This is a genomic window from uncultured Ruminococcus sp., from assembly GCA_902785355.1.
In the GTDB taxonomy this organism is placed as follows: Bacteria; Bacillota; Clostridia; order Oscillospirales; family Acutalibacteraceae; genus Ruminococcoides.
The window spans coordinates 1-48,043 of the sequence record CACZYF010000027.1 but is presented as its reverse complement, the minus strand read 5'-3'; the positions used below and the strand labels follow the sequence as shown (position 1 = coordinate 48,043).

The following is a 48,043-nucleotide window of genomic DNA, read 5'->3' as shown; positions in this document are numbered from 1 at the left end:
TGGTCTTTTCGCCATGCTCTCTTTACAAAATTGCAGCCGAGACTTTTATCTCGACTGCAATTCTTTCTTTTCTTGTTTTCTTATCTTAATGATATTGGGGAGCTCCCGGGGGCTTCGTATATCCGACGATAGTCAATTAATCATATTGGCAGAGGCTTTGTTGTTATAAAGTTCATCCGTCAGCTTGGCGTAGGTACAGACCGCTCCGGCAAAATCCTCATCCGTAAGCAGCGGCGTGATCTCCCTGAGCATCGAGGTCACGACAGCGTCGCTGTAGATATTCACGCATCGTCCCGCCGTGGTGACCGCGACCTGCCGATCCTTATGCGCGAGCAGAAGGAGAAGCCCGTCCTCAGTACCGCCGTAGCCGTAGCCGCGGCGATCATAGAGAAAGCGCGCGTAGTTCAACAAATCCGCGCCGCCGGTCGTATCAATGATCGCAGCGGTGATATCGATCCCGCGCTTGTTCGACATATAGTCGAGCATAGTCGAGACCGTTGTGCGCTGATTATCCGTCAGGAGTCTTGCGTCATCGTAAAGGCGCGTTTTGCGGTCGATCTGTTTTTCTGCGGCGGTATATTGATCGGAAGAAGCGGCGCGGGTGGTGAAGAGAGCGTGCGAGGGTCGGCAGGCTGACAGCAGAAGCGCTGTCAGGACGATCATAACGCACAATAACCGTTTCACCCTTTCTCTCTCCTTCCTCTGTAAGCGGTATTTTACCCATATAGTTTAGCAGATTTTATGCGTTCATGCAAGCCAATTTTATGAAAAATCACCCGACAACAGACGTTATCGGGTGGTTTTTTGTAAAAATTAACGGATTATTCATATTTATACTATAGCGCGACGGGAGACGCAGACAGGCTGGCGCCTGTCAAGGAGCCCAACAAAGCTATACGAAATATAGTGCAATAGATGATAAAGGTTTTTATTAAGGATTAGTATGAGGGTTTATCTGCTCTCGTAGTCCTCCTCGATCTCGCGTGACCAGTCCGCCTGCATCGGGGCGCAGGCTCGTGCGGCTGAGACCGCCTTGCTCACGCAGTTGAACACAACGCCCGTCCCCCTGCTGTCTGCGTGATAATTCACGGCGCGGTCAGCGCTGATGCCGAAGCCCCTCGCGGTTCCGACGGCGTCGATATTCGCGCCGATAAAGAGAAATTCCCATCCGTCCTTCTTCTTTTCCTCGATCATCTTTCGCACCTTATCGACGGTATATTCACGGCTGGCATTCTCCATACCGTCCGTCGTGATGACGAACAGCGTGCGTGCGGGGACGTCCTCGGGGCGGGCGTAACGGTGAACGCTCTCAATGTGGCTGACGGTCGTGCCGATGGCGTCGATCAGGGCGGTACACCCGCGCACGGTATAGTCACTGTCGGTCAACGGTTTGATATCGGCGATCCTCAGACGATCATGAAGCGTAACGATCTCGTGATCAAAGAGGACGGTGGTGACAAAGCACTTGCCGCTCTCCTTCTTCTGCTTCTCGAGCATCGAGTTGAAGCCGCCGATGGTGTCCTTCTCGAGTCCGCCCATCGAGCCGGAGCGGTCAAGGATGAATACGAGCTCAGTGGCGTTGTTCTTCTCTTCGGTTTTTTCTGTCTTTTTGGTTTTGATGAATTTCGGGTTAAGCTTCTTGATTAACATAACGTACCTCCTGATTTTAACAATGCGGTTGTTAGGTTCCTTACCTTACAACCGCATTATAGATCTTTCACAGAGGTAAATGGTCGCTTGTCAGGCGACATTTCACAACAATCATACGCCGTACTTGAGCTTAATACGCCTGAGCTTATTGCCGACGGGTCTTCTGAGCAGGAGCAGAAAAATCACGTTCGAGACCGTATAAAGCAGGGTAAAAGGCAGCGCCGAGACGATCGACGTGCCGTACAGCGCAGGGTCGAACCTGCCCGCGTACCACAACACCGTCCAGATATCCATGATGAAGGAATAACCCGCTCCGGCAAGAGCGCCGTATAAACTCAGCAAAAGCTTGGAGCGCATAAGCGGTCGGCTCAGGTAACCCGCGATCAGCCCGATCAGCCCGAAGCCGAGCATCTGGAACGGCGTCCACGGACCCTGTCCGAAATAGATATTCGAGATCAGCACGCTCAGTGAGCCGCAGAGGAAGCCCGCCTCGGCGCCGAGGTAGATCGCCGTCAGTACGCAGATCGCCGTGATCGGCTTAAAGAGAGGGATAAACCGCCCGAACACCGCCAGCGCGGTCATGATCGCCGTGATCACCATGCGCCGCGAGCCGATGTTGCGCCGCTCCACGCCCGCCGTGAACAGCACGAGCGCGAGCACCGCGATCCCGAGCGAAATGATCAGGTACCGCTGACCCTCAAACAGCAGGGCGCTCACCGCGACCAGCGCCGGGATCAGCGCGAAGGGGATCGCGTATCTCAGGAACGACCGCAGTCGGGGACTTTGTATCACCATCATACGTTGCCTCCCAGCATCTGCGCTGCACGCTCCACGGTATAGGCGCCGTCGGCGATCAGCCGCGTCATCCGTGAAGCGGCGGTGGTATAGAAGCGGTTGTCGGAGAAGAAGCGTTCGGCGGTATCGACAGCGGCGATCCCGCCCTGCGCGAACAGGGCGCAGCGGTCGGCGCACATCGCGGCGAACTCGACGTCGTGGCTGATCAGCACCACGGTCATGCCCTTCGCCTTAAAAGCCTTGATCAATTCGATCAGCATACGCTTCATCCCGCCGTCGAGTCCCTTGGACGGCTCGTCCATCAGCAAAACGCGCGGACGGGTCGAGAGTGCCTTGCACAGCGCGACCAGCTGACGTTCGCCGCCCGAGAGATCGTAGGGATGACGGTCGTACAGACGGCTCAGATCGTAAGGAAAATTCTTCAACACTTCCTCACAGCCCTTGAGCTCCTCATGCACGGTTTCACACAGGAAAAGGCTCTCGACGTCCTGCGGGAGCAGGCTGAGATTTCCCCGATACAGGGAACCGTCGCGGTAATCCTTCAGCCGCTTGCCGAACAGCTTCACACTCCCGCTGAGCGGCTTGCGCAGTCCCGCGGCAACGGCGGCGGCGGTGCTTTTACCCGCGCCGTTCGAGCCGAGCAGGGCGAAGATCTCGCCGCTGTTCACGCTCAGACTGAGGTCAAAGAGGATATCCGCCCCGTTCCGCTCATAGCGAAAATACACGTTCTTCAACTCCAGAGCGGGTTCACCCTGCGCGGGCTTCGACTCGTCACAAGCCGCTCTGTTCATCGGCTTTAACGCGGATACATACCGCTGACCCTCGCGGATGCTCAGAGGCACCTCTCCCCTGCTCCCGGTCAAGCGGAACAGCCGCGTCGCCGCGGGGAGAAAGCTCAGATAAGGGCTGTCGGACGATATCCGCTCCGCGATCTCGTGCGGCTTGACGTTGTAGATCACCGCTCCATGCTCGAGAACGATTACCCGGTCGCAGAGGGAAAACAGCTCCTCGGTACGGTGCTCGCTGACGATCACCGTAAGCCCCAGCTCACGGTTGAGGCGACAGACGGTCTCGATGAAGCGTGTCGCGGCGATCGGGTCAAGCTGAGCGGTCGGCTCATCGAGCAGCAGCAGCTCGGGGTCTGCGGTCATCACTGCCGCGAGATTGATCAGCTGCTTCTGACCGCCCGAAAGAGTCGCGGTATCGCGGGAATACAGCGAATCGATATCAAAGAAAGCGGAGGTCTCGGCGATCCTGCGGGCGATCTGCTCACGCGGCGAGCCGAGGTTCTCGAGGGTAAAGGCGAGCTCATGCCACACCTTATCCGTCACGAGCTGTTCGTCGGGATTCTGGGCGACATAGCCGATCCCCGCGCTCTCACGGGATGAAAGAGAATCGACCGAACGACCGTCGAGCATGACTTCACCCTGTATTGTTCCGTTTTGGCGCAGCTCGGGCTTGAGCAGGCGCAGAAGTGTACTTTTTCCCGAGCCTGTCGCGCCTAAGAGGGCAACCAGCTCGCCGCGCTCTATCTGTAAGGATATATCCGTCAGCGCGGGTTGTGCCGCTTCGGGATAGGTAAAGCTCAGACCTTCGAGCTCAAGATACGCCATCTGATCGCCTCCTTTGCGTTTAGTATCAGGGGCAGCAGACTCAGCAGGCTGAACGCCGCCGTACCCGCGATCCCCCACGGATTCAGTAAATCAAAGTTCAGTTCCGGATAAAAAACTGCGCTCGTATGAGCCGTACCTGCGACGGCGATTGCCGTCAGCAGAGCCGTCAACAGCATAAACACAGCGTCCGTACCGTGCAGGCGGTAGGGCGCGTAGGAGGTTCGCCGACCGGAACCGTAGCCGCGACCCTCCATGCTCTCGGCGGTGACAATACCGTTCTCGAGCGTCCACGTGATCAGGATCGACAGCACCCGCGCGTTGCCGCGCACCGCGTCGATCAGGTTGCCGTCGTCATAAAGTCCCAGCGCCCGCTGTGCGTCGCGGATACGCCGAAAGCGGTACTTGAACAGTCCCACATACCTGAGGGTCATCGAGATCAGCAGCGCGAGCTTCGGCGATATCCGTCCGAAGAGGTACATCACCTTATCGGCGGTAAATACCCGCGACAGCGAACGCAGCCAGTACAGCGCCGCCGTCAGCATCACCGCCGCCGTCACGCCGTAGACCGCCGCCTCCATCGTGAAGGGACGGTCGTTGAGATAGAACAGGACGGTCGCGCCCTTGTGGACGATCAGCGGGTTCAGCACAGCGGCGACGATGAACAGGATCAGCGCGAACAGATGCCCGCGCGCCTTCACCGTGCCGTCGGCGATACAGGTCAGGACAGCGCAGAAAAGCGAGATCACAAGCATCAGCGGATTCATAGAAAACATGCTCAGTCCTAGCACACAGAGATAATACAACGCCGCAGACAGCGGGTTGAGCCGTTCAAAGCCTTTCATCCTGTCCCCCCTTCTTTTTATCAGTCAGTTTCTTTCAGATCCTTGCCGATATCGGTGGTGTAGAGCCACTCGATCTTATCGCCGTCGGACAGATGATAGCTCTGGCATCCCACGTCGGGGAATGTGCCGTTGACGCGGTACATCCAGCCCGACAGCTCGCCGTAATCAAACTCGTACAGATAGCCGAGCCCCGCGATATACGCCGCGTCCTGAGCCCCGCGGTTATCCATCGGGATCGCGTGCTCCTTCACGGCAATGAGCAGGGCGTCATACGCTGTCGCGCCGTCGGAAAGGGTGATCTCGGCGTTATCGAGGAAGATTCCGTCGTCGGGGATATAGCGGTTTACCTTCTCACGGTCGGTGATCGTATCGCATCGGATACTCAAGGTCACGGTCAGATCGCCGTCCTGTTGAGGAGTACGGCTGTAGGTATCGGGGCTCTCGAAGTTGGTCAGCAGGATGAAGAGCACGCCCGCCGCGGTGATCGCGGCAACAGCGATATAGTGCTTCTTCCCGCGCTTTTTCAAGAGATAGAGCACAAGACACGCGCCGCCCGCCGCGATCAGCACGCCGAGGATGGCATAGGGCTTGTAGCCGCCCTTTCTGCCGCCTTCATCGGCGGTCGCGATCGTGCGCTGATCCCCCGTCGCCGAGGGCTGGAAGCCGCCGTAGGACGGGCTTTGCGCCGACGTGCCGTCCTGTCCCGATACGGTCGTCACAGGCTCGCCGTGCGCGTCGGTCGCCGTCGTAGGACGGCTGTTATTACTTGTATTTTGATTTTCGGCTGTACCGCCTAAGGAGGATGAACCACCCGCGCTGTGCGGATTATCTCCGCTTTGATCTGAGCCGACATTTGAGCCGTTTCCCTGCTGACGCGCCGATCCCGGGTTGCTGTTCCCGCCGCCCGAGGGAGAGTTCTGCGGCTCGGGGTCGAGATACCCGACGCGGTCGAGCTGATACAGCGAGCCCTGTCCCCTGCTCATACGTAGGTAGGCAATCAGCGCGCAGTACGCCTCCATCGTCGCGTTCTCGTTCGACGTATTCGTATGCGCGAAGCTGCCGTCGGAGCAGCGGTAATCGAGGAGCACCGACAGCGGGGTACTGCCGTTCTTGATGAAGCGGGGATCGGTCTGCGCGTCGATACCGAGCGCCGACAGCGCGATCAATACCTGCGCTGCGCTCTCGCTGTTTTCGGCGCCCATCGTCTTGAAGCCGCCGCTTGGCAGCTGGCGTTTCGACAGAAGCGTAAGTCCCGCATCGATAGCGGAACGCACGTCGCCGCGGCTGTAGACATGCGGCGCGAGCGCCTGCAGCGTCATCGCGGTCACGTCTACGTCGCCGAAGCTGCCCATCACCGCCCAGCCGCCGTCGTCCTTCTGCCACGATAAAAGCTCGTCGATCAGCCCGTCGAGGCTGTACATCGAGCTCGAATAACCGTTGTTCAGCAGATGGAGTCCGAACACCAGACTCATCACGCCCAGCCCGCCGATCGCTTCGTCAGCGGTATCGGCGATATAGCCGTCGTCGCTTCCGACCGCGCCGAGCGCGAGGGCATATTTCAGCCGGCTCGCGGCGGAGGGGATATCATGGCTGTTCAGATAGCTTTTCAGCGCACGCTCGTAATTCCCCCAGCGGTAGCTTCCCGCCTGAGAGATCGCGATCGCGTAGAACTCGGCGGTGGTGCCCGCGTTCGCGGTCAGCTCCCCGTCGATCAGCTCCTGCATACTGCCCGCTCCCGTCTGTCGCTCCTTATATGCGACAATACCGTCGCAGAGGTCCTGTACCTGCGCGACGGTATAGTAGGCACTTTCGGCATACGCACTTTGCCCGCACGAAAAGAGGATCGGCAGACACAGCAGGAATGCGAAAAGTCTATTCTTCATTATGCTTTGTTATGCTTTTTGCAGTAGAATACGACTGCACAGGCACCGAACAGCGAGATCAGGGTGATCATCGCCCACAGCATGACGTTGGTGCTGTCGCCGGTCTTGGGCGAGGTAGTGTTCTTGCCCGAATTGGTCTGATCCTTAGTCGCCTGATCCTTGGTGGCGGGCTGAGTCGCGGACTCGGTCGCGACCTCGGTCACAGCCTCAGTCGAAGCCTCGGTGCCGTCCTCAGCGGGAGCCTCGGTAACGCCCTCAGCCTGAGTCGGGTCGACAGCTTCGGTACCCTGCTCCGCCTCGGTAGAAGTCTCGGAAGCCGCCTCGGTCGCGGAGGCGATTTTCGCGATGCAGACGGGAGGTACGATGACCTGATTCGTCGCGACAGCGCTGATCTGATGCTCGCCCTCTCCGGACAGGGTCACGGTCGCCTGTCCGTTTACATCGGTAAATACGCCGCTGAGCTTACCGTCCACGGTGATCTGAGCGCCCGCTACCGCTAAGGTGACGGGGTTCCAGTCCTTATCAAAATCGTTCTTCTTCAAGGTCAGCGTGACCTCGCCGCTCGCGGGAGCGGTGATCTTACGCTCGGTGAAATAGCTGTACTTGTCGGCAAAGGTCTTGTTATCGGTGAAGCAGTAAGCCGCGACATAGTCGCCCTCCTTCACGGGGTCGGTCATGCTCCATGCGGAGGCGTCGTTGACCATATAGCCGTAGTTATAGCCGTCGGCAATACCCCAGAGCTTCGTCAGGGACAGGCCGTACTGGGTGGTGGCGGTGGCATAGCCTGCCGCGGCGCCGCCGGTATAGTACTGCTCGTGCGCGGCATAGAGCGCGTCGTTGATGGTCAGCTTCTCATCTTTGTCGATATCGGTGACGGTGACCTCCTTCGCCGCCAGCGCGAGCTTACCCTCGTTATCGGCGATGGTCACGGTGACCTTTACGTCGTTTTCACCCGCAGCGGCGAACAATACGCTGACGGACAGAACCGTCAGGACGACCAGCAGTAATGCAATCAGTTTCTTCATTTTTTACCCTCATTTCTTGATTTTTCATTTTCCAAATAAAAAAGCTCTTTCATACAGAAAGAGCGCAGAACATACAGGCATAGTGCGAGGGCGCTATGCTTCGATCAGCGCTCTTCTCGCCAAAGGGGCTTTTGACAGATACGGCAGGTCTCCCGGCTCATGAGGAAGCTTTCGCACGGACGGGAACCTTCTCGGACTGCTCCAATGGTACTCTCCCGACCTCTGCTCATCTACGGTAGTGGCGGCTGCTCCGGGCTTGAACCGGATTCCCTATTAATCTACATCAGCTTGGCTGCTTTACTCAGCGTACAGCGTTTCGAACCGTATCCGTTATTCGATTGTGTTTATTATACTACAGCGGGGCTTGAATTGCAATTTCAAAACCGTTACAGATTCTGTCCTTTTTTACCCGATTTTTCAACAAAAGCGACAAAATCGCCCTCTGACTGGCGCTTCTCCATCCGCTTCCAGTTGAAGAAGCCGTACAGATCGTTGACGAGAAAGGCTGCGAAGCAAACCGCTACGCTGATACAGCCGCGGTCTTTTAACGACATCATCACCCACAGCACGATCAGCACGATATCGTTACAGGCGTAGGCGATCGCATAGTAGGGCGAACGTCGGGCGGTGAGGTAAACGGCGGCAAAGCTCGTAGCAACCGATACGGTACTCGGGAGGAGATTCGCCGTACCGAGCGCGCCGAGGATGAACCAAAACAATGCGGTCACCGCCGCGGTCAGCAGCGCCAGCAGCGCCCACTCACGCCCGCTGAGCTTTGCGTTGACCGTTACCTGAGAGCGCTTGCCGTCGTAGGGATGTCTGAGCCATACGATCAGCGACCACACGGACATCGGCAGGGTCATCCCGACGTAGGTGATCAGCTCGCCGTAATAGGCGCAGACGTAGGAGATACAGCCGTAGATCACGCTGAACGCGACCATCAGAAGCGGCCCGAGGGGATTGCCCTTCGCGGCGAAGATCAGCGAGGTCACGCCGATCAGTGAAGCGATCAGGGTCAGCACGCCCTCTCCCCCGAAGGCAATATAAGCGCAGACGATCAGGCACACCGACGCCGTCCATAAGGCCTTCTCCGCATTGGAAAAGTAATTCAATTTCGCATAAAACCGTTTCATAAGCATCTCCGTTATCGCAACAATGTAACCCCACATAAACAAAAGCACCCACAGCGCATCTTCAAAGACCTAACGATGCGCCATGAATGCTTGGCATTCCTACCCGGTGGCAGTATATTAATGAAAGTGAGGAGTTAGGAGTTAGGAATGAATGGCGGGCTTTGCCCGCACCCAATTGATAATACGTTTGATCAGAAAACAAAGCCCGCAACCCTTTCTACAGAGCCGAAAGCGCATGGTCAGAAGCCGTTATACCAATCCAAAACGCGCAGCGTTTCCCGCAATTCCTCATTCCTCATTCCTCATTCCTCATTCTTATGCGAGTTTGAGGTCTCCGTCCTTGACCCAGCCGAGTTTTCTCAGCGGCAGGTTGATCAGCAGCGACAGCACGGCAGGCAGAACGATGCAGACCAGCACCAGTCCGATCCAGTCCATCGCGGTGGGTGTGATCGCCGCTACGCCCTCGGGGGGCGTGAACCAGCCGGTCAGCACGCCGATGGGTCCGCACATTCCGCAGGTACCCATACCGGAGTTCACCGCCGCGCCGTTCATCTGTAAACGGAACACACAGGTGGCGATCGGTCCGGTGATCGCGGAGGCAAGCGTCGGCGCGATCCAGACGCGTGGATTCTTCATGATATTCGGCATCTGGAGCATAGAGGTGCCGAGTCCCTGGCTGACGAGACCGCCCCATTTATTTTCTTTAAACGAAATTACAGCAAAGCCGACCATCTGGGCACAGCAGCCCGCGACAGCCGCGCCGCCCGCAAGCCCCGTCAAGCCCAGCGCCGCGCAGATCGCCGCGGAGGAGATCGGGAGCGTCAGCGCGATACCGACCAGCACCGACACCGCGATACCCATCAGGAAGGGCTGCAGATCGGTCGCGTACTTGATCAGCTCGCCGAAGGCGTTCGCCGCGCCGCCGATCGGCTTTGCGATCAGCGCCGACAGTCCGACGCCGACCAGGATCGTCACGGCAGGGGTCACGAGGATGTCGATCTTGGTCTCCTTCGATACCGCCTTACCGAACTCAGCGGCGATGATCGCGATGACCAGCACCGCCAGAGGGCCGCCCGCGCCGCCGAGGCTGTTGGCGGCATAGCCGACCGTCGCCAGCGAGAACAGCACCATCGGGTCAGCCTTCAGCGCGTAGCCGATCGCGACCGCCATCGCAACGCCCGAGACGTCCTTGGTATAGCCGCCGATCTGACTGAACAGCTCGAAGCCGGTCAGGTTGCCGATCGTGCCGATGATCGTACCGATCAGCAGGGAGCAGAACAAGCCCTGCGCCATCGCGCCGAGCGCCTCGATACCGTAGCGTTTCCAGCTGATTTCAATATTCTTGCGTTTCAAAAACGCCTTGAACTTTGACATAAACTTCCCTCATTTATTATACTAATCGAATTCATCAAAGAACAATATAGTAAACAAAATGCCGAAAGTCAACGGACGATCGGCATTTACTCTGTTTTGAACAAATTTAGGATTTTTCGTTCAATATTTCTTGAACACTTTTCAGCGGTTTAACGCATTAAACAGTCCGAGCGAAACGATCAGTGCTTTCTCCCGACGTGAGCCGTAGCGACAACATCAACACCGGTACCGGCAACGTCCCTGATCAGCACCTCGCCGATGACGACGGGCGCTTCTACGCAGGCGGCGTTGATCGCCTCCATCACATCAAAAATGCGATCCTTCGGGATATCGTGCTCGGTCTTGCAGGAGACGCGCTCCTTCTCGCCCTCGGTCACCTTCACGGTCGAGGTGACGATGCGGGTGGGGTTCTTGACCTCCTTCTCGGCGTAGGTCTTGCCGCGCGGGCAGGTATAGCCGCTGATATCGGTGATCGTATCGCCGTCCATCTCGACCGTCAGCAGACAGCCCATCGGACAGTTGATACAGGTTAACTCTCTTGTTTCCATAACGGTTCCTTTCTATATAGACCTCTTTTTCAGAGCGCCTACTCGGCTTCTATCTTGATCGTGATCGTCTGCAAATCAGGATGATCATCAAGACTTTGCTTTGTCAGGATGATCTGCTCCATCTCGCCGGGAGCGATGATGCGCTTCTTCTTATGCTGAACGCGCTCACCGTCGAAATAAACGCTGACGAACGAATCCTTGTACACGTCGCCGACGCGGAAACGGACGACCGTTTTATCGTCCATACGGTCGGGATGGATCGTGACGGGTACGGTATAGCGCACGCCGCTCTCGGCACGCAGGGCGATCTCTTTACCGTCCGCCTGAGCGATCTCGCCCTTCGCGTACTTCGCGGCGACAGCGCCCGCCTTCGCCGCTTCCTCGGACACATAATCGACGAGGTCATGCACATGCAAAACGTTACCGCAGGCGAACACGCCGGGGATGTTGGTCTCGAGGCTCTCGTTGACGACAGGGCCGTTCGTGACGGGGCTGAGCTGTACGCCCGCTGCGGTGCTCAGCTCGTTCTCGGGGATCAGTCCGCAGGACAGCAGGAGGGTATCGCAGGTGTAGCGCTCCTCGGTACCCTTGATCGGCTTGCGATCCGCGCCGACCTGAGCGATCGTGACGGCGGTGATATGCTCCTTGCCCTCGATATCCACCACGGTATGGGACAGCCTCAGCGGGATACCGTAATCGTCAAGGCACTGGACGATGTTGCGCTTGAGTCCGCCCGAGTAGGGCATCAGCTCCGCAACGAGCTTGACCTTCGCGCCCTCTAAGGTCATACGGCGCGCCATGATCAGACCGATATCGCCCGAGCCGAGGATCACGACCTCCTTACCGGGCATGTAGCCCTCGATGTTGACCAGTCGCTGTGCCGTACCCGCCGAGAAGATACCCGCGGGACGGTAGCCGGGGATATTCAACGCGCCGCGCGGCCGCTCACGGCAGCCCATCGCGAGGATGACCGCCTTCGCCTGTATCTGAAACATGCCGTCACAGCGGTTCATCGCCGTTACGACGCGATCGGGGGAAATATCCATCACCATCGTGTTCAGAAGGCAGGGAATGTCGCGTTCTTTGACCTGTTGAATAAAGCGGTCGGCGTACTCGGGACCGGTCAGTTCCTCCTTGAAGGTGTGCAGACCGAAGCCGTTGTGGATACACTGGTTGAGGATGCCGCCGAGCTGTTCGTCGCGCTCGAGGATCAGCACATCTCGCACGCCGCTGTCGTAAGCCGATACTGCGGCAGCCAGTCCCGCGGGACCGCCGCCGATGATCACGATATCATACTGGTTCTTCATCTCATTCACCGTCCTTTGTCCTTGCGTTGACGATATAGGAGGAGCCGCCGCTCTTGGTGACCTCGGTGAGGTCTACGCCGAGCTCACGGCGCAGGATCTCCATGACCTTGGGGCTGCAGAAGCCCGCCTGACAGCGACCCATACCCGCGCGGGTACGGCGCTTGACGCCGTCGAGGGAGCGTGCGCCGACGGGTCGGCGGATCGCGTCGAGGATCTCGCCCTCGGTGACCGACTCACAGCGGCACACGATCGTGCCGTAGGCAGGCTCGCGCTTAATCAGCTCGTTGCGCTCCTCAATGCTCAGCGTCGCGGGGTTCAGGATATCCTTACGCTCTGCGACGAAATCCGCTTTATCCGTTAATGACAGTTTTTCTCTTATCTGACCGGCGATATAGACGCCGATCGCCGGAGCGGCGGAGAGTCCGGGGCTCTCGACGCCCGCGCAGTTGAAGAAGCCGGGCGCGTCGTCAGGCTCGCCGAGGACGAATTCGTGACCGTCCTCATGCGCGCGCAAACCCGCGAAGGAGGTGATGACCTGACGAACGGGCAGACCCTTCACGCTCAAAGCGGACTTTGCGATCACGCTGTCGATGCCCTCTGCGGTGGTCGCGGTGCTCTCCTTGTCGTCCACATCCACGGCGGTAGGTCCGACGATGGTGTTGCCGTGGACGGTCGGGGTGACCAGAACGCCCTTGCCGAGCTTGGTCGGGAGCTGGAAGATGGTATGACGAACATAACCGCCCGCGGCACGGTCGAGCAGGATATAATCGCCGCGGCGGGGCGTGATATGAAGCTTGCGCTCCGATACCATATTATTGAACACATCCGAATACACGCCCGCGGCATTGACGACAGCCTTGGCGGTATAATCATGATCCCCGGTGACGACATGCCACACGCCGTCATCACAATAGATCTTCTTCACCTCTGTATCGAAGAGGAACTCGGCGCCGTTGACAGCGGCGTTCTCCGCCATCGCGACAGTCAGCTTGAAGGGACAGACGATACCCGCCGTGGGCGCTAAGAGCGCTCCGACGACCTCGTCGCCGATATGCGGCTCGATCGCGAGAACCTCGTCCCTGCTGAGGACCTTAAGACCCTCGACGCCGTTCTTCTCACCGCGTTCGCGGAGCTTGTCGAGCTCGGGCAGGAGCTCCGCCTCCGTACAGACGGTCAGCGAGCCGATCCGCTTGAAGGGCACGTCGAGCTCGCGGCAGACAGCCTCCATCATACGGTTGCCCCGCACGTTGAACTTCGCCTTCAAAGACCCGTTCGGCGCGTCATAGCCCGAATGGACGATCGCGCTGTTCGCCTTGCTCGTGCCCGAACAGACGTCCTCGTTCTTCTCGATCACCAAGATCTTAGCGTTATATTTACTCAATTCTCTTGCAACGGAACAGCCGATAACGCCCGCCCCGATAATAATAACATCATACATTTTGCTCGTTCCTCGCTAAATCAGGAATGAGGAATGAGGAATTAGGAATTCCCTTTTACCTCATTCTTCTTCCTGTTTCCTTTATCTTTGATTGTCTTAGTAATGGATGAAAGCAGCTTTCTCAGCTCTGAACAATCATCCGAGATAGAGCGATACTCTTGCTCATTCAAATAAGAAGTTTCATACAGTAAGTCAAGCCAATACTGCGTTTCGGAACACTCTTTAAATGCAATATAAAACTTAGCCAAAAAGTCTTTTTCACTGATCGCACATACCGCTTCGGCAATATTTGCGCCAATGCCGGTTCCGCATCTCAACAGTTGTTTTGACATGACAAATTCGTGTTTTTGATCATGCAGATATTGATATAGATTTACAATTCGGACTGCAAATCTCTTACTCTTTATAAATACTACGTTACCGTCCACTCATTCCTCATTCCTAACTCCTAATTCCTCATTTCCTTCTCACTCACTTCGCCCATCCTTTCGTCGCTTCAACGGCTTTATTCCAGCCGTTGATCTCTTCTCTTCGGCGATCCTCGTCCATCGAGGGGAGGAACTCGCGCTCCATGCTCCAGTGACGGCGCACATCCTCCTTATCCTCCCAGAAGCCGACCGCCAGGCCCGCCAGATACGACGCGCCCATCGCGGTAGTCTCAACACACGCGGGACGGTGTACGGGGGCGTTCATGATATCCGCCTGAAACTGCATGAGGAAGTTGTTCATCGAAGCGCCGCCGTCGACCTTGAGCGCGGCGGTCTTGATACCCGAATCGAGCTCCATCGCGTGCAGTACGTCGTTAGACTGGAACGCAAGCGACTCAAGGGTCGCACGGATCAGGTGATACTTGTTCACGCCGCGGGTAAGGCCCATGATCGCGCCGCGGGCGTAGGGGTCCCAGTACGGCGCGCCGAGACCCGTGAAGGCAGGTACAACGTAGCATCCGGCGGTATCCTTGACGCGGGTCGCGAAGTACTCGCTGTCGGGCGAGCCGTCGATCAGCTTCAATTCATCCCTGAGCCACTGGATCGCCGCTCCCGCTACGTAAACGGAGCCCTCGAGGGCGTAGTTGACCTTGCCGTCAAGTCCCCACGCGATCGTAGTCAAGAGTCCGTTCTCAGAGAAAACAGGCTTCTCACCGGTGTTCATCAGCATGAAGCAGCCGGTGCCGTAGGTGTTCTTCGCGTCGCCCTCCTCAAAGCAGGTCTGACCGAAGAGCGCCGCCTGCTGGTCGCCCGCAGCGCCGGCGATCGGGATCGCGCCGCCGAAGAACTCGGGATCCGATTCACCGTAGATACAGCTCGAGGGCTTCACCTCGGGCAGCATGGAGGCGGGGATATCCAGCTCAGAGAGGATGTCCTCATCCCAGTCGAGGGTGTTGATATTGAACAGCATGGTACGCGAAGCGTTAGAGTAATCGGTCACGTGGATCCTGCCCTTAGAGAGCTTGTACATCAGCCATGTGTCGATCGTACCGAAGAGCAGGTCGCCGTGCTCGGCGCGCTCGCGGGCGGAGGGCACGTTCTCGAGGATCCAGCGCACCTTCGTCGCCGAGAAGTACGGGTCGATGACCAGTCCGGTCTTTTTGCGGAAGCTCTCGGTCAGCCCCTTCTCCTTGAGCTCGTCCGTATAGTCGGAGGTACGGCGGCACTGCCAGACGATGGCGTTGCAGATCGGCTGACCGGTCACACGATCCCAGACGACGGTGGTCTCGCGCTGGTTGGTGATACCGATCGCGGCGATCTCATCGTAGGTCGCGCCGAGCTTACGCATCGCCTCGCGCGCAACGGAAAGCTGACTCTGCCATATCTCGTTCGCGTCATGCTCGACCCAGCCGGGCTGGGGAAAATATTGGGTGAACTCCTTCTGCGCCATTGAGCGGATATTTCCCTCTCGGTCGAAGAGGATACAGCGGTTCGAGGTGGTGCCGGAATCCAGCGCCATGATGTATTGCTTCATAGTGACCTCCTACAATACAGAATTGATACTCTATTATTATACCAGTTTTTATGCCTCTTTTTCTATCCTCAGAAGATACAAGAATTGGTCGCTAATTATGTACAAATTGACTTGATGTTGCTTTGTCGTCAAGAATCGTGTATAATAATGAGGAGAAAACGCTTTGTTTCCCGAATGTCCCCTACAGTTTACCGACCCGAGGTGTTATTATGAAAATCATCTTGACCGACGCGAAGACCGTCACACAGGGCGACCTGTCATTAGAACCGCTGAAGGAATTCGGCGAGGTGGTCGTACACGAGCTGACCGCCTTTGAGGATATCGCAGAGACCGTCCGCGACGCGGATATGATCATCTGCAACAAGACCCCGCTCAACGCGGAGACCCTGCGCTATGCCGATCATCTGAAATATATCGGGCTGTTCGCGACGGGCTACAACAATATCGACACCGAATACTGCAGCGCGCACGGAATCACCGTATGCAACGCGGGCAGCTACAGCACCGACGCGGTATGTCAGCACACCTTCGCGCTGATCCTCGAGTGCATGAACCGCGCGGGCAGCTACAACCGCTTTGTCCACGACGGCGGCTGGAAGAACAGCAAGACCTTCTCCCCCTTCGTGTTCCCTCTCAATGAGATCAGCGGCAAGACGCTGGGCATCATCGGCTACGGCTCCATCGGCAAGGCGGTGGAGAGAGTCGCCCTCGCCTTCAACATGAAAACGCTCAAGGTGCGCCGTCACGACGAGACCGATCAAAGCTTCGTCGACCTCGACACCCTGCTCAGAGAGAGCGACATCGTCACCGTACACTGTCCCCTCAACGACAGCTCCTACCGCATGATCGACCGTGAGGCGATCGCGAAGATGAAGGACGGCGCGATCTTCATCAACACCGCGCGGGGCGGCGTGATGGATGAAGGAGCGGTGGCAGAAGCGCTCAAAAGCGGCAAGCTGAGCTACGCGGGCATCGACGTGCTCGAGACCGAGCCGATGGCGAAGGACTGCGTGCTCTGCGATATCGATAACTGCATCATCACCCCGCATATCGCGTGGGCGCCGATGGAGACCAGAGTACGCCTGATGGGGATCGTGTGCGATAACATCCGCGGCTTTTTAAACGGCAAGCCGAGGAACGTTGTCTCAAATTAGGAATTAGGAATGAGGAATTAGGAATTTTGGGAAACACTTCGTGTTTTTGATTCCTGTTTGATAGAACGGAGACGTTTTAGTTCCATATATATAAAACGGGTGTGGGCGCAAGCCCACCATTCATTCCTAATTCCTAACTCCTAATTCCTCATTAAAAGGAGTTAAACCATGACCAAAATCCTATTCGTCTGCCACGGCAACATCTGCCGCAGTCCGATGGCGGAATTCGTGATGAAGAAGCTCGTCCGGGATAAGGGACTCGAGAATGATTTCGAGATCAGGTCAGCCGCCACCAGCCGCGAGGAGCTGGGCAACCCGGTCTATCCTCCGGCACGCCGCAAGCTCATGGAGCACGGGATCTCCTGCTCGGGCAAGACGGCGGTGCAGATGACCGCCGCAGACTACGACCGCTACGACTGTATCGTGATCATGGACTCGAACAACCGCCGCAACATCATGCGCATCATCGGGAGCGATCCCGATAATAAGGTGCGCCGCCTGCTGGACTGCACCGACCGTCCGCGCGATGTCGCCGACCCGTGGTACACAGGCGACTTTGAGCAGACATGGCAGGACGTCAGCGAAGGCTGCTCTGCCCTGCTGAAAGAGATCACCGCGCAGAACGAGCGCTGAGAACAGGAGTCATATTCATGAACAAAAAGCTCTATATCATTGATACACTGACCTTTGCGTTCGGTCTCGTGCTGCTGCTTACGGCAAAGGGCTTTGGAAATCTGTCTGCCGACAGCGGATATTATACCCTCAGGTGGGTATTTTTTGCAGTACTGCTGCTGTTCGGCGTTATTATCAACCTGATCTATTATCGACACACGGACGAAACGGAGATCTCAGTCGGCAATTTTATTTTACCGCTTATTCTGGTCGTCGTGTTTATCCTCGTTTATCTTAACCCGATCGTACCCTTCACGGCTTTTCCCAATGCGCCCGCTGCGCCCAACGGGATGATCCCGATCGGCATTTTCTGTATGCTGGGTGCTCATTTTTTCTTCTGTTTAGCCGTCCATCTGGAGAATGTCGGGATTCTCGGTCAGGACGGATTCTTCGCGGGAGTCCGTCTTTTCAGAGAGAGGGGTATATCGCTTCGGAATATGTCGCCGCTGCTGTTGATCCTCGGAGGGATCTTCATGCTGATATTTACCGTAAACCAATAGGAACAGAAAGTTTCGCATACAAAAGGGGCTGTCGCAATCAGCGCGATAGCCCCTTCGTTCATAGTCAAATATCAGCGGATAAAATGCGTGAACACGCGATCCTCCTGCTCGGGCAGTCCGAACTGCTCCTTTCCGAGCGCGATGCTCTTCATCAGGAAGGTCATGTTTCGGGCGAGCACGCGCATGGTCTGCAGACCCTCTCCGTCCTGTTCGGCTTCACCCTTCTCTCTGCCGTGGACGCTGTTCCAGTACTGGCTGGAGGCGACAGGCATATTGTTGATGGTGAAGTACTTGTTCAGCTCGTCAAAGGTCGCCGAAAGGCCGCCCCTGCGTGCGACGGCTACCGAAGCGCCGACCTTCATCCGCTTATCGACGGGCGCAGAGTAAAACAGCCTGTCGAGGAAGGACACCAGCGTGCCGTTGGCGCTCGCGTAATAGACAGGCGACGCGATCACCAGTCCGTCCGCGTCCGCGAACTCCTTCGCCGCGAGATTCACCTCATCGTCAAAGACGCATCTGCCGTTTTTACCGCACGAGTTGCACGCGATACAGCCGCGGATCGCCTTGTTGCCGATCTGCATAGTCACGACCTCGATACCGTTCTCCTCAAATACCTTCTCCATCTCCTTGAGCGCGATCGACGTATTGCCGTTCACGCGCGGGGAGCCGTTGATCATCAAAACCTTCACAGTACCTCTCCTTCATCTCTTTTTGATATATTATAGTATGCGGCGGGCGTTCTGTCAATGAAGCGGTCATTATCTTTCCGCATATTTCATCAATATTCATGCATTTCTATTGTATTTTTTTCAGTAAGATGTTATAATAAAACATAATTTTTCTTTACAGGAGAGAAAAACATGGCAAAAAAATTAACCGAAAAGGCTCCGATCGAGCGCGTACAGGCATCGCCCGAGAGCGGACTGTCGGCACAGGCTGTCGAAGAGCGCGTCAAAAAAGGCTATGTCAACACCTCGACGGACCCCAACAAGAAAACTCCGTTGAAGATCCTCGCGCACAATACCTTTACCTTCTTCAACACCGTGCTGTTCACGATCGCGCTGATCTACATCATCCTGATCATCTACCTCAACTCAGTCGGCAGAAGCGACATCGTGAACACCTACTTCGGCTTTTCCAAGTTCGTCTTTCTGATCCCGGCGATCATGAACGTCGGCATGGGCACCTTCCAGGAGATCCAGAGCCTGAAAACCATCGAGAAGCTGAGCATCGTCACCAGCGCCAAAAGTAAGGTCGTGCGCGACGGCGAGGTACAGGCGATCGAGGCGGACGCTATCGTCCTCGACGACATCGTCGCACTCTCGGCGGGCGATCAGGCGACAGCCGACCTGACCGTGCTGACGGGCGAGGTCGAGGTCGACGAGAGCATGCTCACGGGTGAAGCCGACCACGTCAAGAAGGTCGCGGGCGACACGATCCTCTCGGGCTCCGCGATCATCGTAGGCTCCGCGCGCTGCCGCGCCGAGAAGATCGGCAACGATACCTATGCCGCCGAGCTGACCCGTAAGGTCAAGAGCGGCGCGAGCCATAAATCCGAGCTGATGACCTCCATCATGAAGATCATCAAGGTGCTGACCGTATGCCTGTGCATCGTGGCGGTCGTCTGCACCACCACGCTGGCGATCAAGATCGGCAGCTACGGCTCCGACACCTCCGTATGGGACGGACTGAGCCTGTCGCTGAACGACTCGGTATCATGGTCGCTGATCGTACTGACCGACGGCATGTTCGGTATCGGTATGATCCCCTCGGGTCTGGTACTGACCACCTCCGTCGCGCTGATGGTCTCCATCGCGGGACTGACAAAGAAGCAAACGCTGGTTCAGGAGCTGTATTCGCTCGAGAACCTCTCCCGCGTCGACGTTATCTGTCTGGATAAGACCGGCACGCTGACCGACGGCACGATGTCCGTCCACGACGTCAACGCCTTCGCCCCTACGGACGAGGTCGAGCGTTACATGCGCCTGCTGATGGGCGCCGCGGGCGACCGCAACGCCACCGCCGAGGCGATCTATCAGCATTTCGGCGCGGATGAAAAGGCGTCCTTCAAAGAGGAAATCCCCTTTTCCTCCGCCAACAAGTATTCGGGACTGGTGACGAACGACGGCAAGCGCCTCTTGATGGGCGCCCCCGAATACCTTCTGCCCGAATCCGACGAGCGGCTGAGCTACGTTACCGAGCAGGCGAACAACGGCAACCGCGTCATCGCCGTCACGCTGGACGGCACGCTGATCGCCTTCATCGCCATCGAGGATCATATCCGTGAGACGGCGGGCGACACGCTGAAGTTCTTCCGTGAGAACGGCGTCACCGTCAAGGTCATCTCGGGCGACAACCCGCTGACCGTCAGCAAGATCGCTCAAAAGTGCGGCATCGTAAATGCAGAGAAATACATCTCCCTCGCGGGCGTTTCTCTCGAAGAGATCCCCGCGCTCGCGGAAGAATACACCGTCTTTGCCCGTGTATCTCCCGAGCAGAAGGAAGCGCTCGTCATGGCGCTGCAGGCGGTCGGCCACAAGGTCGCCATGACCGGCGACGGCGTCAACGATATCCTCGCCCTGCGCCGCTCCGACAGCTCCATCACCTTCGCCAAGGCGACCGAGGCGGCGAAGTCCTGCTCCGACGTCATTCTGCTGGATAACGACTTCAGCCATCTCAAGGAGGTCGTCGGCGAGGGCAGACGCGTCATCGGCAACATCCAGAAAACCGCCGTGCTGTACCTGATGAAGTCCATCGCGGTATTCCTCTTAGCCTTCGGTCTGATCCCGCTCGCAAAGGGTCAGATGTGGTTCTCGGTTGAGAACATGTACATGCTCGAGGCGGCAGTCATCGGTACAGGCGGCTTCCTGCTCTCGCTGGAGCCCCGCCGCACACCCGTCAGAGGCTCGTTTATGAAGAACATCCTGACGCAGTCGATCGCCGCGGGCGGTCTGGCGGCGTTCGCGATCCTTCTGCCGATCATCCTCAACGCGGTACCCAAGGCGTTCCACATGGAGCCGATCATCGCCGACGAGAACGTCCGCTCCATGATGACGGTCATGATGTTCGTATCGGGTATCATCGTCGTATTCTCGATGTGTATCCCCTTCAACAAATACCGCAGGCTGGCGCTCGCCGCCGTGCTCGCGGTCGTCACGACGCTTGGTCTGATGCTCCCCTCCGCCTACATCACCGGCAGGCCGATCGGCGGCGATATGGTCACCTTCGATAAGGCGGCGGGTCAGACGTTCTTTGACTCCCAGCTGGCACAGGAGTTCTTCCGCCCGATGAACTCTCCCTCCGTCAAAGCATTGGCAGGCGACCTGGATAACTTCATCGTTCTGCGCATTTTCCTGTACGTCGCGATCCCCACCTTTATTCTGCTGCACTTCGCGCTCGAGAATTACGCCCGCAAGGAGTTCAAAAACGTCAAGCTCAACCGTTCCTTCCGTATCGGCAGACGTCTGGTGCTTGCGTCGGGCGTCGTGCTCGTCCTGAGAGCCGTTCTCGCGGTGGTGGAGCTCGTCACCGACACCGGCTCGATCATTTCGGTTGACGTCAATGCAAGCCGCACCACGGTCATCATCACGACCTTGATCTATGCCGCGATCTACGCCGCGATCGGCATCTTCGGCTATGAGCTGTGGAAGAATCCGACCAAGAAGATGATCCGCTACGGACTGATCGCGGGCATCACGCTGGCGGCAGTTACGATGTCGCCGCTGGCGGCTTCCGCGAATATTGCCAGCGAATCCGGCACCCTGCTCAAGATCGACAGCGGCGCGCTGCTGATCCTCGCCGCGATCTACCTCATCGGTACATGGATCGTACACAAGCAGATCAACCTCGGTCTCGACAAAAAACGCGACAGTTAAATCGAATACCATATTAATACTAATCCTTAATAAAAACCTTTATCATCTATTGCGCTATTCCTTGACAGGCGCCAGCCTGTCTGCGTCTCCCGTCGCGCTATCCGAAATATATCACTAATATCTGATTAAATCTTTTTATCAAGGATTAGTATAAGAAAGCCGGCTCGTGTGAGCCGGCTTTTCTGTACCGTTTATCTTATCTGTATGTCGGCATTCAGCCGCTGTAAGAATCATTCTTCGCTCTGCTTGATCTCGGCGGTATCGTAAACGAGCGGCATGTGGTACTCGCGCTCGTAGATCTCCTTCCAGAGCTGATAGTTGCTGTCGCGCAGGTATTTGACGTTCTCACGATAGGAGCGCTCGGGATCGGGATAGATCGGCTCGCCGATATGGATGGTGTACTCCTGGACATAAAAGCCGTCCTCACCCATGATATCGGAATCCTGCATCGTGATGAAGCACGGCAGCACGGGGACGTTGTTGCGCGCGGCAAAGCTGTAGGCGCCGTTCTTCAGCGGCTTGGGCTTGCGGTAGTTCCACCACATCGACTGCTCGGGGTAGATCAGGATGAAGTGACCCTCCTTCAGCAGACGATCCACGCCCTGCATGAACTTCTTCATCGTGCCGAGGTTGGAGGACAGCGGCAGGGTATTGCAGTTGCGCATCAGATAGCCGAAGAAGCCGGGGAACGAGGTGTAATTCCCCTCGCGGATCACGCGGTAGAAGGTGCGCTTCGGCTGCTGAGCAGCGTCGTAAGCGAGCTGCATCGCAAAGCTGTCAAAGGCGTTGAAGTGGTTGCAGGTGATGATCGCGCCGCTGTTGAGGTTGCGGAAGTTCTCGATCCCCTTGATATCCTTGATGATCAGCTTCTTGTCGGCGATCAGCGAATTGACATACCGGCGCGCCGCGGCGAAGGCGACCTTGCTCTTCATCTTCTTGCGGATGCCGCGGGTGCCGTACTCGATCTCGTCGGGCATGAGGGTGCGGGAGGGCGGATCGTCCTCGACGTCCTCGTCGAAGCGGCCTTCACGCTCATACTGCTTGATCTTCTCGAGGATCGCGACGCGGTCCTTTGCACGGACCTCGCTGTCGAGCTTCTTCTGATAATTATCTTCCTTTTCGGTTTCGAACTTTGCCAGTGCCAACAAGTTATCCATCGCCTCCGCGTCTCTTATTTTTTCTTCCTCGCTGTAGTTCTCCAGTACAGCGCGGATCTCGTCATATTCGGCGGTCTCCTTGGCGTAGCGCCAGAAGATATCGCCGCCGGTGCAGTCAGCATAGTGCCACGGCTTGCTGACCATGATGTAGTGGATGATCTTCGCTTCCTCGATCGGGTAAGGGAACGTGCAGTAAGCCTCGGTGTTCCAGCGCTGATCGAGCCACAGGATATGATCCTTACAGATCAGGTTGAGGTAGTCCTCATCCTGCGTAACGACGAAACGATACTCGGCGAGCGCGTTCGCAAAGCGCTTCAAAATCTGCTTCTCACGGAAGATCTTCGCGTTGATCAGCAGCAGACCCGCGTTGAAGAAGTTATGGCGCGATACACCGACGACCTGCTCGGCGTAGGTGCCGTAATGGTCGGTCTGAACCATCGCCTGCTCGTGACAGGCGCCGACCCAGTTGTCGCCGAGCTCGTGATGGTAAAGCTCGCTGATATCGCCCTGCACGATGGTGTCGCCGTCGATATAAATGACCTTATCATACTGCGGGAACATATCCGAGATGAACAGTCTGAAATAGGTGGTGTTGGAATAATAGTCGCGGATCGGCAGAATGTCGTTGATCGCATGCAGGCGCTCGCTGACGTCGACAAACTTCACATCAAAGCCGTCCTTTGACAGCGCAGTCGCCTTCTTCTGCGTTTCTTCGGAGATACCGGAATGAAGGATATGGATCGCGTAGTGAAAGGAGGGGTCGGCATTCACGATCATCGAATGAAGTGAAACAACGCTGTACTTGACAAAGCCCTCGTCACACGCGTAAAAAATCGGAATTATTTCTTTATTCGCCATGTCTTAACTCTCCATCTAAATTTTTATATGCCTTATTTTCCTGTGCCATCACAGCCTGATACTCCTCGAGAATATCGTCGAACTGATGGTATCGGAAGGTGTTATGTACCTTGTCGACCTGCCACTGCTTGATGTTCTCGGTATGGGGATAGGGCAGGTAGAACAGCCGCTTCGAGAAGTGCCGCACCACAGTATGCTTATGCAGAAACTTCTGGTCGTTGAAGCGCTGGGGCAGGAGTTTCTTCCTCGTGGTCGCGTGGATGATCGCCGTCTGATCGGCAAAGAGAAATTTCTTTCGCCTGATCTCCTTACGCGCCTTCTCAAATAAACCCGTGCGGCGACATTCCTTCATGTTGAATAGGATGACGCCCGCGTTCATGTAGTTGGGATACAAGAGATACTTGCCGTAGTGATCGCGCGCCGCGGCGAGCTCATAGCCCGTCAGGTCGGTGTCATACAGCAGGTGTACGTCGCGGTTGAACATGATATCCGCGTCGAGATACAGCAGCTTGTCGGGGATACCGTCCACCAGATCGGTCAGAAGCCTGATCAGCGTGTAGGGGGAGCAGTAGGCGCCCTCGTTGGGACAGTAGGCGAGCTCCCGGGCGTACAGATCGGTCACATCGGTGACGGTGAGGGTGTTCCCGGGGTTATATTTTTTGATCGTTTTATCCAGCAGAGCGACGCGCTCGGGCGGGATACCCGTGTACCTGGGACTCAGGCGGGTCAGCTCCATCGTGAAGATGTGGAAAGCGAAGGGCTCGTCGGAAGAAGTACGCTTCATCATCGAGAGCATACAGGTCAAAAAACCGTCGAACACCCCGTCGTTTCCGCAGAAAAGTACGTTTACCATATTTCCTCCAGAAAGGGAGTTTATTCGAAATCTATGAAAAGATTATCTTTTAGAACGAAAGCAAAGAAGCCGTTCTGCCCCGCCTCAGATGACTGTCAGTAAAAAATAAACTCTTTAAGAGGCGGAACGGGATGCAACATCATGTTGCGCGGAAAGGGATGCAACATCATGTTGCGCGGAACGGGACGCGGCGTCATGTTGCCTTGATATACTTTATGATCTCAACATCAGAGTTCTCGGCACGCCGGCACATCTGCGCGTAGACCTCGTCGCGGAGCTTTCTGCGCCGCTGCTTGAGGCTCAGCTCCATATCGGGGTAGAAGGGGCCGTCGATATAGGTCGTCATGCGCGGCTTCTTTCTGCCCTTGCGCTCCTGATAGGTGTTGACAAAACAGAACACCGGGGTGCCGTTCTTACACGGATAGCCGAAGGATGCGTCGGGAAAGGGTCTGATCTTCGTGTAATACGGCCAGATATGCGCTTCGGGATAGATGACGACCGCGTGTCCCTTGTCGATACGTCCGCTAACGCAGTCCTGAAAGTTGCGATACGCCTCGCGGGTATCGGGCAGGGGGATCGCGCCGAGCGAAGGGTTGATCCGTCCGAGCACGGGCATCGACACGTTGTTGGGATGGACGATGAAGGAGACCCGCTTCGGAAAGCAAAAGACGTTCGGGGTCAGCGGATCGCCGATATCCTGTGTGTGGTTGCCGTAGAGATAGACGCCGGTCTTTAAAAACGGCTTGAGCTTCTCCTTACCGACGGAGCGCTGGTGCAGGCTGAGCTTGACATAGAGGAACGCCAGCGGCGTCGCGACGATCCGATACCAGAAAAAGCGCGTGAAGGCGCGGATCGGACCATGACGGTCATAGATATAACTGCCGTCGATCGTGCGCGGCTCGATCACCGCGGTGGAGAACTCATCGTTGAGCTCATCGTGATAATAGATCACCCTGCGTTTATCCATGTCCGTCACCTCCCGTGTCGTTTCTTGCCGAAAAATATTATACACAGTTCAGTGTATAATAAAAAGCTACTGGTGTCAATATTTCTTCTACAAATAAAATAGAGTTTTCTACTACTCTCTCGCCACACGGTAGAAGGACTCTACTCATAGTAGAAATCCAGCGTTTATGCGGGATCAGAGGGGTCGGTCGAAATGTGCCGCGCAGTCGGCGGGAGGGCTTGCCTCTCCTTATCCCCTCCCCCCGCTTAACATGCTCGCGAACAGTCCCGGTACGAAGAGGCGGGCAGATTATCTTTTTTTAATCACATTTTTGACGACCGGAATCTCATAATTCAGTTATAAGTTTTTTCAAAAAACCATCGACATATATGCATAATTATGTTATAATTGGCTAAGAGTATGTCGTTTTTCTTTACAATAACACCTTTTCGCTGCGAAGAACTTATTATTTCACTTATTATTTCAATCGTTTAGGGGGTATCTTATCTATGAAATACGACGTTTTTTTGAGCTACAGCCCCGCCGACAAGGCTTTTGCGGACGCGATACGTACCGGCTTTGCCGCCGAAGGCATAACCTGCACCGACGTATCGGCTCTGACGGCAAATCTCAGCTTAAAGGATCTGATCGACGACTGCAAGGCGCTGGTGCTCATCGTATCGAACGGCGCCGCCGAGGATGACAGCGGCATTATCATGCAGGTCGAGACCGCTGTCAAACAGAAAAAGGAGATCATCAGCTATACCGTCGCCAAGCAGAGGATCGGCGAGTCGTTCAGCTTCCTGACGGAAAACAGCATCAACGTTGACGCCGAGAACGACGAATCGCTCGCCCGCCTGATCACGATGGTAAAATCCGTCAAGGAAAAGGAGCGTAAGGAGTGGAAGAAAAAACTGCTTATCACCGGCGTTGTTGCCGGAATCGTTGTTTTGATCGGGCTGTCGGCATTGATACTGGTATCCATTCTCAACCCGAAGCCGACTGACTCCGGCGATACCGGAGGCTGCAGCTGGCGCTATTACGACGGAAGCAAAACGCTCAACATCTACGGTAAAGCCGAGTGCGCCGACTACTCCGAGGGAGAAGCGCCGTGGCAAAAATACGCCGACGCGATCGAGCGCGTTGTTGTCGAAGAGGGCGTCACAAGGCTGGGAACATGCTCGTTCTATCAGATGAACGCGCTGACAAAGGTCAGTCTGCCCGACTCGCTGGAGAGCATTACAACTCAGACCTTCTGTCAATGCCCTCTCCTGGTCGAGCTTACGATCCCCGAATATGTTTTCAGCATAAGCGGCGGCATGATCTCACAATGCCCGATCACCACGCTTACGATCCCCGCCTATGTTAACTTCATAGCCTCTGCGCCCTGCTCCGAATGTAACGATCTTGAAGCCTTCATCGTCGATAAAGACAACGCCTACTTCCGCGCGGACGACGGCGTACTCACGGACGCCGAGAAAACCCGCATCATCCAGTTCCCCTCCGGCAAATCGGGATCCTATTCCTTCCCCGAATCCGTACACACCATCGAGAAGTTTGCGTTCCATAACAGTTCAAAGCTCGAAGGCGTAACCTTCTCCGATAAAATCGAAGAGATCCCGATGGGCTGCTTCTCGTTTTCCGGGCTGAAAAAAGTCGAAATACCGGAATCCGTCACATATATCGGTGTAAACGCCTTTTTATGCTGCGAGCAGCTGGAGTCCGTTACACTGACCGACGGTCTGCGCGGTATCGATACCGCCGGCTTCTACCAGTGTACAAGTCTTAAAGAGATCACCGTGCCTGATTCCGTTACCGAGATCGGCATGTACGCCCTGTCATACGCCGATGTGAACGATGAGATCAGCACCTATCCCCTGACCGTAAAGGGCAGCAAAAACTCCGCTGCCGAGAAATATGCCAACGATAACAGCCTGATCTTTCAGGCAACGAATTGAGGTGAACAGTAATGAACTATGACCGCACCCCATACGCCAACGATGTATTCATCAGCTACAGCAGTAAGCAGAAGAAAGAAGCCTACCTGATCCGCGACATTCTCAACGCAGGCGGACTGAGCACATGGATGGCGCCGGAAAGCATTCCCTCCGGTTCGGATTACACCACCGAGATCCCGCGAGCGATCGAAGGCTGCCGTGTGGTCGTCGTGGTACTGTCCGCCGACGCTCAGGCGTCCGACTGGGTCACTCTGGAGCTGAAATCCGCCATCCGATTAAGGAAGGATATCGTGCCCTTTGCGTTCAAAAACGTAAAACTGGAGGACGCCTTCGACACGATGCTCTCGCGTTATCAGCGAATCAACGCTTATCATCGGCTTTTCGACGCACTTGAGGAATTGGTTCAATCCGTCAACCGGCACATTGAAAAGCAGAGCGGAACGCCGGACGAAGCATATATGAAGGCTCGCCTCAAGCAGTACCGACGCAGCAGCGTAATCCTGTCCGCCGCAGCGGTCATAGCGGCGATCGGTCTGCTGATCGGCATGAGCTTCATCATCAACAACATCGTGAACACCGCCCGGGAGAACGCGGCTGTCACAAAGGGAGTCATCGGCGAATGTCAATGGAACTATGATCCCGAAGCAGGGGAGCTGACGATCTACGGAGACGGCGCCGCCTCAGACGACGCTATCCGTTCCGTTGTCCCCTGGAGCAGATATATCGGAGAGATCCGTACCCTGACCGTGAAGGAAGGCGTTACCGCCATACCGAATAACGCTATGTCCGGCGCAAAGCGCCTCACCGAAGTCACGCTGCCGCGGTCGCTGAAAACGATCGGCGCCATGGCGTTCGATAATTGCGCCGCTCTAAAAAACATCGAGATACCCGATCAGGTGACCTCGATCGGTCTGGGAGCTTTCGAGTACTGCACCTCTCTGCAATCCATCCGTATCCCCGCCTCCGTAACGGAGCTGGGAGACGCCGGCGTGAGCACCGTGTCTTTCACATACAGCGGAATGAAAACGATCGAGGTGGATGAGAAAAACGAGCGATATGCATCTCTTGACGGATGCTTGTACAATAAAAAGAGGACAAAGCTTTTGTTCTATCCGCCCAAGCGGTCATCCCGCCGCTTTGAGATACCGCAGGGCGTCACCGAGATCGGTCCCGAAGCCTTTTCCTCCTGTTTAAACCTTGTATCGGTAAGCATTCCCGATACTGTTACACACATCGACGCTTCGGCGTTCTCAGGCTGCTTTAAGCTCGGAGCGATCACGCTGCCCGACGGTCTCGTCGAGATCGGCGATAAGGCGTTTTACCTGTGCTCCGCGCTGCGGTCCGTCACCATGGGCAACAACGTAAAAGCCATCGGAAGCTCCGCGTTCTCAAACTGCAGTGATCTGACAACGATCAACCTGTCCGGAAAGCTTCGCAAGATCTCCGAAGCTATGTTCCAGTCCTGTCCCTCTCTGTCGTTACTCTACATCCCAGACGGTATCGAGAGCATCGACAAAAACGCCTTTCGATATTGCAGCGGACTAAACGGGATCCGGATCCCTCCGACGGTGACCAAAATCGACTCCGCCGCCTTTGACAGCGGCATAGAGCTGTTTGTCATGGGCGCCGAGGATTCTTATGCACAGCGCTTTGCGAAAGAGAACGGCTTTACGTTCAGCGCCGAATAGCCGAATTAACATTCAGATCGGAGACATCTATGGAATTGGCACAACTGTTAACCACCCTGAAACGAGAATACACTTACGATTTTTCTTTCAAATCCGTCAAAGCGATCGCCGATCCGCGGCGGGACTCTTTGATAGAGATCAAAACCCGTAAGTACTTCGGAACAAGGGCGCTGATGAGGTTCGGAGAATATGAGTACGATATTCCCTCGCTGAGAAAGCGCGGCGTACAGCTCATCCGATCGCGCGACGCGCTCTTTCATACCTCTCTTGCGCTCATACTGTCCGTTCCTACTTTCGACAGCTCAGACAGACAGTATGACAGCCGCCATACGCTGTACCTCATCCACGGGTGGACGGATATCTCCGCCGTGTACTGCAAGGAAGGCTATGAGATCGCCGAGCTGTACGTTCTCAAAAAACTGACCGCGGTTTCACGGGAGTTGTACGGGTTCATGAAAGAAGCCCGATTCCCCGTGTCTTTCGTCACACCGCTGTAATACGGGGAGATCAACTATGATTTGGAATGTTTGCTATACAATCGCCATCGTCGAGATATGCCTGGCGCTGGCGCTGTTCATCCGTCAGTATAACCGAAAAAAAGACACCTTCTCTTCAGCGGTAAAAACGCTGATCATCGGCTACGCGATGAGTCTGTTCACCCTGCTTCTGCCGATACAGCTCGATAACTTCGGCACCGACGCCGTCGGCGTTACAAAGGCGGTGCTGATGTCGTTGAACCGAACGCTGAGAAGCTTTGTTCTGACGGATATCAACTTTATGCCGTCAACCGCCAGCATCGGCAGCGGGCTGTTTCCCGCGTATTCCGTCACGCTGATGGCGCTGTGCTTTGTCTGCCCCTTCCTTACGATCGGATATATCCTGTCCTTCTTCTCAAAATTCCGAACCGGCGTAAGGCTTGTATGGTGCCGTTCACGGAATCTGTGTGTTTTTTCACAGCTGAACGACCATTCGCTGGCGCTCGCGAAGGATCTTTCCCTCAACCATCCCGCGTGGCGGATGATCTTCTGCGGCGTCAACGCCCCGGTCAAGGGACACAACGGAAATCTGACCGATGAAGCGGAGAAGCTCGGCGCGCTGTGTCTGACGAAGGATATCACCACGATGACGTTCCGATATCACAGCAGGAAGCGCTCCGTATGGTTCTTCACCATCAGCAGCGACGAACAGCTGAACACAAACGACGCGCTGGAGCTGCTCGCCGAGTATCGTATGCGCGAGCACACGCGAATCTACCTCTTCTCGACCCTGACGGAGAGCCACATGATCCTGTCGGGCGCAGACCCCGGTAAGGTCAAGCTCAGACGCATCGACATTTCACATTGTCTGATCAACCGCTTCCTGTATAATAACGGCGATCGGCTCTTTTACGGCGCAGCGGACGAGGAAGGCGGCGTAAAGACCATCTCAGCCGTGATCGTCGGTCTGGGGCATTACGGGAAAGAAATGCTTAAATCGCTTGCCTGGTTCTGTCAGATGGACGGCTACCGCCTTGTCATCGACGCTTTTGACAAAAGCAGCGCTCCCGCGCGGGAGCTCGAGGCGGAGTGCGGCGACCTGCTTGATCCGCGGTATAACGGCGTCGAAACCGCCGGAGAAGCCGCATACGAGATCAGACTCCACAGCGGCGTCGAGGTTCGCTCGGGAGAATTCTGCAGCATGCTCCGCTCGCTGCCCCATCCGACCTTTGCCTTCGTCTCGCTGGGAAACGACAGCGATAATATCGAGATCTCCGCGATGCTGAGAACGCTCTTCGAGCGCTCGGGCGTCCGGCCGGATCTATATACCATCATCCGCAGCAGCGACAAGAAACGGATGCTGGAAAATATCGAGAACTTCAAACACCAGAAGTATGATATCCATTCGATCGGAGATATCCCCTCCACCTTCTCCGAGAAAGAGATCATCAGCTCCGAGCTGGAACAGGAAGCTCTGCGTCTGCATAAACAATGGGGCGATGAAGCTGACTTTTGGCGGTATGAATACAACTATCAGTCATCGACCGCGCGGGCGATCCATCTCAAGGCGCGCAGCAATCTGAGCGATCAGGCAGCGAACCGGAGCGGCATTACCGAGCATAAGCGCTGGAACGCATACATGAGGTCTCTGGGATATACCTACAGCGGTTCCGGGGATCCGTCCTCTCGTAACGATCTGGCAAAGCTCCACAACGATCTGATCCCCTACGATCAGCTCAGCGCGTCCGAGAAGCTGAAGGATGAAGATCCGTAATACGTGCGCCGTCATATCCGACGGCTCTTGACGATGCGGCGGAAAAGCTGTAAAAAGCTCATTATCTTTATAAAAAATGTTGTAAACAATGTGAATAAAAGATATAATACAGATGTATATGCGTTACAATGATTTTTCACGTGATAACGGAGAACAAATATTAGGAGGCACTTTATGAAACTGAACACTACGTTTGAAGAGAAAATCTGCACGATCGCTATCGAGGGCAGCATCGACGCGCTGACCGCCAACGAGCTGGAGCAAGCGGTAAACGAAGCTGCGCCGAACTGTGAGAAGATGATCCTCGACATGGCTAAGGTAGACTATATTTCGTCCGGCGGTCTGAGGGTTGTTGTCGGCGCGAACCATACCGTCGGCAAGGGAAAACTTGTTCTGCGCAATCTCGAACCGAATGTGCTCGAAATATTCCGTCTGACAGGCTTCACAAAGTATCTGACCATCGAGTAATACATCATATATTCAGGAGGTCACTATGAGCGAACTGATCCGTTTAATCAGCGAAAACATCAAGAACCATCCCGATTGCACGATCATCGTGGATCAGGGTGAGAACAATACCTTTACATATGCCGAGTTCGACGCATGCGCCCGTCTGATTGCAGGCAAGCTGAATCGGCTGGGCGTAGGCAGGCGTGACTTCGTCACCATTGAACTGCCCCGCAACAAGGAGTATATCGCCGCGATGTACGCCGTGTGGCTGGTGGGCGCCGCCTTCGCTCCCCTGTCGCCGACCTATCCCGCCGAGCGACTGGAGTATATCCGCTCCGACTGTCACGCCAAAGCGATCATCAACGAGAAATTCCTCAGAAGGATCAACAGCGAGACTCCCTTCGAGGGTCAGATCGAGCCCGAGGACGACGACCCCTCGCTGCTGATCTACACCTCCGGCTCCACCGGCAGGCCCAAGGGCGTTCTGCACTCACATCAAAGCATCGGCGAATCCGTCATCCGTTATATCCGCTTCGCGAACGTCAGACCGGGGTTTCGAGCCGCGCTCGGCGCTCCGTTCACCTTCGTCGCCTCGGTACAGGGCGTCTTTGCGCCGCTTGCTTCCCGGCTGGTTGCGTACCTGATGCCGTATGAGGCGATGCGCGACCCGATCCTGCTCGCCGACTATATTGAGGAAAACGGCATCAACCGCACCTTCATCAGCCCGAAGATGCTCAAGGTATTCAAGCCCAAGGGCGATTCGCTCAAGTGCGTCTTTACCGGCAGCGAGCGCGTATCCGATACCTATTCCGACAAATTCGACCTTTACGTCATGTACGGACAGACAGAATCAGCCTCCGCCGTAATGGGCTTCAAGGTCGATAAAAAATATGATAATACCCCCATCGGTAAGCCGATCGGTGACGAAAAGGCGTATATCCTGGATGAGCAGGGCAACCTCTCCGACGAGGGCGAGCTATGCCTGTCGGGCCACTTCGCGACAGGATATCTCAACCTGCCGGAGCAGACCGGGAAAACCTTTGTCGACAACCCCTTTGCCGCCGAGGACGGTTATCCGAAGCTGCTGAAAACAGGCGATATCGTCCGCCGGAACAGCGACGGAAACATCATCTATCTCAACCGCAAGGACTGGATGGTCAAGATCAACGGCCAGCGCGTTGAGCCCGGTGAGATCGAGACGATCATCAAGAACACCGACGGCGTTCACGACGCCGCGATCAAGGACTTCAAAAATCAGTTCGGACAGGTTTACCTGGTCGCCTACTATGTCGAGAACAAACCCGTCGACGCGGACGAGATCAAGGAATCGATCGCCGAAAAGCTCCCGTCCTACATGATCCCCGCGTTCTTCGTCAAGCTGGACAAGCTGCCCGTCAACGCGAACGGCAAGCTCGACCGAAACGCGCTGGAGGCTCCCGAAGCGGGCGCGTTCAAGAACGACTACACCGCTCCCGAAACGGATATGCAGAAGGCGCTGTGCCGCGCATATGAAAAGGTGCTGGCGGTAGAGAACGTCGGTATCGACGACGACTTCTTCGCGCTGGGCGGCGACTCGATCAAGTGCGCTATGGTCGCCGCGGAATGTGAGCTGTACAAGCTAACCACCGCCGATATCTTCGCCGGCAAGACCCCGCGTATGATCGAGCGGCTCCTGATCCGTAAGGCGTCCGAAAAACATGTCAGGAAGAACACGAAGAAGGTCAGGGTCTATCCGCTGACCCCGTTCGAGCGCGGGATGTATCTTGAACAGAAGATGAACCCCGACTCCGTTGTCTACAACCTCAATATCGCCGCGATCATCAAGGGAGCGTCCCTCGACAAGGTGAAGGAAGCGCTGAATACGGTGTTCGCCGCACACGAGGCGTTCCACTCCTTCTACGGCGAGGAAAACGGTCTTCCCGTGCGTATCCTGACCGAAAAGCTCCCCGATATCCGCGTTGAATCAGCCGAATCCCGCGACGAGGTCATCGCAAAGGTCGACAGCTACGCCGTGCCCTTCGACCTGAACGGCGATATCCCCGTTATCCCCACGCTCTATACCGTCAGCGACGGCAGCGTCATTCTGCACCTCGCGATCCACCACATCGCCTTCGACGGCGGTTCGGCAGGCACCTTTGTCAAGGAGCTGATCGCCGGGCTGAACGGCGAAAAGATCAGCCCCTCCGAGATTGACCTGAGCGATCTCTATTCCGACAGCCTCAACGAAAAATACGAGAGCGGTCTTACGTTTTACCGCGAGCTGTTCAAGGACGGCGTACCCGCCAACGAGATGCCGCTCAAGAGCAAGCGTCCGAAGGTGCATCCGCTGTCCGACAGGCAGATCGACTTCGACTATGATACCGAGATGCTCGGCGTGCTCGACAGCACCGCCCGCCGCTACACCGTGACCGAGTTCGAGCTGATCTTCTCGGCGATCGCGATGGCGCTGGGCAAATATACGACCGCCGAGGACGTCGTTCTCGGCATTCCCACCAACACCCGTCCGAACGGCGCGGACGATGTGATCGGCATGTTCGTCAACACGGCGCCCGTCCGCGTCAAGCCGCGGAGAAACGCCGAGATCACCGATTACATCGCCTCCGTCAGCGAAGCGGTACGCAGCGTGACCTACGGCGCGTTCCTACCCTTTGAGGACGTGGTCAGAGAATTTGTAAAACAGCGCGACGAGAGCCGCAATCCGATGTTTGACGTCAGCGTCAACTTCATGTGGAACCCGCCCGCTTACGATAAAGACGGCTTGTCCGTCGAGATGTACGCGCCGCTGCAGAAGATGAGCCGCGATATCGGCTTCGTCATCCGCAAGGGTGCGAAAGGCCTGCACTTTATGGTGCAGTATTCGTCCGAGCTGTTCGAGGACGCTGTCATCGAGAACTTCATCGAGCAGTTCCGTCATACCCTCGACCTGCTCGCAGGCGGCGTAAAGACCGTCCGCGAAGCGATGGAGCTCCCCGAACGTCAGATGTCCGATATGGAGCGTCACAGCAGCGTAGAGAGCGCAGAGATTCCGACCGTTCTGCTGCATCGGCTCTTTGAAAAGAGCGCGGAAGAGAACGCGGATAAGACCGCGCTGATCGCTCAGGACGCGACCATGACCTATCGGGAGCTCAACGACTCGGCGAATATCGTTGCCCGTAACCTGATCGCCCGCGGCGTAAGGACAGGCGACAGCGTCGCCCTGCTGCTGCCCAGGCAATCCTGCTTCTTCTCCTGTATGTTCGGCGTGAACAAGGCGGGCGCGGCGTTCATCCCCTGTGATCCACAGTATCCCGCCGACCGCATCAACCACATCATTACCGACTCCGAGGCGAGCTACATCATCACCACTGCCGACAAGCTCGCCGATTACCCCGCCGAAAAGGCGATCGACGTCATGCAGATACTCGCGGGAGAGCCTGCGGGGAACCCCGACCTCGAAATGACCGGCGAGGAACTCAGCTACATGATCTACACCTCCGGCTCCACCGGCAAGCCAAAGGGCGTAATGCTGCGCCATAAGGGCATCTGCAACTACCTCACCCCGTATCCGCACAACACCATCATGCATAACATCTGCGAACGCACAACATGCTATCTCTCAGTGACCACGGTCTCCTTCGACATGTCCTTCAAGGAGCATGCCGCGGCGCTGTGCAACGGCAAGACGCTGGTCTTTGCCGCCGAGGATGAGATGAATGATCCCCGCGCGCTGGCTAAGCTGATGGCGGATCACAGGGTCGACTGCGTCAACGCGACGCCCTCCCGCCTGCTCCAATACATGGAGTACGCTCCGTTCAAAGACGGGCTGAAGAACTGCAGACTCATCATGTCGGGAGGCGAGGCGTATCCGCTCTCGCTGCGCGACAGCCTCAAGGAGTGCGCCCCCGACGCGCTGATCGTCAACACCTACGGTCCGACCGAGATCACCGTCTCCTCCAACGCCGCCGTGCTCAACGACGCGAAGGCGGTCAATATCGGCAGACCCCTCACCAACTACACCGAGTACATCGTGGATAAGTTCGGCGATATCGCGCCCTACGGCGTGATCGGCGAGCTGTATATCGGCGGCGCGGGCGTCGCCGAGGGCTACCGCAATCTGCCCGAAAAGACCGCACAGGTATTTGTCACCTACCGCGGTCAGCGGATGTACCGCTCGGGCGACTACGCCAAGTACGACAAGGACTTCAACGTCATCATCCTCGGCAGACTGGATAACCAGGTCAAGCTGCGCGGTCTGCGAATCGAGCTGGGTGAGATCGAGGGACTGATCGCGGCTCAGCCCGGTATCAAAAAGGTCGCCGTTGTCATTCGCAAGCTGGGCGGTCAGGACAACCTGTGCGCTTATTTCACAGCCCGGGAGCAGATCGACATCGACGCGCTGCGCGACGAGCTGAAAAAGCACCTGACCCATTACATGGTGCCCACCGCTTATTTACAGATGGCGCAGATGCCGATGACCGCGAACGGAAAGACCGACATCCGTCAGCTCCCCGAGCCCATACCGGTATCGCTGGGCGAGTTTGTCGCTCCCGCCAACAAGACGGAGGCGTTCTTCTGCGAATCCTTCAAGAAGGCGCTGAACCTCGACCGCGTCGGCGCGACAGACGACTTCTTTGAGATCGGCGGCACCTCGCTGGTGGTAACCGCCGTGGTACTGGATGCATCGGAAAACGGCTTCCCGATCACCTACGGCGACGTTTTCAAGTACACAACGCCGCGTGCGCTCGCCGAGCTGTTCCGGGACGGCGAGGTCGCTGCGCAGAGCGGAACCTTCAACTTTGACGACTACGACTACACCAAGATCAACGAGCTCCTCAGCGAGAATAACGCCGACTCCTTCCGCGAGGGAGAGCTCAGGGAGCTGGGCAACGTGCTGATCACCGGCGCGACCGGCTTCATGGGCGCTCACCTGGTCGCCGAGTACCTCGACCGCGAGGACGGACTCGTCTACTGTATGCTGCGAAAGGGCAAGTTCAGCTCCGCCTATGAGCGCATGCACAATATGCTGTTCTACTACTTCGGAACGCGCTTTGAGGACGTATTCAAGAGCCGCGTCCGCGTGGTAGAGGGCGACGTCACCGACTACAAGTATTTTGAGCCGCTCGAGAACGAGCCGATCGACACGGTATTCAACTGTGCGGCGAACGTAAAGCACTTCAGCAACGGCACCGATATCGAGGATATCAACGTCGGCGGCGCGGTCAACTGCATCCGCCTGTGCGAGAAGCGCGGCGCAAGGCTCGTACACTTCTCGACCGTTTCCGTCGCAGGTACTACCGACGATATTGAAAAACTCAGCCGCCGCTCGCTGGACGAGCAGAGCTTCTACTACGGTCAGACGCTCGATAACAAGTACACCTCCTCAAAGCTCATGGGCGAACGCATGGTGCTCGAGGCTGTCGCAGAGCAGGGACTTGACGGCAAGGTCATCCGCGTCGGCACGCTCGCCGCGCGTGAATCGGACGGCGAGTTCCAGATCAACTTCCTGACCAACAACTTCATGGGCAGACTGCGCTCCTATGAGCTGCTCGGCTGCTTCCCGTTCCAGATGATCGAGAACCAGGTCTGCATGGGACCGATCGACACCTCCTGCGCCGCCTTCCTCCTACTCGCCAAGACGCCGAAGGCTTGCACCGTGTTCAACGCGGTCAACAACCACACCCTGCCGCTTGGCGATATCATCCGTCAGATGAACGCGGCGGGTATTCCGATCCGCTTTGTGGAATATGAAGAGTTCGCACACGCGCTGACAGAGGCGCAAAAGGATCCCGACAAAGCGGCGATCCTGTCCTCCATGACAGCCTACATGAACACCGCTCACGGTAAGAAGGTCGTCGCGCTGCCGTTTGAATCCCACTACACGACCCAGATATTGGCGCGTATGGGCTTCTTCTGGAATGCGAGCAACGAGCGGTATGTCAACGATTTCATCAACGTTCTCAAGGGCTTCCGTTTCTTTGACAGCGATAACCTGACCAGATAAGAGGCAAGCGATGAAACGAACCGGAACACTGATTAATAAAACCTACCGCAATCTGCTGGTGTCAACGCTCGCGATGACGGCGTCGATGTACCTGTCGAGTATCCTCGACGGCATCATGGTCGGTCAGATCCTCGGCACGCTGGAGCTGTCGGCGATCAACCTGACCTACTCCATCAGCTTTTTGAAAAGCATCCCGATCGCGATGTTCACCTTCGGCGGCAACACCCTCGCGATCATGTACAAGGGCAAGCGCGACAATGAAAAGGCAGATAACGTCTTTACGATCTCTTTCTGGGCAGGTATAATCTCGAGCGTCGTGATCACCGTGATCGGCGTTATGCTGACCGCTCCGACCGCCTCGCTGCTCGGGCAGCACAAGCCCGAGCTCGAGAGCCTGGTCGCGGCGTATCTGATTCCCCTGTGGGTGCTCACGCCGCTGACCGCCCTGAACAACCAGACCGCCGCCTTCGCCCGTACCGACGGCCTGAAGAAGCTGGCGACCGCCCTGCCGATCGTATCGAACGTGATCAACCTGATCTGCGACTATATCTTTATGGCAATATTCAAGTGGGGTATTGCCGGAGCGGGCTGGGCGACCGTCGTCGGCTATGCGCTGGGCTCCCTACTGGTCATCGGCTACTTCAGAAGCCCCCAGCGCTCTGTACACTTCACGCAGCGGGCGTGGAAGAACCTCAGGCTGATGGGCAAGATACTCAGCACAGGTCTGCCCTCGGCGCTGATCTACGTATGCAACTTTCTCAGACTGTTCTGCACCAATGCGATCATCCTTTCCGCTACGGGTACGATGGGCACCAAGATCGCCTCGGTATCCTTCTCGCTGAACAGCCTGTGCTTCATCTTCGTTGAAGGCGCGACCATGACGCTGCTGCCGATCCTCGGCGCGCTGTACGGCGAGCGCGACATCCGCGGTCAGAAGCTCGCCCTGCGCTACGGCATGTGGGTGACTGTGGGGCTGTCGATGATCATCATGATCGTCTCGATGCTCTTCCCCCTCCCGCTGGCGGCGCTGTACGGACTGACCGACCCCTCGATCACCTCGATCTTTGCGGTGACCTTCCGCGTCATGTCGATCAACATCCCGATCCTCGCCGTGATCTATGTCATGCGCTCCTTCTTCCAGGCGACCAAGCAGCGGTGGCTGGCGAATATCCTGGTCGTTCTGGACGGTTTTGCCACCGTTGTACCGCTGATGTACTTCCTCTCCAAGATCGACATCTACTGGATGTGGTCGTCGTTCCCCTTCTCCAAGGCGCTCACGGTGCTGATCACAGCCATCATCCTGGTGATCTGCAAAATTGTCAGAAAAAAGGATAACTACCTCCTGATCGACGGCGAAGAGGGCCCCGTGCTCGACTTCTCCATCCATAACAATATCACAGAAGCAACCGACGCCGCGCACAAGACCGTCGCCTTCTGTGAAGAGCAGGGCGTGGAGAAGAACCTCGCTCATAACATCGGCGTATCGGTGGAGGAGCTGTGCGTCAACACCGCCAAGTACGCCTCTAAGTCCCAGTCCGACAGCGTGGATATCTATGTTAAGGTATCCGACAACGCCGTCGTGCTCCGACTCAGGGACAACGGCAAAATCTTCAACCCGACCGAATATGTGGATGATACGGGACGCGAGGTGACCGGACTCAAGCTGGTGCGCTCGCTGACCTCGTCCGTTGAATACAACCGTGTTCTCGGCTTCAACGTCACTGTCGTGACCGTCAACAGGTAACGGTATGAAGAATCAGAAATCTATCTTTATCAAGATCGGACTGCTCATGCTGCCGATCATACTGGCGCTCGAGGCGTTCGTGCTGATCCTGACTTACAACATCACCTATGAGAGTAACCTCGAACGGTGCAAGCAGAATATCCAGAACGCCGCCGCGGCAACCGCCAAATACTGTGAAGCGGTCGACCTATACGACACCGCCGTGAAGATTCAGGGCGAGGGCAGCTTCGACCAGTACTGCGTGATGTTCGATGTTACCTACATCTACGCGGTAAGGGTGGATCCCGTACAGAACAGCGAGACCTACCTGGTGATCGGCTTCGGCGAGGACGCCTCTGAGGAAGCGAAGAGGACCCGCTACATCGGCTACCGCGTAGAAGGTCAGGTCACTGAGGAGGAACTCGAGGCATATAACGGAAACACCGAAGGCGTGTTTTACCATTATACCAACCATCTGGACGATACGCTGGTCTGCTATATGCCCGTTATGAGCTACTACAGCTCCTCTGACTACAGCTACCACAGCTACGACTCTCCCATCATCATCGGCGCGGAGATCTCGCTTAACGGTATCAACCGCAGCTTCGGGAATCGCTTTTGGCAGATCGCCCTGCTGACGATCATAATCACCGTGCTGATGATCGTCCTTTTCGGTACGATTCTGTACTTTATGATCACAAAGCCGCTGCGCCGGATCAGCGAGCGCATGAACAGCTTTGTCTCCGACCGCGACAAGGGGCTTGGTCAGCTGCCGGTCAAAGGGAGCGACGAGCTCGCTCAGATGTCGCGCTCCTTCAACACCATGACCGTTGAGATCAACCGCTACATAGACGATATCGACGCGCTCAACCGGGAGAAGCACACCCGTGAAGCGGAGATGAATATTGCCCGCAACATCCAGAAGGGTCTGCTCCAGCCGGAGAATTATGACAGCAGAATAGCTGCGCTGCGCGCTTATATGCTGCCTGCCAGGGACGTCGGGGGCGATCTGTACGACTACCGTATCCTCGATGACGGCAGGGTGTTCGCAGCGATCGGCGACGTAGCCGGCAAAGGTATCACGGCGGCGCTGTTCATGTCGCGCGCGATCACACTGCTGCACCAGAACGCCCTAAGAGGCTGCTCTCCGGCAGAGATACTGACGGAGTTCAACAATACGCTGGCAGAGTACAACCCCGGCGGGCTGTTCATCACGACCTTCGTCGCGGTCTGGGACCCCGCGACAGGTGAGCTGACCTACTCGAACGCAGGTCACAATTATCCCTATATTCTTTCGGATAAGCTTACCGCGCTGACCGGCGCTCACGGCGTAACGGCGGGGCTCTTTCCGGGCGAGGTCTATGAGAACGCGACCGTGAAGCTCAGCGGCGGCGAGGTACTCTTTATGTACACCGACGGCGTGAACGAAGCGAAGAACACCGACGGAAGCTTCTACAAAAACGAGCGGCTGGAGCGTCAGCTCGCTCGCTGTTATGAGCGTGACGACAGCGATCCTATCGACGTCGTACTCGACGACCTGAACCGATTCACCGAGGGAGCCGAGCAGAACGACGACATCACCATGCTGGCGCTCCGGATCAAGAGGCTCCCCTCCCCCGCCGTCATCACCCTGCCCTCAGAGATCGCTCAGCTCCCGAGGGTCAAGGAGGCAATCTTCTCCCTGCCGATCGGCGAGGACTTCAAGAAGAAGCTCTTCCTCGCGGCGGAGGAGATATTCGTGAATATCTGTTCCTACGCATACGACGGAACCGGCGAGGTCGAGCTCAGGCTCAGTGTCGATCCCAATGGGGTTGAAATGGTCTTTTCCGACAGCGGCAAGCCGTTCGACCCCACCGAGGAGATGCTCGATATCGATGAATACGATCACGAGAACCGCATCGGCGGACTGGGAAGGTTCCTGACATTTTCCATAGCCGACCGATACCGCTATGAGTACCGCGACGGCAAGAATCATTTGTATCTGTACTTTGACGAGGTGAAATAACATGACGATCACTAAAACGCTTGACGGCGACACCCTGATTATCGCCGTGGAGGGATGGCTGGACACAATGACCGCGCCCGAGCTTCACGGCGAGCTGAATCATCTCGACCTTCCGCAGAACGTAAGGCTCGACCTGAGCCGTACCGAGTACATCTCCTCGGCGGGACTGCGCGAGATCGTCGGACTGTTCCGTTCCGTTTCCGCAAAGGGCGGGAGTCTCTCCGTATACGGGGTCATGCCCGCTGTGATGGATGTTTTCCGCCTGACCGGCTTTGATAAGAAATTCGAGATCATCCCCGCCTGAGCGGGGTCGGATCGCCTGCGACTCAGCGGGTATTCGTATCGGCTCGGCGGGCGGTCTGTTGAGCTGCTTTGGCAAAGCCTTTATAATATGTAAGAAAGATCGATTGCATATTGACTTTTTCCTGTCACAGATGTAAAATAGACTAAATGACGTATAAAGGTGAATAAATTGTCAAAGATTCATTTCTCAGCGGTGATTCTGCTGATCGCTCTTATACTCAGCCTTACGGCTTGCGCCGGCAGCAAGAACAGCGGCGCGACCCCCTCGCAAAGCGGCTCCGGGCAGTCCGCTTCTCAGGAAGCGGGGTCGACCGAAGCGGCCGAGACTTCTGCTGAGGACAGCCTGGGCAAAAGCGCCGGACAGAGCGGCGCTGAAACGATCGGCTCCGGCGGCGATAAGCAGAGTGACGCTCAAAACGGCGGTCACAGCTCAACCGCACGCAACAGCGAGGATAACTCCGACTCTCAGGCTAAGTCAAAGTCTGATTCCGACAGCTCAAAGCCGCATAACAACGATCCGCAAAAGGCCGAGCCGAATAACGCTCAACCCGATACCCCCGTATCTCCGGACCCGGAAAACAGAGATAACGCCGAGGTGAACTTCAATGATCTATAAACTGAGCAAGACCATATCGGTATTATTCTGTGCCGTATCACTCGCTTTCACCGGCGCGATCGCATTCGCGTCCGGAACGCTGCTCGGGGACGTTGACAACGACGGTCAGGTTACGATCATGGACGCGACGATCCTACAATGGAAGCTCGCGGATATCTCAAAAAGCGACGATACGTCAATTAACGCAACGGCTGCCGATATAGACAGCAACGGCGAGATCGAGATCATGGACGCTACCTATATCCAGCGCCGTCTTGCGTCGATTGAAACGCCGTATCCGATCGGCGTACTGCCTACGACGCAGCCCACCCTGCCGCCTACGGATGAGGACGGATGGGGACGCGAGATCATACAGCCCTGATATCTAGCGCACATTCTTAGGAGTGTATTGAATGAAAGAGTACAAACGCGAAAACCTGAGAATTACAGAATTTGATAAAGAAGATGTTATCATGACGCCGGAAACGATCGAACCGATCACGCCCCTTATGTATGAGCATGAGAACCGCTACGGCACGTTTAAAAGCTTTAGCTTTAACAAGGCGCCCGGTGCATGGTTTGACGACTGATACTTTAAGTAGATGATAATTAATTCGGGCGGGTGAAATATACCGCCTCTGCTTCGGCGGTGTTTGTTTATTGCAAACGCCGCTGTCCGTTTTTTGGAGGAAATGATGAAACAACCGTATAAACCGACGGCAAGGCTGACCGTTGCCGCACTCACCGGCGTCATGTTCGCCGCCTACGCCGCTTACAGCGTATTTATCCTGATCAGGGACGCACGGCATTTATCCTCAACAGCGAGGGTGATCAGCGCGGCGGTAGCGATTGTGTTCGCCGTATTCGCCCTGTTCGCCTGGACCTGTAACCTGAAGCCTGAGACGATCCATATCCTGATCGTGAGGAGAATCGCCTTCGTCGCCGGGTTGGTGATCGTATTTCTGCTGAAGCTGAGGATGATTACGAAGGTATCCGCCTATCTGGATTTCTCACAGTTTCATACCGTACTGTACGCCTGCGCCTACCTGCTTACGCAGGTCGCAATAGCCCTTCTGCTTATCTACTACGCTTTCATTCTGCCGAAGCTTGCCGTTTATCCGAAAGCCGCCGTACAGCTTCCCATGATCGCGCTGATCCTGTTTCTGCTCAGCATGATTCTGGAGGCGCTTCTCTTATTCATATACGGCATCGGAACAGAAACGAGTTACCTTAGATCCGCCGTCAGCCGACCGCTGTTCTTCCTCGGTTTTATCGGTTTATCCGCTTACTTTTTGCTCCCGCCGGAGCCGACTCCGACAGCGTGACCTCAGCACCGGATGATGATTCGTTCAGCTGCAAGCGAGCATAGAAACCATGATTATGTAAAGAAACCTAAAGGCCGGACATGAAGGAGCTCAAGATGAAACTCAACGACGCATTTGTGATCTATTCCATCAACGGGGACACCCTGCTGGTGCCTACCGCAGCGGCGCCCTTTCACGGGTTGGAAGAAGGAAACGCAACGGTAGGCGCGATCCTGAACTGTCTGAAGACGGATACGACCGAGGAGAAGATTGTTGACGCGCTTGCCGCCGAGTTTGTCGGCGATCGCAGCGAGATGGCGCAGGATGTTCGCTCCGTGCTCGAGAAGCTCAGGAGCATCGGCGCGATCGAGGAATGAGCCCGGAGTCTGAGCCGTAAGGAAACGGCAAATGCCGGGATTATGATGATAATAAAAAGGATAAATGCGCAATGAAAACCGAACGAGAAAAAATGACAGACGCCGAACCGTTTTTTACAAACGATCCCCAACTCATGGAGGATAAGAAAAACGCGCGGCTCCTCTGCTCCCGCTTTAATCATTCACCCGAGGATGAATCCGTCAGAAAAGCGCTGCTGAAAGAACTGCTGGGAAGCTGCACGGAAAACATCGCCGTAAAGCCGCCGTTTCACTGCGACTACGGATATAACATCTTTGCGGGCGATGATTTCTTCATGAACTTTGACTGCGTGTTTCTTGACGCCGCCCCGATCAGGATCGGCGAGCATTGTATGATCGGACCGAAAACATGTATCTACGCGATCGGTCATCCTCTTGATCCGGAAGAACGAAGGAAGAAGATCGGTATCCCAAAGCCGGTCAATATCGGCGATAATGTCTGGATCGGCGGAGGGGTAACGATACTCCCCGGCGTTACGATCGGCGATAACACCGTCGTTGCCGCCGCTTCCGTGGTCACCAAATCTTTCCCGGATAATGTAGTAATTGCCGGGAATCCCGCACGAATCATCAAGCGTCTGACAGAAAGCGGCGAAACCGACAGCGCAATCGGATATGAGAAATAAACCTCTCCGGCGCAATGGTATCCCCTGCGTTTTTAGTTATACAATTCTTTTCGAAGCAAATGAAAGACGATCCTTATTCAGCGGAATTGCTTCTTGTATCATTTGAATATTCTCTAAATCAGCATAATATACGAATCTCTTTTTGATAAATTTCTATATTAGAATAATAATTCGGTAAAGTACCGTTCTTTTGATCGATTGACTCTGAATAATAGGAGAATCATCCTCGTAGGTAGTCAGGTCAAATGATTGCTACTATGATTGATACCCATGAGCTTTATTGCAGGTAATTTCTTGAATGATATTGACAACACCATAAGTATATATACTTAGGAAATAATAGCTATAGATGGACTTATACTCTCGGATTTGCAAAAGAATAATAGACAAAAAGATTGTAATATGATATAATCAAATTATCCTATTGAAAGGAGAGTTCCTATGTGTACCAAAAGTGAATTACAGATCATCCTGACCGAAATAGCCGATACCGCAAAAGAAACATTTGGCGAGCAGTTGGATTCCGTAATCCTTTACGGCTCCTACGCTCGGGGAGACTATACTCCGGAATCCGATGTAGATATAATGATCTTGGTCAAAGGAATCGCTCCCGAGGAACTGTGGAAGTACAGATCTTCTATCACCTCAAAATCATCCGAATTAGGTTTGGAATACAATCTCGTGATTGTTCCCCTGATCAAGGACGTTGATACCTTCAACAAGTATATGGGTGTATTACCGTTTTATCAAAATGTCGATAAGGAGGGTATCCGCATTGGAGCATGAATACAGAATAGAGTTATCAAAAAGGCGGCTGGAGATTGCTCACGAAAGAATGAATACAGCCGGAATACTTTTAGATGCCGGAGATTACAAAGCTGTAGCCAACAGACTTTATTATGCTGTTTTCTCTGCGATGAGAGCTGTTCTTGCCTTGGATGGCTTTGACTCCAAAAAGCATTCCGGTATCATTGCGCGTTTCAGGCAAAGCTATATTAAAACAGGGATTTTCAGTACCGAAATGTCAAAGATTATCGATGATCTGGAGGTTATCAGAGAAGACAGTGATTATGATGATTTTTATATCATCTCAAAAGAAGATGTCAAGATTCAATCTCAAAAGGCTGAACATTTTGTTTCCGAGGTTGAGAAGTATTTAGAAAAACAGTATAATCAAGCATAGGACAGTTGCGCCATTTATCAGGGTGCGGCTGTTTTTTGATTATTACCTCAAATGTATTTAATCAATAACCTCAGAAGCATTAACCAAATTTATGCGAAGGAGCATACATATGACCGAAATCGAAACCATCGCCAGAGCGCAGATGTATCTGGAAAAGCTCGCTAACGGCGTGAATCCGCTGACAGATACGGAAGTAAATGAAACAGATGTAGTTAATAACGTTAGAATCTCCAGATGTCTGTTCTATGTGTCAGGGATACTGAAACAGATCGTAGACAACAAAGGGAAGTTCAAGGTGGAAATGCCGGACAGAGCGGAATATACCGTTACGCCGGAACAGCTAAAGCAATTTGCTTTTTCGGAGCGACCTATCTCAGTTTCTGAGCTGACAAAACGACTAAATGATCTGGTGAATCCGCAGTATATAAAAGACCGAGATCGGTATGTTGTCGGATTATATCGTCAACGACAAAACAAGGAAGCGTCCTACCGCACAGGGCATGAACATCGGCATCATCACCGAGGAGCGCACCAATCAGTACGGCACGCCGTACGAGGGCGTGTTCTACACCCACAGCGCTCAGCATTTTATCATCGACAATATCGGTACCGTCATCGAATGGAACCGCAAAAGAACCGCTAAGTAGGAGAAGAATATGAGTAATGTAAGCAAAGCCACTTTATCAGCAGAGGATAGAAGAACCTTTTTCCATTTGTTCATTCCGTTGTTACAATTCACGAATCAAAAGTATGGAATCAATGAGTATCTTGATGAAGATCTTCGTTCAGGTCATCCTTATATTGAAGATTTGAAAGAGGTCGCAGACGTATTATGGCAGAACACAGATACCATCGATGAATTTATTAAAGCAAACGAAGATAGATTAAGCGCTGCAGAGCGCACTCTTTTAGAACGCTGGAGACATCCTGTCTCCGGTCAGTTTATTCTGGAACGTCATCTCGCAAAAGGTTCGATTTTTATTGAATCAAAAGTCGGGAATGTCTATTTAGTCAAAGGCTTGACAGATCCATGGAGCGTCATGTTTGCGAATAGGATGCCGCCGATCCTGCTGGATACAACGCTGATTCCGTTCCGTGATTGCATCATTTCCGACGGATTGACTATGGTGCAAAACATTTATTTCAGCACTGAAGCCCGCAACGATTTCAAAGACGTTTATATGTATGCAAAACTAAACGGCAAGATAATATCGTCACTTTGATTCTTGTTTCGTATAATACACTGTTTTAGACAACCAAATTGTATGGTATGGCAGCATCAATCCGCTGTCTTATAATCGGGCGGAATCATCGGTATTGCGCTTGATGAATGCTTCGCTTGCCGGAAAGCTGATTGATGAAGCAACCGAAACCCCAACATTTTTTGACAAAGCATGACCAGCATCTTCCTTCCTCGTCAGATTCTTCCATATCAAACGTAATGTGCCCTGTACGACAAGCAGAATATGACCGTGCTAAATGGCAAAACACTTCTCAAATTGAGAGAGTTACATATCTTTATGGGCTTGCCGTATAACAACAGCGTCACAATTATATTTTGACTGCAACGCTGTTACTATAAACAATAGGATTTTTCCGTTTACAGCGCATTTCCAAAAATACGCAAGATAATCATACTAGAAAGCCATATAAATACGCATTTTGTTCCATGATAATTCCTAAATCAAGCCTTTTATACTTGGTGTTGTCCCATATAAAAGAATCACAATCATTTTTGTCGATTTTTGTTGAACTGTTTGTAATAATATGGTATTATAACAAAGAGAACACTTAGTATATTTATATCACAGTAATGTGTATAATGCCTTATGTTAAATAGGGTTTGGTTTATTGGGGCCCTTACAAGCGGTTGCTCTGTCACGCTTGTAAGCCTACTTTCAAGCGTGACATACCAACCGCTTGCCTTGTAAGTGTTCTTCAGAATTTAGGGGTAGGTGATACAGTGAATTCCTACAT

41 protein-coding genes and 1 riboswitch are annotated in these 48,043 nt (G+C 55.1%); of the genes, 23 read left to right on the top strand and 18 right to left on the bottom strand.

Annotation, left to right across the window (positions count from 1 at the left end; genetic code table 11):
* Positions 1-132: 132 nt before the first annotated feature.
* The 14 genes from R2I50_RS07320 to glpK all read right to left on the bottom strand — a co-directional run bounded on the left by R2I50_RS07320 (position 133) and on the right by glpK (position 15,570).
* Positions 133-684: a TPM domain-containing protein gene (locus R2I50_RS07320; protein ID WP_316608506.1), complete on the bottom strand. Its 552-nt coding sequence runs from the start codon at positions 682-684 to the stop codon at positions 133-135.
* 267 nt (positions 685-951) lie between these two features.
* Positions 952-1,644: a VWA domain-containing protein gene (locus R2I50_RS07315; protein WP_316608507.1), complete on the bottom strand. Its 693-nt coding sequence runs from the start codon at positions 1,642-1,644 to the stop codon at positions 952-954.
* A 117-nt stretch (positions 1,645-1,761) separates the two neighbouring features.
* Positions 1,762-2,448 carry an ECF transporter S component gene (locus R2I50_RS07310; RefSeq protein WP_316608505.1) on the bottom strand — a complete coding sequence of 229 codons (687 nt, stop codon included), beginning with the start codon at positions 2,446-2,448 and terminating at the stop codon, positions 1,762-1,764.
* Positions 2,445-4,058 carry an ATP-binding cassette domain-containing protein gene (locus R2I50_RS07305; protein ID WP_316608504.1) on the bottom strand — a complete coding sequence of 538 codons (1,614 nt, stop codon included), beginning with the start codon at positions 4,056-4,058 and terminating at the stop codon, positions 2,445-2,447. The genes R2I50_RS07310 and R2I50_RS07305 overlap by 4 nt, the downstream gene beginning before the upstream one ends.
* The gene (locus R2I50_RS07300) at positions 4,031-4,900 is read right to left on the bottom strand and encodes an energy-coupling factor transporter transmembrane component T (protein ID WP_316608503.1); all 870 of its coding nucleotides are present in this window, start codon (positions 4,898-4,900) and stop codon (positions 4,031-4,033) included. Before R2I50_RS07300 ends, R2I50_RS07305 begins: the two co-directional genes overlap by 28 nt.
* A 20-nt stretch (positions 4,901-4,920) precedes the next feature.
* A complete protein-coding gene (locus tag R2I50_RS07295) occupies positions 4,921-6,783 on the bottom strand; it encodes a DUF4430 domain-containing protein (protein ID WP_316608502.1) in 1,863 nt (620 codons plus the stop codon).
* Entirely contained in the window at positions 6,783-7,808 is a 1,026-nt protein-coding gene (locus R2I50_RS07290; protein WP_316608501.1) for an LPXTG cell wall anchor domain-containing protein, read from the bottom strand. The genes R2I50_RS07295 and R2I50_RS07290 overlap by 1 nt, the downstream gene beginning before the upstream one ends.
* Before the next feature lie 124 nt (positions 7,809-7,932).
* Positions 7,933-8,149: riboswitch (cobalamin riboswitch) on the bottom strand.
* Positions 8,150-8,194: 45 nt separating this feature from the next.
* Positions 8,195-8,941, bottom strand: coding sequence for a nicotinamide riboside transporter PnuC (gene pnuC, locus R2I50_RS07285; RefSeq protein WP_316608500.1), 747 nt, complete (start codon positions 8,939-8,941; stop codon positions 8,195-8,197).
* 315 nt (positions 8,942-9,256) lie between these two features.
* On the bottom strand, positions 9,257-10,315 hold the full coding sequence (locus R2I50_RS07280; RefSeq protein WP_316608499.1) for a PTS sugar transporter subunit IIC: 1,059 nt from the start codon (positions 10,313-10,315) through the stop codon (positions 9,257-9,259).
* 179 nt (positions 10,316-10,494) lie between these two features.
* A complete protein-coding gene (locus R2I50_RS07275; protein ID WP_316608498.1) occupies positions 10,495-10,863 on the bottom strand; it encodes a DUF1667 domain-containing protein in 369 nt (122 codons plus the stop codon).
* A gap of 38 nt (positions 10,864-10,901) precedes the next feature.
* On the bottom strand, positions 10,902-12,170 hold the full coding sequence (locus R2I50_RS07270; protein WP_316608497.1) for an FAD-dependent oxidoreductase: 1,269 nt from the start codon (positions 12,168-12,170) through the stop codon (positions 10,902-10,904).
* A gap of 1 nt (position 12,171) precedes the next feature.
* Entirely contained in the window at positions 12,172-13,608 is a 1,437-nt protein-coding gene (locus R2I50_RS07265; RefSeq protein WP_316608496.1) for an NAD(P)/FAD-dependent oxidoreductase, read from the bottom strand.
* Between the two features lie 41 nt (positions 13,609-13,649).
* A complete protein-coding gene (locus R2I50_RS07260; RefSeq protein ID WP_316608495.1) occupies positions 13,650-14,036 on the bottom strand; it encodes a four helix bundle protein in 387 nt (128 codons plus the stop codon).
* A 43-nt stretch (positions 14,037-14,079) separates the two neighbouring features.
* Positions 14,080-15,570, bottom strand: coding sequence for a glycerol kinase GlpK (gene glpK / locus R2I50_RS07255; protein ID WP_316608494.1), 1,491 nt, complete (start codon positions 15,568-15,570; stop codon positions 14,080-14,082).
* Between the two features lie 209 nt (positions 15,571-15,779).
* On the opposite strand from glpK, the gene R2I50_RS07250 reads away from it, so the two are divergent.
* The 3 genes from R2I50_RS07250 (at position 15,780) to R2I50_RS07240 (ending at position 17,896) form a co-directional block, all read left to right on the top strand.
* Positions 15,780-16,724, top strand: coding sequence for a D-2-hydroxyacid dehydrogenase (locus R2I50_RS07250; protein ID WP_316608493.1), 945 nt, complete (start codon positions 15,780-15,782; stop codon positions 16,722-16,724).
* 168 nt (positions 16,725-16,892) lie between these two features.
* Positions 16,893-17,357: a low molecular weight protein-tyrosine-phosphatase gene (locus tag R2I50_RS07245; RefSeq protein WP_316608492.1), complete on the top strand. Its 465-nt coding sequence runs from the start codon at positions 16,893-16,895 to the stop codon at positions 17,355-17,357.
* Positions 17,358-17,374: 17 nt separating this feature from the next.
* Positions 17,375-17,896, top strand: coding sequence for a hypothetical protein (locus R2I50_RS07240; protein ID WP_316608491.1), 522 nt, complete (start codon positions 17,375-17,377; stop codon positions 17,894-17,896).
* A gap of 71 nt (positions 17,897-17,967) precedes the next feature.
* Here the strand turns inward: R2I50_RS07240 and R2I50_RS07235 are convergent, their stop codons facing one another.
* Positions 17,968-18,585: a flavodoxin family protein gene (locus tag R2I50_RS07235; RefSeq protein WP_316608490.1), complete on the bottom strand. Its 618-nt coding sequence runs from the start codon at positions 18,583-18,585 to the stop codon at positions 17,968-17,970.
* Positions 18,586-18,756: 171 nt separating this feature from the next.
* Here R2I50_RS07235 and R2I50_RS07230 point away from each other — a divergent pair, with 171 nt between their 5' ends.
* Complete coding sequence (locus tag R2I50_RS07230; protein ID WP_316608489.1) at positions 18,757-21,771, top strand: HAD-IC family P-type ATPase; 3,015 nt, start codon at positions 18,757-18,759, stop codon at positions 21,769-21,771.
* 230 nt (positions 21,772-22,001) lie between these two features.
* On the opposite strand, the gene R2I50_RS07225 is transcribed toward R2I50_RS07230, so the two are convergent.
* The 3 genes from R2I50_RS07225 to R2I50_RS07215 form a co-directional block, all read right to left on the bottom strand.
* Positions 22,002-23,786: a glycosyltransferase gene (locus R2I50_RS07225; protein ID WP_316608488.1), complete on the bottom strand. Its 1,785-nt coding sequence runs from the start codon at positions 23,784-23,786 to the stop codon at positions 22,002-22,004.
* Entirely contained in the window at positions 23,776-24,639 is an 864-nt protein-coding gene (locus R2I50_RS07220; protein WP_316608487.1) for a glycosyltransferase, read from the bottom strand. The genes R2I50_RS07225 and R2I50_RS07220 overlap by 11 nt, the downstream gene beginning before the upstream one ends.
* A 193-nt stretch (positions 24,640-24,832) precedes the next feature.
* Positions 24,833-25,606 carry a hypothetical protein gene (locus tag R2I50_RS07215; protein WP_316608486.1) on the bottom strand — a complete coding sequence of 258 codons (774 nt, stop codon included), beginning with the start codon at positions 25,604-25,606 and terminating at the stop codon, positions 24,833-24,835.
* 488 nt (positions 25,607-26,094) lie between these two features.
* On the opposite strand from R2I50_RS07215, the gene R2I50_RS07210 reads away from it, so the two are divergent.
* From R2I50_RS07210 to R2I50_RS07120, 19 genes are all read left to right on the top strand, one after another.
* Positions 26,095-27,543 (top strand): leucine-rich repeat protein, encoded by a 1,449-nt coding sequence (locus tag R2I50_RS07210; RefSeq protein WP_316608485.1) that lies wholly within the window; start codon positions 26,095-26,097, stop codon positions 27,541-27,543.
* A gap of 11 nt (positions 27,544-27,554) precedes the next feature.
* Positions 27,555-29,231, top strand: a complete 1,677-nt coding sequence (locus R2I50_RS07205) for a leucine-rich repeat protein (RefSeq protein WP_316608484.1) — start codon at positions 27,555-27,557, stop codon at positions 29,229-29,231.
* Between the two features lie 29 nt (positions 29,232-29,260).
* Complete coding sequence (locus R2I50_RS07200) at positions 29,261-29,728, top strand: hypothetical protein (RefSeq protein ID WP_316608483.1); 468 nt, start codon at positions 29,261-29,263, stop codon at positions 29,726-29,728.
* Between the two features lie 16 nt (positions 29,729-29,744).
* Positions 29,745-31,481 carry a hypothetical protein gene (locus tag R2I50_RS07195; RefSeq protein ID WP_316608482.1) on the top strand — a complete coding sequence of 579 codons (1,737 nt, stop codon included), beginning with the start codon at positions 29,745-29,747 and terminating at the stop codon, positions 31,479-31,481.
* A gap of 174 nt (positions 31,482-31,655) precedes the next feature.
* A complete protein-coding gene (locus tag R2I50_RS07190) occupies positions 31,656-31,949 on the top strand; it encodes an STAS domain-containing protein (protein ID WP_316608481.1) in 294 nt (97 codons plus the stop codon).
* Positions 31,950-31,974: 25 nt separating this feature from the next.
* Positions 31,975-37,911, top strand: a complete 5,937-nt coding sequence (locus R2I50_RS07185) for a non-ribosomal peptide synthetase (protein WP_316608480.1) — start codon at positions 31,975-31,977, stop codon at positions 37,909-37,911.
* Between the two features lie 10 nt (positions 37,912-37,921).
* Entirely contained in the window at positions 37,922-39,655 is a 1,734-nt protein-coding gene (locus R2I50_RS07180; RefSeq protein ID WP_316608479.1) for an MATE family efflux transporter, read from the top strand.
* A gap of 4 nt (positions 39,656-39,659) precedes the next feature.
* On the top strand, positions 39,660-41,639 hold the full coding sequence (locus tag R2I50_RS07175; protein ID WP_316608478.1) for a SpoIIE family protein phosphatase: 1,980 nt from the start codon (positions 39,660-39,662) through the stop codon (positions 41,637-41,639).
* A gap of 1 nt (position 41,640) precedes the next feature.
* The gene (locus R2I50_RS07170; RefSeq protein WP_316608477.1) at positions 41,641-41,943 is read left to right on the top strand and encodes an STAS domain-containing protein; all 303 of its coding nucleotides are present in this window, start codon (positions 41,641-41,643) and stop codon (positions 41,941-41,943) included.
* A gap of 168 nt (positions 41,944-42,111) precedes the next feature.
* On the top strand, positions 42,112-42,558 hold the full coding sequence (locus R2I50_RS07165; RefSeq protein ID WP_316608476.1) for a hypothetical protein: 447 nt from the start codon (positions 42,112-42,114) through the stop codon (positions 42,556-42,558).
* Positions 42,548-42,919 (top strand): dockerin type I repeat-containing protein, encoded by a 372-nt coding sequence (locus tag R2I50_RS07160; RefSeq protein WP_316608475.1) that lies wholly within the window; start codon positions 42,548-42,550, stop codon positions 42,917-42,919. Before R2I50_RS07165 ends, R2I50_RS07160 begins: the two co-directional genes overlap by 11 nt.
* Positions 42,920-42,950: 31 nt before the next feature.
* On the top strand, positions 42,951-43,127 hold the full coding sequence (locus R2I50_RS07155) for a hypothetical protein (RefSeq protein WP_316608474.1): 177 nt from the start codon (positions 42,951-42,953) through the stop codon (positions 43,125-43,127).
* Between the two features lie 105 nt (positions 43,128-43,232).
* On the top strand, positions 43,233-43,862 hold the full coding sequence (locus R2I50_RS07150; RefSeq protein ID WP_316608473.1) for a hypothetical protein: 630 nt from the start codon (positions 43,233-43,235) through the stop codon (positions 43,860-43,862).
* 95 nt (positions 43,863-43,957) lie between these two features.
* Positions 43,958-44,218, top strand: coding sequence for a PqqD family protein (locus tag R2I50_RS07145; protein ID WP_316608472.1), 261 nt, complete (start codon positions 43,958-43,960; stop codon positions 44,216-44,218).
* Between the two features lie 71 nt (positions 44,219-44,289).
* Positions 44,290-44,883 (top strand): sugar O-acetyltransferase, encoded by a 594-nt coding sequence (locus tag R2I50_RS07140; protein WP_316608471.1) that lies wholly within the window; start codon positions 44,290-44,292, stop codon positions 44,881-44,883.
* Between the two features lie 441 nt (positions 44,884-45,324).
* The gene (locus tag R2I50_RS07135) at positions 45,325-45,669 is read left to right on the top strand and encodes a nucleotidyltransferase domain-containing protein (RefSeq protein ID WP_316608470.1); all 345 of its coding nucleotides are present in this window, start codon (positions 45,325-45,327) and stop codon (positions 45,667-45,669) included.
* Positions 45,659-46,066, top strand: coding sequence for a HEPN domain-containing protein (locus tag R2I50_RS07130; RefSeq protein ID WP_316608469.1), 408 nt, complete (start codon positions 45,659-45,661; stop codon positions 46,064-46,066). The genes R2I50_RS07135 and R2I50_RS07130 overlap by 11 nt, the downstream gene beginning before the upstream one ends.
* Positions 46,067-46,509: 443 nt before the next feature.
* The gene (locus R2I50_RS07125) at positions 46,510-46,713 is read left to right on the top strand and encodes a hypothetical protein (protein ID WP_316608468.1); all 204 of its coding nucleotides are present in this window, start codon (positions 46,510-46,512) and stop codon (positions 46,711-46,713) included.
* Positions 46,714-46,722: 9 nt separating this feature from the next.
* Positions 46,723-47,289 carry a hypothetical protein gene (locus tag R2I50_RS07120; RefSeq protein WP_316608467.1) on the top strand — a complete coding sequence of 189 codons (567 nt, stop codon included), beginning with the start codon at positions 46,723-46,725 and terminating at the stop codon, positions 47,287-47,289.
* The last annotated feature ends 754 nt before the right edge of the window (positions 47,290-48,043 follow it).

Excerpts from the sequence above, each read along its gene's own strand:
- R2I50_RS07200 (WP_316608483.1), top strand. The coding sequence starts at position 29,261 with ATGGAATTGGCACAACTGTTAACCACCCTGAAACGAGAATACACTTAC.
- pnuC (WP_316608500.1), bottom strand. The coding sequence starts at position 8,941 with ATGAAACGGTTTTATGCGAAATTGAATTACTTTTCCAATGCGGAGAAG.
- R2I50_RS07215 (WP_316608486.1), bottom strand. The coding sequence starts at position 25,606 with ATGGATAAACGCAGGGTGATCTATTATCACGATGAGCTCAACGATGAG.
- R2I50_RS07270 (WP_316608497.1), bottom strand. The coding sequence starts at position 12,170 with ATGAAGAACCAGTATGATATCGTGATCATCGGCGGCGGTCCCGCGGGA.
- R2I50_RS07225 (WP_316608488.1), bottom strand. The coding sequence starts at position 23,786 with ATGGCGAATAAAGAAATAATTCCGATTTTTTACGCGTGTGACGAGGGC.
- glpK (WP_316608494.1), bottom strand. The coding sequence starts at position 15,570 with ATGAAGCAATACATCATGGCGCTGGATTCCGGCACCACCTCGAACCGC.
- R2I50_RS07205 (WP_316608484.1), top strand. The coding sequence starts at position 27,555 with ATGAACTATGACCGCACCCCATACGCCAACGATGTATTCATCAGCTAC.
- R2I50_RS07140 (WP_316608471.1), top strand. The coding sequence starts at position 44,290 with ATGAAAACCGAACGAGAAAAAATGACAGACGCCGAACCGTTTTTTACA.
- R2I50_RS07195 (WP_316608482.1), top strand. The coding sequence starts at position 29,745 with ATGATTTGGAATGTTTGCTATACAATCGCCATCGTCGAGATATGCCTG.
- R2I50_RS07150 (WP_316608473.1), top strand. The coding sequence starts at position 43,233 with ATGAAACAACCGTATAAACCGACGGCAAGGCTGACCGTTGCCGCACTC.
- R2I50_RS07210 (WP_316608485.1), top strand. The coding sequence starts at position 26,095 with ATGAAATACGACGTTTTTTTGAGCTACAGCCCCGCCGACAAGGCTTTT.
- R2I50_RS07240 (WP_316608491.1), top strand. The coding sequence starts at position 17,375 with ATGAACAAAAAGCTCTATATCATTGATACACTGACCTTTGCGTTCGGT.
- R2I50_RS07250 (WP_316608493.1), top strand. The coding sequence starts at position 15,780 with ATGAAAATCATCTTGACCGACGCGAAGACCGTCACACAGGGCGACCTG.
- R2I50_RS07290 (WP_316608501.1), bottom strand. The coding sequence starts at position 7,808 with ATGAAGAAACTGATTGCATTACTGCTGGTCGTCCTGACGGTTCTGTCC.
- R2I50_RS07230 (WP_316608489.1), top strand. The coding sequence starts at position 18,757 with ATGGCAAAAAAATTAACCGAAAAGGCTCCGATCGAGCGCGTACAGGCA.
- R2I50_RS07135 (WP_316608470.1), top strand. The coding sequence starts at position 45,325 with ATGTGTACCAAAAGTGAATTACAGATCATCCTGACCGAAATAGCCGAT.
- R2I50_RS07265 (WP_316608496.1), bottom strand. The coding sequence starts at position 13,608 with ATGTATGATGTTATTATTATCGGGGCGGGCGTTATCGGCTGTTCCGTT.
- R2I50_RS07170 (WP_316608477.1), top strand. The coding sequence starts at position 41,641 with ATGACGATCACTAAAACGCTTGACGGCGACACCCTGATTATCGCCGTG.
- R2I50_RS07175 (WP_316608478.1), top strand. The coding sequence starts at position 39,660 with ATGAAGAATCAGAAATCTATCTTTATCAAGATCGGACTGCTCATGCTG.
- R2I50_RS07180 (WP_316608479.1), top strand. The coding sequence starts at position 37,922 with ATGAAACGAACCGGAACACTGATTAATAAAACCTACCGCAATCTGCTG.
- R2I50_RS07295 (WP_316608502.1), bottom strand. The coding sequence starts at position 6,783 with ATGAAGAATAGACTTTTCGCATTCCTGCTGTGTCTGCCGATCCTCTTT.
- R2I50_RS07310 (WP_316608505.1), bottom strand. The coding sequence starts at position 2,448 with ATGATGGTGATACAAAGTCCCCGACTGCGGTCGTTCCTGAGATACGCG.
- R2I50_RS07280 (WP_316608499.1), bottom strand. The coding sequence starts at position 10,315 with ATGTCAAAGTTCAAGGCGTTTTTGAAACGCAAGAATATTGAAATCAGC.
- R2I50_RS07305 (WP_316608504.1), bottom strand. The coding sequence starts at position 4,058 with ATGGCGTATCTTGAGCTCGAAGGTCTGAGCTTTACCTATCCCGAAGCG.
- R2I50_RS07185 (WP_316608480.1), top strand. The coding sequence starts at position 31,975 with ATGAGCGAACTGATCCGTTTAATCAGCGAAAACATCAAGAACCATCCC.
- R2I50_RS07125 (WP_316608468.1), top strand. The coding sequence starts at position 46,510 with ATGTTGTCGGATTATATCGTCAACGACAAAACAAGGAAGCGTCCTACC.
- R2I50_RS07275 (WP_316608498.1), bottom strand. The coding sequence starts at position 10,863 with ATGGAAACAAGAGAGTTAACCTGTATCAACTGTCCGATGGGCTGTCTG.
- R2I50_RS07190 (WP_316608481.1), top strand. The coding sequence starts at position 31,656 with ATGAAACTGAACACTACGTTTGAAGAGAAAATCTGCACGATCGCTATC.
- R2I50_RS07220 (WP_316608487.1), bottom strand. The coding sequence starts at position 24,639 with ATGGTAAACGTACTTTTCTGCGGAAACGACGGGGTGTTCGACGGTTTT.
- R2I50_RS07155 (WP_316608474.1), top strand. The coding sequence starts at position 42,951 with ATGAAAGAGTACAAACGCGAAAACCTGAGAATTACAGAATTTGATAAA.
- R2I50_RS07120 (WP_316608467.1), top strand. The coding sequence starts at position 46,723 with ATGAGTAATGTAAGCAAAGCCACTTTATCAGCAGAGGATAGAAGAACC.
- R2I50_RS07245 (WP_316608492.1), top strand. The coding sequence starts at position 16,893 with ATGACCAAAATCCTATTCGTCTGCCACGGCAACATCTGCCGCAGTCCG.
- R2I50_RS07300 (WP_316608503.1), bottom strand. The coding sequence starts at position 4,900 with ATGAAAGGCTTTGAACGGCTCAACCCGCTGTCTGCGGCGTTGTATTAT.
- R2I50_RS07160 (WP_316608475.1), top strand. The coding sequence starts at position 42,548 with ATGATCTATAAACTGAGCAAGACCATATCGGTATTATTCTGTGCCGTA.
- R2I50_RS07145 (WP_316608472.1), top strand. The coding sequence starts at position 43,958 with ATGAAACTCAACGACGCATTTGTGATCTATTCCATCAACGGGGACACC.